This window comes from Streptomyces sp. NPDC037410, assembly GCF_055602235.1.
In genome coordinates, this window is sequence record NZ_JBVJWR010000010.1 from 42,456 (window position 1) to 100,126 (window position 57,671).

Here is a 57,671-nt window from a genome sequence, read left to right on the forward strand (position 1 = left end):
CTCCCTCTCCTCGCACGCGAAATGTAGGGCTGGGGCGTCCCCCTCCCCCCCCCCCCCCCCCCCCCACCCCCCCTCCCTGCTCCCCCCCCCCCCCCCCCCCCCCCCCCCCCCCCCCCGCTCCCTTCGCTGTTGCTGTTCTCGGCGCTCCAGGGCCGACTGCGGAGGCTCGCTCACTCTCCGCGTCCACTGCGCCGTGACTGCCTGCTGAGGCGGGCGACCGTCGACGCCTTGGGCGAGTTTGCTGTACCGAGGTGTCGGCCAGCAGCACGGTCGACGGCTCACTTCGATATCGAGCCCGTACGGACCGCCGTGCGGCCCGCGCCGGGCTAAGACGCCGCGAGGTCCACACCGAGCAGCTCGGAGAGAGTGGCCACCGTCTGCTGGGGGTCCTGGTTGTGCACCCCCGTGAGGCCGAGCTGTTCTGCCGCCTGGACGTACGCTTCGGTGTCGTCGACGAAGACGCACTCCTCGGCCGGCAGATCCATGAGCTTGAGCGTGATCTCGAAGAGCTCGGGGTCAGGCTTGCGCAGCAGGTGCTGCTCAGAGATCACCACGACGTCGTACAGCCGCTCAAGCTCGAAGCCGTCGTACAGGTCCCAAGGGGCGAGCCCCACGCTGTTGGACAAGATGCCCACCTTGATCCCGGCCCGCCTCGCCGCGGCAGCCGCATTGATCATCAGCGGCTCGGGGCGAAGGTCGCCGAAGATTCGGCCCATCAAGTTGTCAGCCGGCACGCCCAGCATCTTGCCGGCGAACTCGTTCCACTCAGTCTGGGTGACCGTTCCGCGCTCGAGGTCGCTGGTGATCCGGACGCCCTCCTCATCCTTGTACAGGGCCGTGAGGCAGGCTCCCTGCGGGAGGCCCTCGCGCTGCTCGAACGCGAGCACTGCGGGCAGCAGCGGAGTGGTGAGAACGCCTCCGAAATCGAGGATGAGGCCCATGCGGCGGTTGGACATGCGAGAACTCCAGATTGCTGAGATTTCGGACGCCCATCCAGACCGGATAGCGTCACTGCCCGGCTACATGTGGCGACGGGAGTAGAGGTACGTCGCGGGCCGGGGTGCACTTACGAGGCGGAGCAAGACCTATCAGTCCGCATGACCCACGGTACCAGCCCAGTTCATGCGGCGGACGGTGCCAAATCTCACTCACCAGCCCGCCATTCAAGATCGCTATGCGGCCTGGTTTCGCTCGTCGGGAAATAGGGTCTGAACCGAGAAATCAGACTGTGAAGCTAATAACAGGCTAGCGACCCGGTTCGGATTCCACCTCTATGGAGCGCAGGAGAAGCTCCCGAGCTTGATCCGTGGTGATGAGCGAGTAAGCCATGCTGACTCGCGCAAGCCACGCCGCTTCACTATCGGTATCAACGAACGGTTTCTCTCTCAGAGAGGCAGTGGCGTACGGGTTGGCTTGCGAGGCGTCAGCAGCCTGGAGCGCGGCCTTAATCCAGTACGCTTCTGCGGCCGGCTCAGGGTCTAGGTGCGATGCGGTGATGTCCTCGGCGGCGAACATCAAGTTTCGTGGAGCGTAATAGCGCAGCTTCTCGCAAGCGTCAGCAATGTCCTGAGTCCATCGGTCCAGGCGGACGTCGATGGGGACGCGTATGTGCCTGAGTTCCGCGAGGCGCCGCCCTGGTGGATACAGGCTCGTCCCGGGGAAAGCATCCACCAGGTCAAACCAGAGCGGGTAAGTCCTATACAGGGTGCGCCAAGTTCTCCACCGGGCCGCCGCCGCGCGGGTGGTGGGAATGCTCGCACCTACGGCAACGATCAGGAAGAGCAGGTTCATCCATATCGCTGTGGCGTCTACAAGGAGCCGGACCGTGGAGGGGCTTAGAGGGAACGCGACCGCAGCCCAAAGGATGGTGATACGCGCCAATGTGTGGGTCAGCCCCATCCACATCGAAATCCCCATCAAGCCCAGCCCGACACGCATGCTCGTGTTCTCGACCCGTCGCGCCGCCCTCGTCCACTGGTAGCCGCAAACTGCGGTCGTGATGAGCGGGAAGAAGTAGAACACGGTCATGTAGACCGCGACCCCCCATTGCCCGGCATGATCGATGAGGAAGTTTTGGCTCGGCTTGTCGCGGTCCACCACGGTGAAGAATAGGACCGTGAGCAGAATGACGCCTATCGCTCCCGTCCCGTAGGACGCGCGGGCGATCCGGCGAGAGACCGCTACGTGCCGGGGTACGACCCTGTCCGAGCTCTTCCCGTAGCTGGTGGCGACGTAGGTCAGGGCCGCGATGATCGCTGCGGTACTGGCAAAGTGCCTGAGCAGGGCGCTCAGGTCCACTACAGGAATGCGATCCACCGCATCCATCGCTGCTGGCGTGTAGAGCCAGAGAGCTATGGCGAATCCCGCATACCCGCCCCAGAGTGCCCGGCGGTGAGCGTCGGCGTACCGAACTGCAGGGAATCGCCATACGGCGATGAGCGTCATCACAGCCGCAGTAAGGTATTTAATGTAGTCGAACACGGAACCAGTGGATATCTGCGACAGCTGCACGTTTCGCCGGACCCGAAGGTCAGCCGGCTGCAACCTTAATTGCCAATAGGTGGACTGCGCGGTGCGGCGGAAGCCGTAAGGCCGGGAATTCTGCCTCGGTGGCCACCAGCCGATCGCGGCTAGAGTCGACGCCGCGGCGGAGCAGCGACTGGGTGAGCAAGTGAATGCTCCAGGAGGCTGACCATGTCATCTCCCGTGAACGACTGACGGCGCGCCAGCCGCTTAATCAATGAAGCCGAAAGCTCGGCCTGCTTTTCCTCGGGGCTGCCAAAATCTACGCGCCCTTGGATCAGGGCCGACGGGAAGCGTCGAAGGACTTCTTGACGAATGCGCTCAGGGACGTATCGCTCAATCTCTACATCCGTCAGGGAGGTACCGTGGTTCAGCCACTCGTGCGCGAGCTCATGGAGAATGACGTGCTCGGTTTGATTGCGACTTGAACGGCGGCGGTAGAGAATGATCGTGAACTCCGGCGCTTTGACCCGGAGACCGCATGCCGTACCCAGGCCCCCGTCGGTGTCATCCAGTGGTACTAGCCGAATATGGTGCCCCAGCGCGCCCTCCATATTCCGCACCAGCGCCTCGACGCTGAAAGGAGCGGGGATAGGGAGATCGGCGAGCAGGCTCTCACATTCTTTCACCAGGGCGCGCCGTGAAGGGTCCCTACGCCAACGCATCGTCGCTCCATTGAAATGCCACTGAGGTGTTCACTGCCAGCCCGCGAGGCGCTAGTAGCCAGGAGCCTGTGCTTGAGGTGCGCGGCGGCCGGCCGACACCCACGGTCTACGCCTAATCGTACAAGGAGGAAAACGCGATCAATGCGGGACGGACTGTTGCGAAGGTCACCCAAGCGAAATAGTCGCGCACCCTGCATTCCAAGATCGAAATTTGAGTGACGGCGCGTTAATTGAGTTTTGAATGCTTCTGAGCCGAGGCTGGTTCATCTGTGCTTGCGCGGTCCAGTCCGGTCGAGGCCGGGGCGCCTTCAGCGGCGCGGAGGAAGAAGCGCCTTCGCGTAGACCCCGCCCTTCGCCCTCCAGTTAGTGGCAGACCCAGGTTCGGGCTTGATGGCGGCGTCGCCAGTCGGAGCAGCCGAGCGGGTGGGCTGCGTCGTGTGACCGGACAGATGACGAGGAGTCAAATCCGGAACTCGCGAGCGCCTTTCGGTCAGACATGTGGCAGCCCGACTCCCGATGGCGTGAAACACCCGCTCTGCTGGTGAGCCGCTGCCTATCATCGACGTCACGTCCATAGTTGCGGGGGAACAGATCATGGATCCGGAAGTGTTGGCGCAGACCGCTGGAACGACGGTTGTCGCACTGATGGCCACCGATGCCTGGCAACGGACCCGCGAGGGCGTGGTCGCCTTGTGGCGGCGGGTGCGTCCGGTGCAGGCGGACGAGGTCGACACGGCGCTGGTGGAGACCCGCGAGGAGATCCTCGTGGCGCACCGTGAGGGCGACTCGGCGGGTGCTGAGGACTTGGAGCGGGACTGGCGCCGTCGGTTGACGCGTCTGCTGGCCGCCGATCCGTCCATCGCCCGGGAGCTGGAGGAGGTGTTGGCCGAGGCACGTGGATCGCTGCCGGAAGCCGAACAGCCTCCTGTCCCCTCGGTTCAGATGCACGCGCACGCGTCCGGCCGCGCGCGGGTCTACCAGGCCGGCCGCGACCAGCACATCGTGGAGCGATGAGGGGACGTGGTGGTCCTCCTCAGGGGGACCATGTGCTGCGGGCTGTCGCGGACGGGCACAGCCGCGTGTACCAGGCAGCCGGCAACCAGATCATCGTGGAGTACGCCGTCCAGCAGTCCGAGCCGCCCGTTGCAGGAGCCGGTCTGGCATGGGCGAGTCCCGAGTCGGTCCGTACGCCGCTCGTGGCGCCGCTCGGTTCACCGCTGCGCGACCGGCTCGAGATCCGCGCCGCCCTCCTGGGGGCCGTCCGCGATCCGGCCACCGCGACTCACGGCGTGCATGTCGTCCGCGGCATGGCGGGCAGCGGCAAGACCGCGCTGGCGCAGACCGTGTTCGACGAGGCAGTGGCCGGCCATGGAGTCGTCGGGCTCTGGGTCAACGCCTCCGACCGTTCGTCGTTCCGTTCCGGGATGCTGGCCGTGGCTCACGATCGTGGGGCCACGCAGCAGGAGGTCGATGCCGCTCGGGAGGGCCGCCGTGCGGAGGCGGATTTCGTCTGGCAGTACCTGGAGCGGTCGCCGGAGCCCTGGTTGCTCGTCCTGGACAACGCGGACGACCCGTCGGTGTTCGGACACGGTGGTGCCTGGCTGCGGTCGAGCGGTCGCGGCATCGTTCTGGTCACGAGCCGTCTCCAGGACGCCGTCGAGTGGCGCCGGGCCGCCAGGCATCCCCTGGACGTCCTCGACCTCTCCCACGCCGTCGACGTGCTGCGTGACCTGACGGTCAGCAGCGAGGACATCGCCAAGCTGGAGCTGCTGGCGCTGCGGCTGGGCTGCCACCCGTTGGCGCTGTCGCTCGCCGGCGCCTACCTCGGCCGACAAGTACTGGAGCCGGTCTCCGTGGACGAATACCTCCGGCGTCTTGACGCCGACCCGTCGCTGCTCGACCGCGGAGCGGCGCCCGGTGAGCAGGAACTGCGCCGACTGATCACCGGTACCTGGCAGATCTCCCTGGACACCCTGACCGAACAAGGCCTTCCCGAGGCGACCACGCTGCTCAGGCTGCTGTCGTGCTTCGCCGCCGCGCCACTGCCTGTCGGGATCCTCGCTCCGGCCGGGCTCGACGCGACCAGGCTGCCACACGCGGATCCGCCGCTGTCCGGCGAAAGCGCCAACCCCGCGCTCGAAGGGCTGACGACGCACTCCCTGGTCTCCCTCATCGAAGCGTCCGCCGGTGCCGGGCGCGCCGCCGTGCGGAGCGTGCAGGCGCACCCGCTGCTGCTGGAGACGGTGGCGTCCCGCATTCCGGTCGGCCAGCGGGAGCTGCTGCTCGAATCCGCCGCAGGCCTTCTGCGCCGGCTGCTGTCGACGGACTCGGGCGGCTACGTCGACCCGCACACCCTGCGGCTGTTCACGCCCCATGCCTCGGCCCTGCTGGGGCAGGCCGCCGCGCACCGCGCCGAAGTAGCCACCGAATCGGCGTTGGCCGTCGTACGGGATCTGCGCGACCAGTCGTACGCGCGCGGCGACTACGCCACGACACGCGCGCTTGCCGATGACGCCATCCACGTCACCCAGGGGCAGGACACCGCGGAGGCGCTGGTCGACCGGCACGAGCGCGGCCGGGCGCTGACGGCGCTGGGGTTCTTCGACGAGGCGACCGCCGTGCACGTGGCCACGCTGCGGGCGCGTGAGGTGCTGCTCGGCCCCGAGCACCCGGACACGTTCGACAGCGCCCATGCCCTGGGCATCTCCTTGTACGGTCTCGGCCGCTGGGCGGAGGACGAGCGGTACATGCGCCGGGCCGCCGAAGGGCGCGTACGTGTCCTGGGCGCCACGCATCCGGACACGATCGACAGCCGGGGCCGGCTAGCCGAGGCCATCGGGCAGCAGCGGCGCTGGGACGAGGCGCGTGAACTGGCGGCCGACAACCTGGCGGTGAGCGAGCGGGCACTCGGTGACGACCACCCGCACACCCTGCTGAGCCGCATCGCCCTCGCCTGGGTGCTCGCCGGCGTCGGGGAATGGGAGGAGGCCGCCGTCCACACCCGTGCCACGCTGGAGGGCAGTGAGCGGGTGCTCGGTGTGGACCATCTGCGGACGCTCGCCGCGCGGCAGCGCCTGGCGGACGTGTCGTCCCGTCTCGGCCAGTGGGAAGAAGCGCTGGAGGCAGCCCAGGCCGTACGTACCACCCGGCAGCGCGTCCTCGGTCCGGAACATCCGCACACGCTGTCCATCGAGATCGTGCTGGCCCGGATCCTGCGCGGCCTCGGGCGCGATGCCGAGGCGCGGCAGTCGGCAGCATGCACGCTGGAGGTCTGCCTGCGCGTCCTGGGTGTTGATCATCCGGATACGCTGGCGTGTCGCGCCGAACACGAGGCCGCGGTCGGCACCACCGAGTGAACACCATTCCATTACAGAGAAGTTGACGAGGGGAACAGCACGTCGTGACCGAGCCGATACGGGTGTGGCGGAAGAGCAGCTACAGCGGCGCCGACAACGGATGCGTGGAACTACTCACCCCCCCCCCGCTGCCCAGGGTCCCAATTCGCGACTCGAAGCTCCCGCACGGGCCGGTGATCGACTTCTCCGATCGTTCCTGGATGCCCTTCCTCCATGCCGTGCAGCAAGGTGAATTCGCCGATCATGACTTCCAGTAACAGGCCTATGAACAGCCGCCGTTCACGATGCCCGGGCGCGACACCGGGCACGGCGGCTCGGCGGTAGCCCCGTGGTGGACACGCCTACGCCCTCGCCGCCGGACCCGGCCGGTGCCGATGTCTCCGTACGGGATCACGCCCGCTGGGTCAGTGCCGCGCGGGACCAGTACATCGTGGAGATCGGCCAGTACGTCGCCCAGCACAGTGCGAGGCCCACTCGCGACGCGTCGGAGCGCCCAGGACCGGACTCGGTCCGTGTGCCGCTTGCCGCGCGGTCCGCGTCGCCTGTCCGGGACCGGTACGACGTGCGGCGCGACCTGCTGCACGCCATCCGTCATCCCGAGGCGTCCCCGCACGAGTTCGTCCTGTACGGGACGGCGGGCAGCGGCAAGACCGCGCTGGCCCAGGCCATGTTCGACGAGGCCGTGGGCTCTCACGGCGTGGTCGGCCTGTGGGTGAACGCGTCGACCGAGGTGGCCTTCCGCGCCGGCATGCTGGCGGTCGCCCTGGACCGAGGCGCCGCCCCGGATCAGGTGGAGGCCGCCCGCGAGAGGCTTCGCCCGGCCGCCGACCTCGTCTGGCAGCACCTCGAAGCCTCCAGCGAACCGTGGTTGCTCGTCCTCGACAACGCCGACGATCCGGCCGTGTTCAGCGACGGCGTCTGGCTTCGCCCCACCCGCCGCGGCACGGTGCTCGTCACCACACGGCACGGCAGTGCGTCCCTGTGGCGGAACGCCGGCCGTCACCGCCTCGACGCCCTCGGGCTGGCGGACGCCGTGCACGTCCTACGCGACCTCGACGTCACCGGCTACGACCAGGCGGCCTTGGAGGAACTGGCGCGCGGCCTCGGGTGTCACCCCCTCGCGCTCACTCTCGCCGGGAAGTACCTCGGCCGACGGCTTCTGGACACCGTCACGGTGGAGGAGTTCCTCCGGCGTCTGCGCGACGATCCCGGCGGCACCCTGGACGAGGCGGCCGACCCGGGCGAACGTGACCTGCGCCGGCTGATCAGTTCCACGTGGCAGATCTCGCTGAACGCCCTGGCCGATCGGGGCGTCCCCGAGGCAACCACGTTGATGTGGCTGCTGTCTTGCTACGCGCCCGATCCCCTGCCTCTCGGCCTGCTCCATCCCACCCGCCTCCGGCTTACGGGCCTCGCCGCAGCCGAGCCGCCGTTGCCCGCGCAGAAGGCGGACTCCGCGCTGCGCGGTCTCATGTCGCAGTCCATGGTGTCGGTCCTCGACGCCCCCGGGGACGTCGGCCGGCCCTCGGTCCGGTGTCTCCAGGCACACGCCCTGCTCCTGGACACCGTGGCGGCGCGCATCCCACTCGACCAGCGAGAGACTGTCCTCGCCGGGGCGACTCAGCTCCTGGACCACCTCCTTCGCCACGACGAGGACACCGGCACGTACCTCGACGCCCAGACCCTGCGCCTGTTCACCCCGCACGCGCTGGGCCTGCTGCGGCGCACCGCGGCAGCCCAGTCCGCCGCCGTCCCGCAGGCCCTCGGTCTCGTCCGGTACCTTCGCGCTCAGAGCCGCGAGCACACCGACTACGTCACCGCGCACGTCCTGGCGGAGGCGGTTGTCCGCGTCTGCTCGACCCTGTCCACCGCCCCGGGGGCCGAATTGCTCACCGACCGGTACGAACTCGCCTGCTCACTGACCGACCTGGGCCGCTTCGCGGAAGCCGTCGAACTGCACCGCCAGGTGCTGCGCGAGCGCGAGGAACACCTCGGCCCCGACCACGTCCTGACGCTCGAGAGCGCCCACGCGCTCGGCCTCGCCCTCTACGGGCTCGGCGCGTGGGCGGAGGACGAACGGCATCTACGCCGCGCGGCCGAGGGCCGGACCCGTGTACTCGGACCGGCCGCCCCCGAGACCATCATGAGCACCGCCTGCCTCGCCGAGGCGATCGGCGAACAGCAGCGCTGGGACGAGGCCGAAGCCCTCGCCCGCACCATCCTCGCCACCAGCGAGGCTGCCCACGGCCCCACCAGCCCCTACACGCTCGCGGCACGCCACACGCTCGCCTGGGCGCTGTACCAGCTGGGACGGCTTCACGAGGCCGAGACCCTGGCCACCACAACTCTGACCGAGCGGGAGAACTCGCTCGGCTCCAGTCACCCGCGCACCCTGGCCATCAGGGACCTCCTCGCCAGCATCCTGCTCGGCCAGGAACGGTGGGCGGAAGCCGAAGTCGCAGCGCGCGCGGTCCTCACCGCCCGTGAGGAAATCCTCGGCCCCGAGCATCCACACACCCTGGCCATGCGCACCGAGCTGGTCCGGGCCCTCAGCGGAGCCGGCGACCGGACCGCGGCTCGTCCTCTGGCCGTCCTGAACCTTGAGGCGTGCATCCGTATCCTGGGCGAGGAACACCCCGACACGCGCGCGTGCAGGCGAGCCCACCAGGACGCGCTCGGCCCGATCTCCGACCAAGACACGCCCGAGACCGGGCAGGACAAGGACGTACAGCGCTGATGGACACCGCCCCGAGCCGTATATGGATCAAGAGCAGCTACAGCGGCCACAACAACAACTGCGTCGAATTCCTCACCCCCCCCCCGCCGGATCAGGCCGTCGTCCGTGACTCGAAGGATCCGCATCGTCGGGTGATCACATTCCGGGCCGCGTCCTGGGTCTCGTTCATGCACGCCTGCCGCACGGATGGTCTGACGACCGCGACGCCAAGGTAGGGCGGGGCCAGCCGCACCGCCCGAAGCCCTCGTCCAGATCTACGGTCGCACCTGGATCAGCGCATGAGTGCCGCTCGTACGCCAGGCGCCCCCTGCCGATTCGAGAGCATCTACGGTTTTCTGCTCCAGGCCGACGATGACATCGGACTTCAGAGTCCGAAGCGCCGCGACGGCCCCGGGGAAGTACATGGTGCGTTCGGCGAAGGGTGTCGTGGGGTGCCACGGCTGGTCGCCCACCAGACGGCGGTAGTTGAGGTCGCCTTTCAGGATGGTGAGCGTGGCGCTCGCGAACTCGACTCGAAGGTCCTCGGGCATCTCCTCGTACGGCAGCGGAGCACAGAAGAACGGGTGGGTGCGGACCTCCAGGGTTCCGACCGCCATGGCCTTCCAGAGTCGGCCGCCGATCCGGCCGGCTTCGCCGGGCGCCTGGGTGAGGCGCCGAAGGCAGTCGACCACGTCCGCCGTCATCGCGTCGGATACGTAGTACGGGTAGGGCTTGACGTGGAGCACAACCCGCTCGGCATGCCGGTGTTCGAGGAGATGGTCAATGAGGATGAGGTCGGGAATCAGCTCCCGTCCCGCGTTGTCGGCCACCACGGCTACGGTGGCCGAGGTGCCGGCGGGCAGGAGCTGCCACATCGTGGCGCTGTCGTCGGCGACCAGCGCGGAGGTCGCGGCGTCAGCCGTTCCCGACTCCCCCGCCGAGATGCTGAAGCCGAGGTCCGCACGGTTGCCCCAAAGCGACGCGTGCAGCAGCGCCGCTGCCCGCTCATGGGACGGAACGTCGGCGAGCGCGTCCAGGGCCCGCAGCTCCTCCTCCACCGCCTCGCCTCGCAGTTCGGCCTGCTTGAACGGCGCGAACGGATCCACTCCCTGCCACGGCCCGCTGCCGAAGTACCCGACCGCGCCGAGCAGCCTGCGGTAGAAGTAGCTCTCCGCCCACAGGAACGGGGCGTCGTACCACGAGCGCCCGAAGTACTCCCGCCCCCAGTCCGCCCAGCGCTCGTAGTCGCGCTCCGAGGGGCCAAGCGGCTCGATCACACCATTGGTGATCTCGTCCAGCAGGGCGTCGAGGGCCTCGTGCTGTCGGCGGCCGTACGGGAAGGCGTCTCGTACCTGTTGAATAAGCGCGGGGTGGCGCTTGGCCAGAACGCCCCATGCGAACGAGCCGGGCTCGTTGCTCAGGATGACCGGCGCGCCGATCGCATCGCCCGAGTCACGGGAGGTCTTCTCTGTCATGGTGTCCAAGCCCTTCGGTTCTCGCTCACGTGTCCATGATCCCCAGGGTCACGACGCCGGCCGCACTGCCCACCAGTACCTCGCCCGTCGTCGGCTCGAAGGCCGCGCAGTGCAGTGAGGCGTCCACGCGGACCTTGGCGATCTGCCGCTGCTCGCCGAGCGACCACACGCGAACCGTCCCGTCCGCGGCAGCCGACACGAGGCGGTCCTCGTCGCGCATGAAGCCCAGCATGAGGATGCGGCCCGTGTGGCCGGAGAGGTGGGAGATGAACCGGTCGGTCCCCAGATGGCGCACCGCGATGTCTCCGGTTCCCGCCCCGACCGCTACGCGGTTGCCCGGACCGTCCACGGTGACGGCGCGTGCCCACCCGCTGGGACTGCTGAACCGGCTCCTGAACTCCCCAGTGGGGGCGTGCCACACACGTACCGAGCCGTCACCACCGCAGGCGGCCAGGAGGTCTCCGCTGTCGTCGAAGGAGAGCGACCGCAGCCGACCGGCGTGTACGTCCTGGCTCCACAACGGCGTCCCGGTGGGGAGGTCCCAGCACCAGATGTGTCCGTCGCCCGTGCTCGCGACGATACGAGGCGTCGAACGGGCCATCGCCACGGCCCACGTACGCGGGGTGTCCTGGTTCAGGGTGAGCGACCAGGCCGTGTCCGACAGCGACCAGACCCTGACCGTCCCGTCCCCGCAGGCCGCGGCGACGTGCTCCTCGCCGCAGGCCAGGGACCAGACGCGTCCATGGGCGGCGGGCAGTCTCCGACTGACCGTCGCGGTCGTGGCGTCGATGACGTCGACGCCGCCGGCCCCGTCGCCGACCACGGCGGTGCGTCCACTGGCCGCGAACTGCGTGGACCACACGGTGTTGGAGCCGCTGGCCAGAGTCCTGAGCCTGCTCTTCCCCACGGTCCAGACGCGGACAGCACCGTCCTCGCATCCGGCGATCACAGTGCCGTCGCCCGTTCTGGCCAGTGAGCGCACCCAGTCCACGCCCTGTGGGAGCTGCGTCTCGCCCACCGGGTTCTCCGCCGAGAAGGCCTGAATCCTCGGCTCCTCGGTGGCTGCGACAAGGACGTCGTCGTGCGGGGACAAAGCGACGGCCCGCACGCGCGCCTTGAGGTCGGTGATCCGGCGGACGAGTGCGAGCTCCCCGTCGGCCGCATCCCACACGGCTACGGATCGGTCACCGGATCCGGAGGCCAGGAGGGAGGAGCCCGGCGCGAAGGCCACGGAGCGGATCCAGTCCCGGTGTGCCGCGCGTTCGTCGAGGAGGCGGCCGGTGCGCCGGTCGAAGAGGCGGACGAACTCGTCCTCGCCGGCCACGGCCACGAGCGAGTCGGAGTCCCCGCCGATCGCCACGGACCAGACGGGGGTGCCGGCGGCCCGCATCGTACGCAGGAGCACGAGCCGCTCCAGGTCCCACGCGCATACGGCTCCGTCCTCGGCACCGGAGACCAGGACGGGGTCGGCTGAGGAGAAGGCGAGGCTGCGGATGCGGCGGTTGTGCCCGGGCAGCACCCCGACAGGTTCGCCGGTGTCCGTGCGCCACAGCCGGATCGCTCCGTCGTCCCCCGCTGAGGCGAGGACCATCCCGTCCGCGGAGAGCGCGGTGGCGAACACCCACCCGGTATGGGCCTCGTGGGCTCGGAGGAGTCGGCCCGTGTTCAAGTTCCAGAGCCTGACCACCCCGTCCTCGCCGCCCGACGCCACGAGGTCGCGGACGGCGGACACGCTGACGACTGCGCCGATGTGACCACGTGCCGTTGCCGCTACGGAGTTCTCCTCCGGGGGCAGCAGCCACCTAGGCGTAAGCACCGTCCCCTCCCCCACTGCGTTCTCCAGGGGGCGGGTGGCCTCCGGCAAGGGAGTGCGGCGCAGCACGATCGAGAGGGTCGAGGCGATGTCGGCCGGGCTTTCCAGTCCGTTCAGCAGATACCCGGCGCCGGTCAGGGCTCGGGCGGTCGCCCACACCTGGTGCTGCGGGTGGCCGATCTCATGCCGCCCGGGCAGGGCGTCGAGCACTGCGGCGTCTGCGGTCAGCGACTGGTGTCCGACGAGTGCGACCTTGCGCATGACGTACGTCGGCGAGGCCAGCAGACTGACGAGCTCGGCGTCGAGGCCGGCCTCACGCAGGTGGTAGGGGAGATGACGCCACAGGTATCCCTGGCCCTCGTCGAGGGTGTCCCAGGCGCTGTCCGTGCTCTGCCGGTACGCCTCGATCAGGGACCGGTGAAGGGGCTCCCACTGATCGCCGATCAGATGGCGCAGGTAGGACCGGAACACGTCGTGCAACACGATGGCGTTCCGGTCGGCCAGGTAGGCGCTGATCAGGGACCGGTCGGACAGCACCCGGCAGAACTGGCGCACCACGTGGGGAGCCCATCCGTTCGCGGTGCCCCACCAGTGGGTGAGGACGGACATGGGAATCGGCACCGACGGAGGGAACACGGCCAGGGAGAGATACCGGTCTCGCAGGTCCGTGCGCCCAGCGATCGAGACGCTCTCCGCGAGGCTGCGGAGGCTGGACTCCAGCGCCTGCCCGATGGCGTGCTTGCGCTGGTCGGAATCCCAGACGTCGAAGGCCTGAGGGCCGTACGCACGGATCGTCGCGTTCGTCTCCGTGACGGCGCGACCGGCCGGGGCGCCGAAGCCGACCTCCTGCGAGACGTTCGCACCGACGATCGACGCGAGCAGCGGCCATCCCCCGCACACACCCGCGAGGCGTGCGGCCTCGGACTCGTCCAGGGCCCCGACGTTGCGAACGAGCAGCTCGCGGATCTCCCCCGGCGCCATGGGCCCCAGGCGCACGACTCGCGCGGAGCTGGGGCACACACGCACGTTCCTCGTGGTCACGAGCCGTACGCAGTCCTCGCCTCCGAGCAGGAACGGGCCGAGGTCGGTGGCGGACCAGACGTTGTCGACGACGAGGAGGGCGCGTCGCCCCTGGAGCAGACGGGCGAGGTGGAAGCCGGCCTGCTCCGGATCGGCAAGGGACGGACGGTTGCCGTCGAGGTGGACGCACAGGTCGGAGATCAGCTCGACGACCCTGGCGGCCGTGCACCCCTCTCCCGTCTCCACCCAGAGGATCTCCGAGAAGGAGTCCCGTACGCGCGGGTCGTGGCACACCTGCGTGGCCAGCGTCGTCTTGCCGAACCCACCAGGGCCGCACAGGGCGACCGTGGCGACGGTGTCGTCCTGCGTCGCCTCCCGGAGTACGGAGACGAGCCCTTCGAGATCTTCGGACCTGTGCACCAAGCCGGGCTCCGGAACGGGTATCGGGAGGTAGTCGTCCGGCGCCGGCGCGACCTCGGGCGTCGGAACACCGACCGAGTCCCAGAAGCGCTGTCGCACCTCCGCGTCGCTCCGTTCCAACGCCGTGTCGAGTAACGCCTGGGAGTCCGGTGCGACGACGATCTCCTCGCCCCGGGCCTCCCAGTTGGACACCGTCCGGTCGCTGACGCCGAGGTAGGACGCGAAGCCACGCACGCTCCGACGCGTCGCGAGCCGCAGAGCGCGCGCCTCCCGTCCGGTCCAGCGCTGCACTGTGGCCACCTGAGCTCCTTCGACCGACACCGACGACGGTAACAGGGTAGGGCGGGCTGACCAGCGGCGTAGGACCTTCGCTGCGACGGGAGTTCAGCACGGATGCAGCACCCGGGCCATTCCCGCCAGGTCCGACCGAGGCGCACCCGTCGCCGTGGACAGCGGCGGTGCTGCACCGCGAGTGCGACACCACGACAGCCCGTTGACCAGCGTCGCTCGGCAGTCTTCTCGGCACGGAGCACCGCAGCTCCGCACCTAGCCGAGAGGGGTGGTCACAGCGTGACCGGAACGAAGGAGCGACAGGGCGGTCCGGGCGACTGGTCCGGAGGCCAGATCGCCTACTACCAGGCGCGAGCCGACGAGTACGACGCCACGTACAGCACCCGCATGGACATGCCGAGACTCGCGAAGGCCCTGGACTCGCTGCCGATCGGCGGTGACGTCCTGGAGATCGCCTGTGGCACGGGCCAGTGGACGCGGCTGCTGTCCCACCGGGCCCGCAGCCTGACCGCACTGGACGCGGCGCCGGAGATGCTCCGCCGCGCCCGCGACCGTATGCGAGGCACCGAGACCCGGTTCATCGAGGCGGACGTCTTCGACTGGGAGCCGGACCGCCAGTACGACACGGTGTTCTTCGCGTTCTGGCTCAGCCACGTGCCGCCGGCGGAGATGGAACCGTTCTGGGACCTGCTGAGGTGGGCCATGGTACCCGGCGGTCGCGTGGTGTTCCTCGACGATTCGTCGGCGAAGGCGGAGATCGAGGACCAGATGGAAGCGGCACCCGTGCCGACCGTCCATCGCACCCTCTCCGACGGTTCCCGCCACGTCGCCGTGAAGGTGCTCCGAGACCCCTCCGAGCTCACCTCCCAGCTGGACGGTCTGGGTTGGGACGCCCGCGTCGAGGCGATCGACCCCTTCCACCTCGCCGGTGCGGCCCGTCCCAAGGAGGGCGCGTGATCGCCGTCAACGGCTACGCGGCCCGGCCGAGCGTCCGAGCCGGTGAGGTGGTGCGCCTGCACATCGCCACTATGGCCCCGCGCTTCCACGTCGACTTCTACCGCTGGGGAGCCGAGCCGCAGCACGCGGGGCACGTCGAATGGCCCGGCCGTGCCGCGTCTCCTGGACGTTTCGACGCGGACTGGCACTGGCCCGCCTACGAGTTCCTCGTACCCCCGGAGTGGCGGTCCGGTGTCTACATCGCGGTGTTGGGCACGGAGCGCGCGTCCGGCACGCCGACGCTGGATGCCCGGGAGGGGCGCATCCTCCTGGTCGTCACCCCCTCCGCGCCCTCCGGCCGCGGGATCCTGTACAAGGTCCCGACGTTCACCTACCAGGCGTACAACACTGCGGGCGGCGGCTGCCTCTACAGCGGCTCCCAGGTCACGACGCGGCGCCCCGGGGGCGGTGTCGGCGGACCGGTCAAGGGTCTGCCGGACGCGTACGACCTGTCGTCTCCCCGGCAGACGTTCGCGCACTGGGACGCCCCCTTCATCGCCTGGATGGAGCGAAACCGGATCGAGGCCGACTACTGCGCCGATCTGGACCTCCACGAGGGGCTGTTCCTGCAAGACGGGTACCGTCTCCTGGTCGCTGCCGGTCACGACGAGTACTGGAGCACCGACCTTCGACGCCACGTGACCGCCTTCCGGGATACCGGCGGCCACATCGCCAACTTCGGGGCCAACACCTGCTGGTGGCGCGTCGAGGTCGCCCCGGACGGGACGGGGCTGTCCTGTGACAAGTTCCCGCCCGGCGCCCCCGCTGGCACCGACCCGGACAGCTCGTACGGGTGCCCGGACCACTGGTGGGAGTCGGAGCCGGAGAACGCCCTCCTGGGCGTGAGCTACCGCAATGGCGGTGGCCACTGGGACGGTGCCCGGGCTTCCCAGGGCTTCATCGTCACGGACGCCGGCCACTGGGTGTTCTCCGGCACGGGGCTGAATTCCGGCGACAGCCTCGGACACGACGGGGCCCTGATCGGCTACGAGTGCGACGGCGCCGCCTACGAGTACGACGACGCCGGCCCCCCGCGTCCCACCGGCCAGGACGGAACACCCAAGGACTTCGAGATCCTCGGCATCGCCGAACTCCCCCCGGACTGGAACTTCGCCGCCCGTGAGCCACTGCGCAGCCCGCGGGCCGCCACTCTCGGCGTGTTCACCGCAGGCGGCACGGTCTTCTCCGCCGCCACCACCGACTGGGCCCGCCTCCTGGCTACCGACCCCCAGGTCGCTGCCGTCACCCGCAACGTCATCACCCGGCTCTCCTGACCGAAGGGAAGGGATCGTCGTGTCCGGAAACGGAAACGTACGGCCGCTCAACGTGATCATCGGTGTCAACGGCATCGGCATGGGACACACCGTCCGGCAGAGCGTGATCGCCCAGTTCCTCCGCGACCGCGGGCACCACGTCCGGATCGTCACCAACGGTGCCGGCCGGGCCGAGTACTTCCGGGACCTCGGGTTCACCACCTGGAACGGCTGGATGCCGACGCTACTCGCGCGCGGTGACCGGATCCACGCCCGCGACGCCATACGCGCGAACGTCCGGCAGGCGCCCGGAGGCCTCCTCCGGCATCTCCAGCTGCGCAGGGCGGTCCGGAACAGCGGCGTCCCGGACGTGTTCGTCACCGACTACGAGCCCAACACCCCGCGTCTCGCCTACCACTTCCGGCGTCCGCTGATCTCCATCGACCAGCAGAGCAAGTACCGGCACCTGGACCTTCCCGCCGTCGGCCGGTACGCCCGTACGGCCGACGAGCAGCGACTGCGGTACTTCGCGCCGCGCGTGGACCGGTCCTTCATCTGCTCCTACGTCCCGCTGGACGCCGAGGACCGCGGACTGGAGTTCATCGCCCCGGTCGTTCCCGATCTCGTCCGGTCGGCGCCGGTCGCCACCGAGCCCCTCGCCACAGCCTACTTCTCCCGCTACTTCGAGCACGGCCCGGAGGAGTCCGTCCGTGAACTGGCCTCGGTCTTCCGCCAGTCCGTACCGGACCGCACGCTGCGGATCTACGCGCAGCCGACGGAGCTGAGGTCGCTGCGCGGGTATGCCGACAGCCGGGTCGAGATCCGTGCCTTCGACCGCGAGGCGTTCATCGCGGACATGGCCCGCTCCGAGGTCGTGTTCTCCAACGCCGGCTTCAACCTGATCAGCGAGGCCTTCGTCCTCGGCAAACCGGTCCACCTCATCCCGTTACCCACCTACGACCAGCACTGGTGCGCCAAGGTCGTCGACGAGGCGGGACTGGGAACGGCGGCCCCACGGGTCGAACGGCGAGCCGTCCTCGACTTCCTCGCCCGTGCTCGGACACTCCGCGACAACGTCGTGCGTCACCGGGGCCAGTACCTCTCCGCCGATCCCCGGGAGCGGATCGCCTCGTATCTGGAGAGTCTGCCGGTGGCCGGTCGGCCGATGCCCGCGCCGATCGCGAGGTAGCCGGAGATGTCGACTCCCCCGCTTCCCTCGTACGGGGCGACCGCCGTGGTCGTGGCCGCCGTCGTGACCTGCTACCGCTTCGGCGTCTCCCCTGCGGTACGCGCTCTCGCCCGGCACCCCACGCCCTTGGCGGTGAGTGCGGCGGTCACGTTCATCGCCGCTCTGTCCCTCCGGTCGTCGCCTCTGCCCGGTCCGCTGCACTGGTTCGTCGTCTCCGTGATCGCCTTGCTGACCTGGCGTGGTGCGACGAGCGACTACGACGTCACGCTGCCCATCGGTCCCCAGCGTCGGGACAAGCTGCTCCTCTTGTTCCTCGCCGTGGCCTCGGTCGTCTGGGCTGCCGCCCTGCCGGCGTGGATCGCCGTGTTCTGCGGCAGGCTGCGCGGGTGGCAGCACCACGCGATGATGCCGGTGCGCCTGCTGAAGGCGTACCTCGCCTGGTTCGCCGTGACCGCGGTCCTCGCCCCTCCTCCTTCCGACTCCACGGCCGGTCTGGTGCTGGTACTCGGCTGCGTCTCGCTGTCGCACTACGTCAAGCCGGCCTGGAGCAAGGCCCGTCTGGGGCCGCGTCCCTGGTCGTGGGCCTGGGACAACCGCACGCACTACCTCATGGCCTCGGCGTACTCCTGGGGTTGGGCGCGTTTCATCCCGTCCGTGAAGGTGTCTCAGCTCCTGCGCCGGGCGAGGGTCGTGGACCGCCCCGTCAACATCCTCACGATGGTCGTGGAGGCCGCCGGGCTGGTGGCCTTCCTCGACCGCCGGCTGCTGATCGCGATCCTGGTGGCGACCGCACTCTTCAACCTCGCCGTGGCCCTCGCCTCCGGCATCCTCTTCTGGGAGAACATCGCGGCCAACATCGGACTCGCGACGGCCTTCGGGTTGCTTCCCGACACGGGGTACGACACGGCTTTCGGGTGGCCCGCCGCACTGGTCGCGCTCACCGTGATCCTGCTCAGCACCGCCGACCTGCTGTGGCAGCCCTGGCATCTGGGGTGGTGGGACTCGCCTTTCACCGCTCGGGTCCGCTGGCAGGTGGAGACCGTCTCCGGCGCGACGCGGGGTCTCCACAACGACTACATGTGCCCGTACGAGCGCGAGTTCGGTCGCGTCGAGGGCTACTTCCTGACGGACGAGCCCGTCCTCCACGGACACCTCGGAATCGTCTGGGACTGGCGGATTCGCGATCTCCTCGTCCAGGCCGGCCGGGACCCGGACCAGCTGCACACGCTCAAGCAGACGTACGGCCGAACGCACAAGGACGAGGAACGGTCGACCGAGCACGTCGCCTTCCTGACCGCCATGTTCACCCGGCTCAACGCCGGTACTCGGAAGAGCCCCCTGCCCCGGTGGCTACGTCACCTCAAGGCGCCGGGGGGCCAGCTCTACCGATGGGGCGATCTGCCCGCCTACCGCGGCGAGGAACCCGTCCGCCGCATCACCATCCGCTACGAGGAGCGCTGCTACCTCCCCGAGACCGGCGACTTCGTCCTGCTCGCCGATCGCGTCGTACGGGAGATCGACCTCAGCGCTCCGAAGACCGACCTGGAGGACTGACTCTCATGCGCAAGATCTTCGTCGACTGCGGCGCCAACCTCGGAATCGTGCTGAAGCGCTTCATGCACGAGCTCCCGGACCACGACTTCTACGCCTTCGAGCCCAACGCGACCCTGCTCCCCTCCATCACGGCGAACGTGGAGCAGGCCCAGCACGCCGGCCTGGTCGAGGTCTCCCCCAGTGCGGTGTGGACCGAGGACGGCACGATCGACCTCTTCCTCGGCCACCACGAGGGCTCCACCGTGATGCCCGGCAAGCGGGTACCGCCCATGTACGACCAGCAGATCGACTACAGCTCCCCCGTCGCCGTCCCGGCGGTGGACTTCAGCGCCTGGCTCCGCCGGACCGCCACGCCGGAGGACCACGTCGTCGTGAAAATGGACATCGAGGGCGCCGAGTACCCCGTGCTCAGGAAGCTGCTCGCCGACGGGACGATCGACCTCGTCTCCGTTCTCTACGTCGAGTGGCACCACGACCGTTTCCCCGCCATGAGCCAGGCCGAGCACGACGAGGTCGCCGTCGCCGTCGCCGCACGCGTCGACGTCCGCCACTGGGACTGACGGGAGTGAGGGGACACGACGCCATGAACACCCAGCGCATCTACCTGATCAAGCACGGCGAGACGGAGGAGAACCTCCAGGGCATCCACCAGGGCCGCGCGGTCGGCGGCCGGCTCAGCGAGCGCGGGCGCGCCGACATACGGTGGGTCGGTGCCTGCCTCGCGGCGGCCGGGGTCACCGTGGATCAGCTACTCGTCAGCCCGATGTCCCGTTGCCGGGAGTCGGCCGAGCTCCTCACCGCCGCGCTCGCCCCGGCCGATGTCAGTGTCGACGAGCGTCTGGCCGCCAAGGACAGCGGTCACCTCGGGGGCCGGCCCAGGGAACTCGCCGCCGCCGAGGCCGCTCGCCACGGCGTGCCGATCCATCGGCTCCGCACCCCGGGCGGCGAGTCGTCGGAGGACGTCCAGGCCCGTTACGTGGACCTCTGGGACGAGGTCTGTTCCGGCGAGCGGCGAACCACCGTCCTCGTCGGGCACGGTGGGGGCATCGCCTGCCTGCTGCTGTGGCTCACCGGGAACGGCTTCGACCGGTACCTCCAGCACGTGCCCGGGTCCGCCGGGGTCACGTGCGTGGAGATCGGCGGCCCGGCTCCGCGCGTGCGGCTGATGAACGTCTCACCCGCAGACCTGCCGGTCATCCTCCACTTCCGTACCGCCCGATGAGAGTCGAGACGGTACGGGTGCGGGGACGCCTGTCAGGCCTCCGGGGTACCGCCGAAGCGCTCACGGTAGGACTCCAGGTCCTCCTCCGTGATCTTCGCGAAGAGCACCGGCGGCACCGTGAACGCGGTGCCGGCCGGAATGGTGTCCAGGGACCTGGCCTGGTCGGCGGTCACCCAGGTCACGGTGTCGTTCTCCAGGGCGAAGGCCCCGCGCATCGCGGCAGCCGACGTCGGGATGAACGGCTCGGAGACGACCGCGTACAGGTGGATCAGGTTCATCGCGGTACGGAGCGTCAGCGCGGCGCCGTCGGCGTCGGTCTTGATCTCCAGCCAGGGGGCCTTCTCCTCCAGGTAGGAATTGCCCGCGGACCACAGCGCACGGAGGGCAGCAGCGGCCTTGCGGAACTGCAGGGCCTCCATCTGCTCCTCGTACTCGCCGAGCAGACGCGCGATCTCCTCGCCCAGCTTGGCCTCCGCCTCGCCGGCGGCGTGGCCGGCCGGGACGTCGTCACCGAAACGCTTCCGGGAGAACGACAGCACGCGGTTGACGAAGTTGCCGAGGGTGTCCGCCAGGTCCTTGTTCACCGTGGCGGTGAAGTGCTCCCACGTGAAGGAGGAGTCGTCCGACTCGGGGGCGTTGGCGATCAGGAAGTAGCGCCAGTAGTCGCCGGGCAGGATCTCCAGGGCCGCATCGGTGAAGACGCCGCGCTTCTGAGAGGTGGAAAACTTGCCGCCGTAGAACGTCAGCCAGTTGAAGCCCTTGACGACGTCGACCTTCTTCCACGGCTCGCGCACGCCGAGCTCGGTGGCCGGGAACATGACCGTGTGGAAGGGGACGTTGTCCTTGGCCATGAACTGCGTGTACCGGACGGTGTCGTCGGCCTCGTACCACCACGACTTCCAGTCGCGGGTCTCACCGTCGGAGGCGGCGTCCGCCCACTCCTTCGTCGCGCCGATGTACTCGATCGGGGCGTCGAACCAGACGTAGAAGACCTTGCCCTCGGCCGCGAGCTCCGGCCAGGTGTCGGCCGGCACCGGGACGCCCCAGTCCAGGTCGCGAGTGATGGCGCGGTCGTTGAGGCCCTCGGTCAGCCACTTGCGGGCGATGGACGTGGACAGGTGCGGCCACTCGGCACTGACGGTGGCGATCCACTCCTCGACCTCGTGCTGGAGCTTCGACTGCAGCAGGAAGAGGTGCTTGGTCTCGCGGACCTCCAGGTCCGTGGAACCGCTGATCGCCGAGCGCGGGTTGATCAGATCGGTCGGGTCGAGCACGCGGGTGCAGTTCTCGCACTGGTCGCCGCGGGCCTTGTCGTAGCCGCAATGCGGGCAGGTGCCCTCGACGTACCGGTCCGGCAGGAAGCGGCCGTCGACCGGCGAGTACACCTGGCGGATCGCCCGCTCCTCGATGAAGCCGTTCTCGTTCAGCTTCCGCGCGAAGTGCTGGGTGATCTCGACGTTCTGCTGCGAGGAACTGCGCCCGAAGTAGTCGAAGGCCAGCTCGAACCCGTCGTACACGGCCTTCTGCGCGTCGTGAGCCTGCGCGCAGAACTCGGCGACCGTCAGCCCGGCCTCCTTGGCGGCCAGCTCGGCCGGCGTGCCGTGCTCGTCGGTGGCGCAGATGTAGAGGACGTCGTGACCGCGCTGGCGGAGGTACCTGGAGTACACGTCCGCCGGAAGCATCGACCCGACCATGTTGCCCAGGTGCTTGATCCCGTTGATGTAGGGAAGCGCGCTGGTTACCAGGTGTCGAGCCATCCTTGGATGCTCCATTTCGTACGTACGGCGCCGGTGGCGCTGCCACGGCGGGCCCAGGTCGGGAGGCCGCAGCCGACGCGATCACTCCGATCGCACGCCAGCGTCACCCATGGTGACGAAACGGGACTGCAAGCCATCGCCATCGTATCGAACCGGGGGTTTGGCCAGCCCACGGGTTTTCCTGCCTCCCCGCGCTACCCACGAACAGCACTCGGCCGTCCGAGACAGGCGGCCAAGCGAGTCTCGTACGGCCGAGGCGCTCCCCATCTTACGGCCACTGCCGGCCACGAATCCCGCACCACAAGTACGTCCCGCTCCCCCCGAGCCCAGACTTCAGCGAGGTAAACCGCATGATCCGGAATCACGAGTCCCATCGACTCCGCGTGGTCGTCGTGGGGCAGGGATACGTCGGCCTCCCGCTGGCGGTGCGGGCCGCCGAGGTAGGGCACGACGTCGTCGGCCTCGACCTGGACGCCGGGCGGATCAAGCGGCTCGTGCTCGGCGAGTCGTACGTCGAGGACATCTCGGACCGGCGGCTGGCACCACTCCTCGCCGCCGGCGTCTACCAGCCGACCGTCGACCCGGCCGACTGCGCCGGGTTCGACGTGGCGGTCGTCACCGTCCCGACGCCGCTGCGCGACGGCGCGCCGGACCTGTCGCACGTCGAGGACGCGGCGCGGACGCTCGGCCGGCACCTCACCCGCGGAGCGACCGTCGTCCTGGAGTCGACCACGTACCCCGGGACGACCGAGGAGGTGTTCCGCCCGCTCCTCGAACGAGGCTCCGGCCTGACCGCCGGCCGGGACTTCCACCTCGGGTACAGCCCGGAGCGCATCGACCCCGGGAATCCCACCTGGAGGCTGGAGAACACGCCCAAGGTCGTCTCGGGCATCACCCCGTCCTCCTTGGAGGCGGTCCGCGACTTCTACGGCTCCCTCGTGGACACGGTCGTGCCCGTGGCCAGCTGCAAGGAGGCGGAGCTGACCAAGCTCCTCGAGAACATCTTCCGGCACGTGAACATCGCCCTCGCCAACGAGCTGGCGATCTTCGCCCACGACCTGGGCATCGACGTCTGGGCGGCCATCGACGCGGCGTCGACCAAACCCTTCGGGTTCATGCGCTTCGCCCCCGGCCCCGGGGTCGGAGGCCACTGCCTGCCCGTCGACCCGTCATACCTGTCGTGGCGGGTCGAGCGGACCCTGGGGCAGAACTTCCGTTTCGTCGAGCTGGCCAACGACGTGAACAACCACATGCCCGACTACGTGGTGCGGCGTCTCGTGGCGGGCCTCAACGAGCGCGGGAAGCCGCTCAAGGGCTCCCGGATCCTGCTGCTCGGCGTGGCGTACAAGGCCAACACCGGGGACGCCCGCGAGACGCCGGCGGCCCGCATCGCCGAACTCCTCACGGGCATGGGCGCCGAGGTCCAGGCCGCCGACCCCCATGTCCTGGACGACGCCCATCCCCGCGCCGTCGGCCTGCAGGACCTCCAGCGGGTCGAGGTGACCCCCGGCCTGCTCGCGACGGTCGACGCCACAGTCCTCCTCGCGGACCACGACGCCTTCGACTACCCCCTGATCAGCGCGCACTCTCCGTACATCCTCGACTGCCGCCGGCGGCTCACCGGCGCCCACGTCGACTCTCTCTGAAGGGAAGCAACGTGAAGATAGTGATCACGGGCGGCGCCGGATTCATCGGCGGCAACCTTGCCCATGCCCTGACCGAGCTGCCTCAGGTCACCCAGCTCCGGGTCGTCGACGACCTCTCCACCGGGGACAAGACGAACCTCGCCGGCCTCGACGTGAACTTCTTCGAAGGAGACGTCCAGAACGCCGCTCTCCTCGACCAGGCGTTCCGCGGCGCCGACGCCGTCGTCCACCTGGCCGCCCTCCCCTCGGTGCCACGATCCCTGCGTGACCCCCTGGCCAGCCATCACGCCAACGCGACCGGCACGCTCCAGGTTCTGGAAGCCGCCCGCCGCGCCGGCGGCCCGCACGTGATCGCCGCGTCCTCGTCCTCCGTCTACGGCGCCAACCCCCAGCTGCCGAAACACGAGGACCTCGTCTCCGCCCCCATGAGCCCGTACGCGGTCACCAAGCTCACGACGGAGGCGTACCTGAGCGCCTACCACCACAGCTTCGACCTGCCGGTGCTCCCCTTCCGCTTCTTCAACGTCTACGGCCCCGGCCAGCGCGCCGACCACGCCTACGCCGCCGTCATCCCGAAGTGGATCAGCGCCACCCTCGCCAGCCGACCGGTGACCATCCACGGCGACGGCACCCAGACGCGCGACTTCACGTACGTGGGCACGGTCTGCGACGTCCTCACCGACGCGCTCCTCCGCCGGGTCGTGGACTCCCGCCCGGTGAATCTTGCCTTCGGGAGCCGCACGTCGCTTCTGAACCTGGTCCAGCAGATCGAGTCGGCGACGGGGCTCCGCGCATGCAGGGAACACGTGCCGGTCCGCGCCGGCGACGTCCCCCACTCGCAGGCCGACAGCAAGCGACTGCGCGCCTTGTTCCCTGAAGTCGCCACCGCGACGCTCCAGGAAGGAATCCCCACCACAGTCGCCTGGTTCCGTCGGAGGCCTGCCACGGCCGCGGGCTGATCCACAGCGCGCCAGGTCGACACCCGTGGGGGGAGTCACCGGCTGAGCCGGAAGACGCTCGCGCTGGCGTCGTGCAGTCCCTGTAACCTCCACAGGCCCCGAGAATCACGTCGATTCTGCCGCCCCTCGTAGCGGGGGCGGGGGTCTTCCCGAGGGCGACCGCGGCATCGCCTTCGAGGCCCGTGCAGACACACAGATCTTCCGCCTGGGCAGCGAGTCGCCCACCAAGAGATCAACTATCAGATAGCACATATGCCTGGTATGCCGCGTTCGATCCCGATGCGGCCATGTGGCCTTCTATGTCTCTCGGGGCAAGCGTGCTGTTCGAGTGCCGTAGCCCCGCGCTTCGGGCCACACGACGAGGACGTTGTCGTCGAGAGTGACGAGACGGGTGGGGTGGCCGGCGCGGACCATCGAGAGGAAGACCTCCAGAACCTCCCCGCCACACGTGGTGTGGACGACGACCGACGTGCCGATCACTTCGCACAGGACGGCTTCCTGCAGGGCGAGGGCTTCCAGGATGCACGCGGCGGGGTGCTCGGGCACGGGGCAGCGGAAGTGAGGCGGGTTCATGCGTAGTCCGCCCGCCCGAGCGGGAAACCAGACCGGGTGACGGTGATCGCCCAGAGGACGAGGGCGTCCTGACCGTCAGCAGCCAGTGTGACCGTCCGGTAGTCCTCGACGGCGAGGGAGGCTATCGGGAAGCCGCAGTCCGCGGCCGGGAAGCGGCGGCGGACGCCGTCCGCGGTGAAGGCGGTCGCTGTCACCACCCCTTTCCCTTCACATCGGTAGGCGACCCGGTGCGGGAGGCCGGCCGTGTAAGGCGTCGTGGTGAGGGAGACCGGGATGCCGGGCTTTGAGACACCTGATGCGAGGACGTGCTCGTTCTGGGGACGGTGGGCGGCGAGGTCGGCCAGGAACCGCTCCTGGAGCCCGAGCCTGCGGGACTGGGAGGCACCCGCACCTTGGGCTTCGTCAGCAGGGTTCAAGCGACCCGACAGGAGGAGCACGAGCACCGCCAAGGCCGCGAGGGCCAGGGCCAGAAGGCTCGTCGCCGGACGCCGCCAACGGTCGTGGAACGGTTCGGGCCTGTATGCGTGGAACGTCTCGAACCTGGGCTGCGAGCCAGATAACGCCTCTTCGCGCCGCAGTTCGTCGCGCCGTGTCATGTCGCCGTCTTCTCCCCGGCGACGGGCCCGGCACGGGCGGGCGCGCCGCCTCAGCTGTAGGAGGTGAGGACGGAACCCATGAGTTGGATCACCCGGCCGCCGTGCACGGCCAGTTCGTCGAGACGGTCGAAGTCGCTGTTGTAGAGCTTGACCTCGTGGGGCTGCTGGACGGTCAGATAGGCGGAGACGAGCTCCACGCTGGCCTGACGGCCGTCGAAGATCCAGAAGTCCTCGACGGGGATCATGAGGTGGCGGTCGGCGTCGCGAGGGATGACGCCGAGCCGCACGTTCGGGCGCGCCGCTACTTCGAGCAGCCGCCAGAGCTGCTCGGCCATCAGCTCGGGCGGGCCCACCCGCCGGTAGAGCGCCGCTTCTTCCAGGACGATGTCGAAGCGCCGCTCGGGATCGTCGAGCACCCCTTGACGCTCGACCCGGACGGCGAGGGCCGCCTCGACGTCGTCGCGCAGTCCCCGCCGGTCACGGATCCCTTCGAGGACGGCCCGCGTGTACGCGGTCGTCTGAAAGGGGCCGGGGATCAGATTCTGGGCGTACGCCTTGAACGTCCGAGTCCGCTCCCACAGCAGTCGCACACTGTCCTGCGCCTGCCGGAGGCCGGCTGCCTCCATGTCGCGCCACTCGACGTACATGCCCTTGATCCCGCGGGCCGCCTCGACGAGTTCGTCGATCTGGTCCTCCGCGTCACAGACCCGCGCCCATGCCTCGATCGTCTCCGGAGAGGCGGGGGCCTTGCCGTGCTCGATGCGACTGCACTTGGATTCGTGCCAGCCGCAGCGCCGCGCCAGTTCGCGGGTAGTGAGGCCCTTGTCTTCACGGAGACGACGCAGGCGTCGCCCGAGGGCGCGACGGGCTTCTGTGACGCTGGAGGAGGAAGGCATGCAGCCAGTGTGCAGGTAGGCGCGGCAGCTGCACGACCCCCAAGGAAGCAGAATCGCAGGCGAGTCGCCCCTCTTTAGGAGGTTTTGCTGCCCTCGTGTGTTGCGTGGGCATGCATGGCGCTCGCGGAGGTGGGAAAGAGCTCCAGGAGCCGCTTGGGGAACTCGACGATCGTCTCGTGGTCGGGAATGCTGATGGAGGCGAGACGTGTCGCGTCCACCACTTTCCACGACTGAAGCAGGTAGCTGTCCGCCACGTCGTCGTAATAGAGCGTCGGACTACCGTTGTTCGGGCTCTCCGGGTCCTTGCACAGCAAATGCAGAGCCACAGGCCCTCCTCAATCTCACAGAGCGGTCGTTGACTCTCCGAGAGTGAGCCGTCGCAATGAGCTACGCAACTACCTTGCGGATGCTTGCGGTAAATTCACCCTTCACGGGACCGGGCATGCGGAAGCTTGCGCGCACACACGGCTGATAACAGCCTTTTCGGTCGCTCCCATCCGGTAGAAGGCGTTTCTCCGTCATGCCCGATACTCGGGTGGGGAAGTCGGAGCGGAGGCCGTGCCGCGCAAGACGCTCCTGGTTGTGCTACCGAGGGGCGACTCTCCGACGGCGTAACCGGGTTGGCCGCTGTCTTTGATCGGGGGCGGCCGTGTTACCGAGGGGCGCCGGCGCTCGCCGGACTGCCATGTGCACCCAAAAGACGCTGCACCATCCGACCAGCGAGGGAATTAACCGCAAGGATGGAAGAGACGGGCGAGGTGTGTTGCAAATCGGTGCAGGTATCTCGTGATTGCGTCGCGTAGGCCCCTGACTGCAACTACGCTTTGCATGTCACATAAAAGTTGACTTCTCCCCGGGGAGCGGATGAGGTGCGGCTTGGCTTGGTCGCCGCCAGTCGTTTACCTGTCCCGTACGGGACAGGGCCTGCGGTCGGCACTGGCTGGCGCCGACCACAGGCCCTGTGGGAGTGGCCGCAGAGCCGCCGACCCCGATGATTGCGGCATCGGGGTCGGCTTCTACGGCAGGGCGTCCACGATCTTGGCCGCCACTGCGAACGCGAACGCAGAGATAGCGATGAGTGCCAGATCGCGCCGACCGAGCCGATGCAACCACTGCCTGAGCCTGTCCATACAAATCCTCCTGTCTGCCGATCCCGGAGATCCGGGGCATGGGTGCCAAGAGGGTTGCGAACCAGCTCAAGTCGAGGCTACGGCGGAGGAGATCGCGCCCGCCGGTTTTTGAGGAAATCGGCATGCCGTTCTTGTACGCTCCCACGCGTCCAGCAGCGCGCCGCCCGGCGCACACTGACCTTTCTCCCGACGACCTGTGGCGGCAGTCTCGCTGCGGCCCCGTTCCCGAGCCCTGCCGCGGCCCTCCCGGGAGGCGGCATCCTGAACGGATTTCGGCTATGTCACTCATGGGCCGGACGGGGGTGCGCCTGACGGGTCAGGATCATGAGGGGAAGCACGGCGGAGAAGCTCAGCGGCGAGTGCCGCCGCCCACAGGGGTGGGACGGGATCGGTTGCCGGCGCAGCCGGAAGCCTGAGCTTCTCGTCGGTGGAGATCGGCTTCAGGCCGGCCCTGCAACGGCACCTCCGAACGCCGCCCCTGCCGAGGTGCTCCGTCAATGAGCATTTTCAGCGTTGACGCTCCAGGGTGAGGACGGCTGCGGCAATGGCTGTCATGCGGTTGGGGCTGCAGCGGGCTTTGCGGAAGATGCGCCAGGACTTCAGCCTTGCGACGCTGCGTTCGACCGGTGCCCGCGCCGCTGACAGGGCCCGGTTGATCGTCTGCTGGGTCGTGGTGAGGTCCCGGTTCGGGAGCCGTCTGATCGGTGTGGTCACCCAGGGGCCGGCGCCGATGTAGGCGCGGTCGGCGAGGACTGGGACGCCCTGGCGTTCGCAGATCCGGATGATGCGGTGGGTGCGGGCCGCGGTCAGGTCGTGGGTGCGGCCGGGCATCGCGGGTGAGATCCACAGCAGCCTGCCGGTGGGGTCGGCGATGACCTGCACGTTCACGCCGTGACGGCGGTGCTTCTGGGAGAAGTCGGCCCGGCTGTCGCCGACCCGGTCGCACTCGGCAAGCGTCCCGTCGAGCAGAACGTAATCCGGATCGGCCTCGCGCAGGACCCGCAGGAGGCCCGGCGCCCGGCCGGACAGGTGCTGGACGACGGCCTGGACGTAAGCGTGGGCGGTGCCGACGGATATGCCGAAACCGGCGGCGATCTGCGCGAGCGTGTCGTGCCGGCGAAGGTAGACCAGGCCGACGAGGGCGCGCTGGTGGGGCGGCAGCTTGCAGCGTCGGTCACCCTCACGGGTGACGATGAGCATGGATACCCACTCGACCAGAGCATGAGGCAGGTCGAGTGCGGCAGGATAGGGAACCAACAGGGCTCCTGTGCCGATGGGTTGAGACTTCGAACACCTCCCTCAACGGCACGGGAGCCCTGTGCGTTGCGGTCCTCATCCTGACTCGGTCTGGGTCACTCGATCAGTGGCCACTCTGAAAGAGCTCAATGAGACCGTCTCGCCAGCGTCCCCCTCAGAGCGGCAGCCGAGGTCTTCCCGAAGACGACCCCCAGCATCACCTTCGAGGCCCGCGCGGGCATGCCGATCCTCTGTATGGGCAGCGAGTCGACGAGGTCTCCCAAGGCGCATGATCTCGGATACGCAGCCCTGGTTGTCACTCGTTCCGGTGAGCAGAATCCTTCAGCCACGCGATAGACCGTCCCTGTAGGGCTCATGCTGGTCCCACCGCACCACCACCTGGCCTGATCCGTTGCTGTACATGATCTTGGAGACAGACACGTGGCACATCAGGTGTCCCTGGAGACCCAGGATGTGGTCGAGGGCGTCGTCGATCACCTGCTGCACATCAGTTACGACGAGACCACGGTGCTCCGGCTGACCGCAGCCGACACCGAAGAGGCCCTCACCGCACTCGGCAAGGCGCTGTTCGGCGTGCGACCAGGGGAGAGTCTGCGTCTGCGCGGTTCGTGGGCCCAGCATCCCCGTCACGGAAGACAGTTCAGGGTCGAGCAGTGTGAGCGGACCATGCCCGCGGACGAGCGGGCGATTCGTCTCTATCTCGCCTCCGGCATGATCCGCGGCATCGGGCCGGTCCTCGCGTCCGCGATCGTGGACACGTTCGGCGAGCGGACATTGAAGATCATCGACGCCGAGCCGACGCGGTTGCTGGAGGTGCACAACATCGGCACGATCCGGCTCGGAAGGATCACGGCCGCCTGGCAGGAGCAGAAGGCCATCGCCGAGATCATGCTATTCCTGCAGAGCCTGGGAATCACCCCCCGTCTCGCGGTGAAGATCTACACGACGTACGCCGACACCGATCACGATCCGATCCACGTCGTGCGCCGCACCCCCTACCAGTTGTGCCGGGACGTGCACGGCGTCGGGTTCCACAACGCCGACAAGATCGCGCTCTCCGTCGGCGTGCCCAAGCACAGCGACGAACGTCTCCAGGCCGCGCTCCTGCATGAGCTCGACAAGGCCGGCGGCCAGGGTCACTGCCACCTGCCCCTACGCGTGCTACTCGCCCGCACCCGGCACCTGCTGTCAGACAACGACCCGGCCACCACCGAGATCCTCGACGACGTGATCCTGCGACATGCGCTGGAGACGCTGCGCGAGCAGGGCGAAGTGGTCACCGAGACCCTTCCGCTGAACGTGATGGACGGCGCCGGCGCAGTGATGGACACCGAGATCGCCCAGCTCGCGCGCTGCCATCGCGACGAGACCCAGCTCGCCTGGCACGTGCGCCGGCTGCTCGCCTCTTCTCCCGCGCTGGCCGGACTCGCTCCATGGGACGAGCGGTTGGCCGCACTCACCTCGACGGAGACGGCGGGGCTGACCGGCGAACAGCGTCAGGCGATCCACAACGCGCTGACCCAGCCCCTGTCCGTCCTGACGGGCGGTCCGGGCTGCGGAAAGACCCACACGCTGCGCACCCTGGTCGAGATCGCCGACCAGGCCGGAGGCGCCGTCGTGCTTGCCGCGCCGACGGGCAAGGCCGCCAAGCGTCTGGAGGAGACCTGCGGGCAGGGCGCGATGACCGTTCACCGCCTGATCCGCCCGCCTGACGGCGACTCCCTCTTCGATCACGCCAGCGCGCTGGAGACAGCGGACGTGGTGGTCATCGACGAGTCGTCCATGCTCGACCTCTCACTCGCCCGCAGACTCCTCGCCGCCGTCCGCGACGGCTGTCACCTCCTGCTGGTCGGGGACGTCGACCAGCTGCCCAGTGTCGGTCCCGGCCGCGTCCTGCGCGATCTGCTGGACGTCGAGGACATCCCCCGCACCAGGCTCACCAAGGTCTTCCGCCAGCACGACGACAGCGCCGCCATCGTGACGAACGCCCACCGCATCCTGCACGGCGGACTCCCACATGACGACCCCCGGGCGTTCTGGAACCGGAGCGTCCCTGCTCCTGAGGACATCGCCCGGCGCGTTGTCGACCTGGTCTGCGATCTCTTGCCCAGGCATCTCGAGGCCCGCCCGGAAGACGTCCAGGTCCTGTGCCCGGGCAAGAAGCACATCGCCGGCATGAGCGATCTCAACCTGCGCCTTCAGGAACGTCTCAACCCACCTGCTCCGGACAAGCCTCAGCACTACCACGACGGAACGGTCTTCCGACTCGGTGACCGCGTCCAACAGATCCGCAACAACCCCCAGCGAGGCACGTCGGGGATCTTCAACGGCAGCAGTGGCACCATCACCGCCGTCGACACCGAGGCCCACCAGCTCACGGTCACCTTCACGGACGGGGAGACGGCCGCGTACGCCTTCCCCGACCTCGACGAACTCGTCCACGCCTACGCCCTGACCGTCCACAGGTCCCAAGGCAGCGAGTACCCGTACGTCATCGTCCCCATGATCAGCGCAGCCGGAACGATGCTCCTCCAACGGAACCTGCTCTACACCGCCGTCACCCGCGCCCGCCGGGGCGTCATGCTCATCGGCCAGACCGAGGCGGTCGAGCGAGCGGTCTCCAACAACCGGACCCAGCGCCGCAACACGGCTCTGTCCCACCGCATCACACACCCGACGTCCGCCGTACCGCTCCCACGAGGCCAGACTCCCGCCGGGCAGCTCACCCTGGGCTGAGGGGCCCTCTCCCGTCAGCGGGACGACGGCGCCTCGCGTGCCTGAGCCACCTCGTGGGCGGCACACAGCATCTCCTGTTGCTCCTGGTCCAGGCTCCGCGGCCGGTACCCACCCGACCCGGCGGCGAAGAAGGAGATGGCGCCGAAGAACGGACCGTCGTGGCAGCCCAGCAACCGGAGCATCTCCGTGGCCACCGGGTTGGAGTTCTCCCGCGTCGCGGGCACCATCTCGCCGACGTAGGCGTGCACAGTAGGCGGCTCGTCGAGGGTGATCCGGTCCACCAGTCCTGAGCCGGCCGCTCCCACCTTCTCCCGCATTTCCTCGGGGCTGTCCGAGCGGAACTCCAGGGATCCGTCCGAGGCCACCAGCGCGTAGGTGAGCGGAGCCGACTGCTCGCGGGCCGACGCGTCGCCGCGCAGGCCCGCGAGGTACTCGGAGAACGGGAGGTCCTTCGTCGTCGCCTCACCGCCGTCCGCCCGCTCGGCCAGGTCTCCGTCGAGCTCGAGGGCTTCCAGGTCCCGGGAGCCGATGCGCTGTTGCAAGGACCGGAGCCGGAGGAGAGCCTCACCCTCGGCCTTGTGCTGCTCCAACAGCCGCGACAAGGTCGCTCGTGTCGCAGGAGGGGTCACCCAGTTCGGCAGATCGTACTCGGGAACCGGACGGTCCTTGGCGTAACCGATACGTCGGCCCAGGTTGGTCACCGCGGCCGAGGACACGCTCCCTGGCTTGAGCCCGGGGGTGCGCTGTCCCCAGGCCACCGAGCTGGCCGTGGCGCTCCAGGCGACCGCGAAGAGCTGGCCGACGGTGAAGCCACCCCGCAGCGCCTCCCGGAACGTCTCGTAGGCCTCCTGCATCCGGTGCTCCGGTACCGGCGCCTCGTCGTACTTCCGCGTCAGGAGGTTGTCCAGGTACATCAAGGCGGTGATCGCGTCGAGGTCCTGCCCGATCTCCTTCAGCTCGGGCGCGTGATCGAGCAGGATGCGCCGCATGTCGTCGGCGGTGTCCCGGCGGGCCTGCCGCGCCTCGGCACCGAGGCTGTGCGCCAGCCGCCACGGCACCTGTTCTACGTACACACCGCGGACCGTGTCATCGCCGTCGAATGCGAAGTCCCCGGTCGTCGCAGGCAGGGTGGGCGCGATCCACCGCTGCTGGTGGAGGTTCTTCAGCGTCTCCACATCGGCACTGCCCGAGGTGGAGAGGAAGTAGTCGACCCTCTGGAGCGGCCCGAACGACTCGCTGTCCTTGCGCTCCATGATGTCGACCAAGGTGAGCAGAGCGAGGGCGTCCAGGACCGACGGCGCCTCCTCAGGGAGCGGGTGGCCTTCGTGGTCGGCGACCCACGCGCTGGCGTTCGACACCCGCCTCTCCTCCTGCCTGCGGCGCTCCTCCCTCGTACGTTGTTCCGCTCGCAGGCGTGCTTCGGCCGCGACCTCACGGCAGGCGTCGCAGGGCGCCTTGGCGTTCTGCTCCTCAACGGGAAAGACATCCGGCCTCCACCGCCCCGTACTGGCGAGATCGGAACGGGTCCTCACCGTGACCGGGCCGGCGCACTGCGGGCACAGCAGCGTCAGGAGACTGGCGTGACAGGACTCCTTCACGGTCCGCAGGACCAGAGTGCTGGAGCCGAGTTCGGCGACCTTCCGGCTCCATGTGCCCGGCTCGTCGAACTCCCAGTACGCCAGGCACACCGCCTTGTGCTCCTCGGACACACCGCCCTCGAAACACACCTCCAACAGCGGCTGCTTCGTACTGGGAAACAGATACCGGCGTACCGCCGGCCGCTGCTGCTTGAGCCCGTTCCGCTGCTGACGCTGACGTCGACGCTGGCGCTTGCCCATGGAGCCCCCTCGGCATCTGGGCCCTCAACGCTAGGCCAGTGCGGTAACGAGCGTCGCTCCAGTAGACGTACGGTCACGCAGAGTTGACGCCTGTGGCGCAAAGACCGCTTGGCCGCAGGGCTGGTCCTCGAGAGCTGAGGGACGCGTCCGATTCACTCCTGCGAGTGAATCGGACGTCCCGGCTGAACGTGTTGAACACATGCACCGAGAGGCAGCATGACGGCTCAGGGTGCTCCGCAGCGGCCCCTGACAGTCGCCGGGGTTGCTTCCCGTCGCGACCCGTGGCCTCGGCGGCCGCTCGCCCATCCGTCACGAGTTCCCCCAGACCGGGAACCACGGCGGACAGCACAGCCGGGGCGGCAGCCGTCGCCCCGCGGCCCATCGCCTGCGCCCACCCCACTCTGCGCCGCCCGCCGCGTGGCGAGGCGCTCAGCTCTTCGAGAGCGTCGAGAAAGGGCCCGTACTGGCGCCCCGAGCCGAAACCGGGCAGGCAGCTCGCCAGCACCACACGACACGCTCCGTCGCCGCCGCCCCTGCGGGAGAACTCCGCCAGCAGGGCCGACTTGCCCATGCCCGAGTCACCTTCGAGGAGGAGTGCGCCGTTGCTTCCTTCCTCCAGCCTCCGCGCAACGGTCCCGAGTGCTTCCAGACTGTCCTCGCGGTCGACGAACACCGCCGCCACGCCGCCCCTCACCTCGCCAATGGCACCTTGCACCAGGTCAACAGCGCTCCGGTTCAGCGGATTTGACGGAAGGCGATCTACGCAGGTTTCCGGCCCATCTACCGTCACGGCCAGTCCCACACCAAAGCCAGCGCCCGTGGCGAAGCGGCTCGGCTGCCGATCGGGCCACCTACGACAGCTCCCCTCACGAAGACCCCGCACCATCTGCTGCGGTCCGCCGACGCCGAGAGGATGAACGCGCCCGAAAGGAGGGCATTTTACCCAAACCCAGTACACAGAATATGGAAACGGAGCATTTACTGATGATGACACGCTCTCCAGGCAGGCTGTCCTCACGTGCTCACGTCCGCACCGCTGGAGGAACCATGACGTCGGCATTCGCACCTGTCCTGACCCACACCCCTTGCGAACCCACGGAACACGCCTGCCCGACCTGGTGTCGGGGGCAGGCGGCCGAGGACCTTCCACACACGCACGAGAGCATCGCGGTGGAGTGGCTCGGCCCGGCGCATCAAGGCGGCCACTACGACTCGCCGGCACTGTCCGCTGCCATCGCCCTGCTCGAAGAGGATGACAAGGGCGGGCGGCAGCCTGAGATCTGGCTGGGCGCCGCCGGCACCTGGACCGAACTGGATCTGCCACGGTTCGAGTCCGTCATCGCCGAGCTGGAGGAGTACACGGTCGCGCTGCGGGCGCTGAAGTACCGGTACGCGGCGATCCTCACGGGACGGGACATCTCCAGCCAGGATGCCTATGCCGCTGGGCCGAAGCACCCGGTGGAGATCACCTCCCTGTGCCCCGCGTAGTGTCGCGACCACGAGGGAGAGCATTCTGACCGCAGCCTCCTGGACCGCTTCCACTGCGGAGAGGAACAGCTCGTCGAGCTGAGCCTCCACCGCCCCTCGGCCGACGTCCTGGGGTCCGACACACCCGACGAGATCGAGGTCGTGCTGGAACAGCCGCCCTACCGCCGCCTCCCCAGACTGGCCTTCACCATCCAGCGCGCCAACGGAGGCTTCTGCAATCTCTCCCTGTCGGAAGCACGGCAGCTGCGCGGAGTGCTCGGCGAACTCATCTCACAGGCCGAGCAGTGTGCAGCTCCTGAGGTCCTTCCCCTTCTGGAGACCGTGACCGCGCTCATGCGGGCCAAGGTCGTGGAGGATCCACAGCTGCACTCCCAGTCCAGGGGATACGCGCTCGCGGACACCGACCCGGACGGGAAGGTATGGGTCTGCATCCCTCCCGGCCTCTCTTCGGGGGAACGCGAGGAGACCATCCGAGACCTTCTTGCAGGAGCCTTCGAAGCCCCGGACCGGGCCAAGAGCGCCGTCCTGCCCGGCGTGCCGCTGCATGTGACGGGCGATCGGTCCGAGTGGATCAAGGCGACGACGAGAGCGGCCGCCTGACCTGCAAGTGCGCGGGGTGGGCTGGCTCGGACCTGACACCCGCCCCGCCTCACCGACCGTTTGGTTCAGGGCCCGCAGCTGTCCGGGTCATGCACGCACGGCCGCGTACGCTTCGAGCCACCCTGCTCCCAGCCGGTCACCGCGGGTGAAGACGGCGGCGCCGCGGCACCCCGCCGACGGGTCGGCCGGTTCGGCGGGCGGCAGAGGCAGCGTGGTCTCCTCGTCGTCGGCGGGGTGCTGGGTGGTGGCCGTGCCGTTCCACAGGCGGATCACCGCTCCGGGCGGAGCCCATGCCCGGACCGTGTCGTCCTGGAGTGTGAGGCGGGTGCCAGTGGCGCGCTCCGCGAGCAGGGCCCGGTAGCGGTCCGGGGGCAGGGCGCAGTCGCCGGGCGGTGTGGTGCCGGGCCAGTCAGGTGCCTCGATGCCGCGGGCCCGGGCCGCGTGCCACATGCGGGGGACGAGCTGGGGCGCGAGCGGGGCGGTGGCCATGCGCTCGCACATCCAGAGGAGGCGCCCGGCTCCTCGGCCGGGGCCCAGGGTGCGCCAGCGGATGCGCAGCGCGAGGTCGCCTGCGACGACGGCCACCCAGGGGTGGACCGTGCCGAGGGGGCCTTGCGCGCCCAGCCAGGCCAGGTAGCGCTGGGCCTCCTCCAGGATGCCGGTCATGGAGTCGACGGGGATGCCGAGGACGTAGGCGGGGCGGCCGCGGAAGAGGGCCGGGCGGGTCGCGGCGAGCAGCAGGACGGCGCGGGCGAGGTCGCCGGCCTGTGGCCGCTGCTCGTCTTCGTCCGGCGCCACCCCGGCCGCTGGTTCCTCCGCCGGGCCAAGCCCCCAGGGGTCGTCCTGTTCGTCGTCCGCGTATTCGGTCTCGCGCAGGACCCGGCGCAGGGCGGCCTTCGCGCGCTCGGTGAACGGTGCCTGCTCGAGTACGGGCAGGCGGGTGCTGAGCAGGAAGGCAAGCAACTGCTCGGCCGTGAGCGGGTCCTCGGGGACCGGGGCCTGCCTCAGTGCCGTCGCCAGATCGTCGGCGAGTACGGCGTCGACCATGAAGCGGCTGGTCAGCCGGCCGAGGGGACTGGGTTCGAGCCGGTCCTCGTCTGCGGCGGTACGCAGGCACCCCACGTCCGTGAGGAACCGTGCCGCCTCGTGCAGCGGTTCGACGCTGTCGTGGCCCTGGTGCGCGGCGAAGGTGCCGGCCCACCACCGCTCCGCCTCGTCGAGGGTCGCGAGCCGTTCCTGTACGGCTTCGGCGAGGAGGTGGTCGGCGAGGGACTCGTCGAGGCGGGACCGCACGGTGTATCCGGCGGCGAGCCGGGCCTGCCAGTGGGCCCGTTCGGACGGGTCGGTGAGCAGGAACGCCCAGCCTTCGCGTTCGCCGGCGCCGATGCGCCCGGCGCGGCCGAACATCTGCTGGACCATCGACACCTCGACGCGGTCCAGGCCGAGGGTGGTGTCGCGGACGATGACCGCGCGGGCGGGGAGGTTGACGCCGGCCGCGACCGTGGAGGTGGCGACCAGGACCTCCGCCTCCCGGGCGCGGAACGCCTGCTCGGCCTCCCGCTTGAAGGGCCAGTCACGATAGTGGAGCCGTACGCCGGCCTTGCTGCAGAGCCGCTCCACCTGTTCGGCGTCGTCGGCGTCGACGCCGGTGGTGGGCACGCCCCGGTCGGCGGCCAGGGCGAGCGCCGTGGCGCGGACCCCGCGCTTGCTGCCGCAGAAGACGAGGACGCTGCCGCCGTCCTCCGTGACCTGCCGGGCGATGCGGACGGCGGTCTCGGTGCGGACGGCGACCCGGGCCGCCCAGTCCGTCTCGTCCACTGCGGGCAAGTGGGGCAGTTGCCAGGTGAGCCGGGTGGGCCGCCAGGTGGTGCGGACGAGCCGGGCGCCCAGCCAGTCGGCGACCTCGTCGGCGTTGGCGACCGTCGCGGAAAGGCCGACGATACGGGTGGCCGCGCCGTCCTCCCGTACCCGGGCGAGCAGCGCCTCCAAGACGGCTCCGCGCGTGGGGTCGCCTAGCAGGTGGATCTCGTCGACCACCAGACAGCCGACCTCGGCGAGCGAGTCCCGCAGCGAGCCCGCGCGGCAGATCGCCTCGAACTTCTCGGTGGTGGCCACCCACACGTCGGCCGACCGGATCAGCTCCGTATCCACCGCCGCCTCACCGGTCAGGCGCACCACGCGCAGCCCGCGGCGGCGCCACAACGCGAGTTCGCGGTCGAGTTCGTCGGTGAGCGAGCGCTGTGGCACCAGCCAGGCCGCCTTGCGCCCACGGGCGTGCGCGGCCAGCGCGGCGACCATCCCGATGGGGGTCTTCCCGGCGCCGGTCGGCGCGACGACGACCAGATGCCCGGTCTCCTCTAGCACCGCGGGCACGGCGGCGGCCTGCACCGGGTTGAACGACGGGTGCGGGAGCAGCCCGGCCCACTCGGCCGGCACCAGCTCGCCGACGGGCACGTACGCGTCCGCGTCCGTGCCTGGCAGGTCCTCCAGCGCGTCCCACTGGGCGGCGAAGGCGTCCCGGGCCGCGACCGCCCACGGCCCGCCGGCGGGCGCCGCGCCGTCCGGACCGGCCGCGACCAGCTCGGTACGGCCGCCGGTGTCGCCGACCGTGCCGACCTGTCCGGCCTCCTCCCAGTAGCGGCTCACCCGGTACGGGACGTCCCGCTGCTCCAGCCACGCACGCAGCGCCTCGTACCCCGGCCCCTCGGGGAGGATCACCCGCACGTCCTCGGCCGCCGCGAGCGCGGCCTCGGCCGGCCGCCACGCGGGGTCGGCGGTCTTGTACCACAGCAGGGCGCGCCGCTCGGTCCTGTCGGGCACGACCAGGTCCTCCGGCCACGCCGGACCGCTGACCATCCGCACCGTCAGGGGCGGCTGCCCCGGAACCCTGACGACCGCGGTCACGGTGAGCCCCGGCCCGCCCGTCCTGCCCCCGGGCGGCGCGGGCGCCGGACGGGACCGGGGCGCCCGCCCCGCCTGGTCGGGCACGGACGCGACCAGTTGGTCGTACCGCTTCACCCCGAGATCCACGAGGGTGAACGCGGCGGGACAGGCGGGGCAGACGAGCGCCGTGTACCGGTAGGTCCGGCCCTGGGACTCGTACGGTCTGCGCAAGGCGTGCAGTTCGCCGTCGCACGCGGGACAGCGGCGGTCGACGGTCTCCTCGTAGCTCCACCCCGGCTCCGCGAACCGCGCCGGACTCTCCCCGCCCAGCGTTACTCCCCACCGCTCCCGTGCCAGGTCGGTGACGGATCCCTGCACGACGGCCTCGTCACTGCGCATGACCCGACTGTGGCACCCCCTGATCACCGCCCGCAGGCGCTTCACACGGTTTCCCCCGATCAAGCGCCCGGAGCCTCAACCCCGGCTCTCGGCTATGTCGGGCTTGTGCCAAGTCGTACCAGCCGCGCAGGGCGCGGGATCCGGCCACCCGTCGGCTGGTGAGGCCATTGTCGGTGGTCAGCCCGGTTGTTAGTCTCGCCTCGATCTTGAGATACTGCACTCACATGGTGACGACTTGGGCGGGGGATGGTCGTGGAGCGTCGTTGGGAAGCCGATGCGAACGCGGGGTTCACTCGTCGCCTGGGGCGTTCACCGCAAGAGTTGGGGCTGACGAGCGCGACGGAGAGCTGCCCGGACATCTGGGAGATGGACAACGGTGATGTCGCGGTCATCGGCCGCGACATCACGCCGGAGGTGGCCGAGCGGCTGCCCGACGGCGTGTCCATCGGAGCTGACGAGCGTCTGGTGATCATTCCGCGGAGTCTGCTCGTCGCTGCCAAGCCGGATATTCCCGATGCGTGAGCGGATCACCGACGGTGCCTACGACGGCATTGCAGGCGTCCTCGCGATGCCGGCCGCAGCGCGAGGACCGTTCCTGCCGGTGGAGAGTTACGTCAAGGCGTTTCGCGAGGACTACGCGCGCCCGGACGTGACCGCGGTCGACAAGCTCGAGTGCGGCCAGCACTTCCAGGAGCCTGGCTTCGCGTCGTGGGACGCGTTCCACGACGGAGCGTGGGAGCGGTCCTTGAGCCTCCTGGCGGAGGAGCGCAAGGCGATGAGTCGGCAGTTCAAGGACGCTGACCAGCGTGGACTGCAATTGCGTCGGGTCCGCTACGTCGAACTCCCGCCGTCGGACTACGTGCTCTGGGAGCTTGCTGTGCTCCGCCAGCGTGTTGATCTTGGGGAGCGGGTCCGTGTCGTGGTCGGCAAGGGCCGACCCGGCATTCAGGCACCCCCCCCCCCGCTGGTTTTGCGAGCTTGTCATTCTCGGGACGTCCTGTCTCTACGAGCTGAGGTACAAGCCTGACGGCGTGATCGCCGGTGCGTACCGGCACACCGATTCGGATCTGATCGCGGCCTGTCAGTCCGACGTCCGGCAGCTCTACGCGGCCGGCGAGGACTTCGATTCCTTCCATGCTCGCGTCGCCGAGCCGCTGCTCCGCGCCCGATGCGGGGAGGAGACGCCGTGACGTCCGAACCCGCGCCCGTGTCTCGCCACAGGATTCGTGAGCGCCCCTGGTACCGGTCCCGCGCCGTCGTCCTGGCCCTGGCCGTCCTCGCTGTCGTCGGCTCCATGGGTCTGGTGGTCGCGTCCCCGCTCGCCCTGCCGGCCTTGGACGGCAAAGGCCGTGACTGGGATCGGGTCGCCGACATCGCTCAGGCGTACGGAGCCGTGTCGGCACTCCTGTCCGCATTGGCAGTCCTTGGTGTCGCCTCATCGCTGGTGCTGCAGGCGCGCGAGGCAAAGGCATCCCGCGTGCAGAACACGCGGATGATGCACATCGAACTGACCAAGACGGCCATGGAGAACCCCGAGTACCTCGACTGCTGGGGCGGCCCAGACGCCTCACGCACTGTTCTGCTCCGGCAGCAGCACATGTACGTAAACCTCGTCGTGTCGCACTGGGAGATGGCATTCGAGGTCGGAGACCTCACGGAGCGCTGGGTGGCCGCCGCAGCAGATGAGATCTTCGCAGGCGAAATCGGCCGTTCCTTCTGGGAGCGATCACGCCAAGCCCGCCTGTCGACCGCTGCGACTCGGCGCTCACGCCGCTTGCAGCGCATCATCGATGCGCGCTACGAAGCGGCGCTGTCCACACCGCCTCGCACTCAGCGGGCTCTGCCCGATCTCAGGGTTTCCGGAGTCGTACCTCCCCGCGTAGCTGACAGCAACGAGCCCTGATCACGTTCCCGTGGGCGATGGGCAGGGCCCTCTGCTCCCACCCGAGGGTGGCGACAGGTCGTCGTGCATGCCGCCCGCATGACCGAGCAACCCAGGCCTCGTTACATCAAACCGCCTCAGGGCGTGTCTTGGACTCGGTGCGCCCCCGCCGGCACGCGCCGGGGGGGCAAGTGATCACCAAGGGAGACGATCCCGATGGCGGGGGCCTGTACTACACGGTCGTCCCCCGACCCAGGCCGGACGCACGATGCGACTCCCCACGTCAACCTCAGCCTCGAGAGCGCCCCACGTCTCCTTCACGGCACCAACGAGCCCGACGCCCCGCACGACCGCCGGGCCGCCTTCCGCCTTCCGCCTTCCGCCTTCCGCCGCAGCTAACGCCCCCTGATCGAGCTTCCGACCAGATCGCCCCAACCAGCGACCAACCTCGCCTACTCATGGCTCGCCGACGATCTCAAGGTCGTGGGGTGGCTGCGCCACCCGGTCCATCTGTATGACTGAGCTACGAAGCCGAGCGATCGTTCACCCCCGAGACCCAGCGTGGCACCGACGGAACCCGGCGAAATACCCAGCAAATACCCGTTCGCGCGCCGGACTGAGCCCGGGTCTTGGGGCCCACCTCGCCGTCGGCAGACCGCCTCGGCCGACCGCACCGCGATCACCGAAGCCAACCACTGGGGCCGGCCAAGCCTTGGACCGTCCTTCACCAACCTCCGACTGCCACACGGATCTCGCCCCAGCCGTGGGGCCCGGTGAGGTGTAGACCAGGCCGCATTTGACGTCGGAGCTGACCAGCCCGGGTGGGCACGAAGGCACGGAGTGCAGTTCGATCTCGTCCCTTCCGGCGAGCCACGCCTGGACAGTCTTCGAGCGGCGTTCGGAGTGCCCGCGCGGCCACCATCGGGGCTTTACAGCCCAAGGCGACATGGGGTTGTCGAATCTTCACGTGCCCAGGAATTTGGCGCGGCCGGAAACATCGACTACAACACCACTCACACCGAAAAACACGGCCAACGGCCGTGTGAGTAGAGATGGGTGAACAGGTTGGCGCAAATCATCGATAACGGCTCTGCCGCGTCGGGCAAGCGGTGGACTGTCCGATACCGGGAGCCGGGCGGACGCACCGGACGCCAGCGGGAGAAGTCGTTCACCCGGAAGAAGGACGCGGTCGACTTCGGCACCAAGATGGAAGGCGACAAGCGCGAGAACATCTACGTCGACCCCGACGCCGGCAAGGTGTCGCTCCGCCGGTACGCGGACGACTGGCTCGCGAAGAAGACCGCTTCCGCCGGCACCCTCGAGTCGTACGAGCGCATCGTCCGCCTCCACGTGGTCCCCCACCTGGGGAGCAAGATGATCTCGCAGGTCACCGCGGCGGACATCGAGGGCCTGTACGCGCGTTGGCGCCGGGACGGGGCGGCCCTCAACACCATCGAGTCCCGGCACATCGCCCTCTCGGCGCTGTTCTCCCACGCTGTGCGTCACAGGCGGATTCCCGTGAATCCCATGACGCAGGCCGAGAAGCTGGAGAACCCCGTCATTCCTGTCGACGACAGGAAACTTCCCAGCTTCGACGAGATAACCGCCATCGCCAAGGAGATCGGACCTCGCCTGTCTCCGGCAGTGTGGCTGATGACGTGTTGCGGACTTCGCATAGGGGAATCTCTGGGCGTCTTCCCGGAAGACATGCGCGACGGCACCCTGCGAATCCGGCGGCAGGTGATTCGCTACAAAGACGCCTCCGGAAAGTACACGCCGAAATACGCCCCGTTGAAACATCGGAAAGAAGGCGAGTGGCGCGACATACCCGTTCCCGCTTCCCTTGAGCCATTCATCGACCGGCTTCCGATCCGCAATGCGAGCGGCGGAATGCCGTATCCCGATCTTCTGCGCAAGTCGTGGGACCGCGCCATCAAGCGGCTCGAGCTTCCTGCGTACAACCCGCACGACCTGCGGCATAAATGGACCACCGTGGCCCTGACCAACGGAGTGTCCATTCACGAGGTGTCTCGCTGGCTCGGACATCGTTCGATCAAGGTCACGGTGGACCGGTACGGCCACCTCACTCAGGACGGCCAGGAGCGCTGCCGTCAGGTCGTCGAGACGACCGTCGGGCCGCACATGCTCACACCAGGCCGAGCGCCTGCAGTGCGCGGTGCTGACTTGGTGCTGACTTGACCGGCCAGTAGAGGTAGCAGACCCCTCCCGTACCGCTTCTGACCTTGCCGTTTGCGTCGTAGCGCTTCGTGCGGAGCCAGATGTTCTCCCACTCGCTGCGCCGGTAGACCCGGCGGACGGCATCGTTGGTGGGTGAGGCGGGGTCGTTGGCGATGACGTCGCCGTCCGCCGTGAAGCCGATGACGGTCATCAGGTGGCCCGAGGTGCCGTAGCCGGCGCCGGTCAGTTCCTCCTTGCGGAAGGACTGGGACGTTATGGCCGGGATGCCGGCCCGGACCAGGGATTCGAGTTCCGTGAGCGAGCGCAGGCGGGTGACCGCGGCGTTCATGTCGGGGTAGGTGGCCGCGTAGGCCGCGTTGAAGGGCCAGTTGCCGCAGCCCTGGTACTGGTGGTCGTAGGTGAAGCGGGCCGCGTGGCAGACCTGCGGGTCGGCGAAGGACGGGTTCACCCAGGCGAGCTGGTCGGCCGAGGGGCGGCGGCCCCAGTACTCGACGATCATCTGGGAGGAGGTCGGGCTGCACCAGGCCTCGCCGCCGTTGTCGTACTCGGGGTACTGGCCGACGTGGGTGTTCTGGGAGTAGCGCGGGACGGTCAGCTCGTGGTCGAGGCCCGGTTCGGAGGCCGGGACGCTGAACCGGTCCGGGATGTCCGAGGCCATCGCGCCGAGCCGCCAGACCGTCGGGGTGAGGTCGCTTCCGGGGGTGCGGTAGAGGGTGAGGCGCAGGCGGTACGCGCTCAGCCGCAGGCCGCTCGCCGCGTCGTCGATCGCGAAGGTGTCGGTCCAGACGGTGCTCTTGCCGTCGGTCTGGTCGTCGACGGAGGTGCGCCGGATGTCGCCGTCGCCGGCGGCCCAGCGGCCCATCACGTACCAGGGGGTGTCGGTGGCGTCGGAGTACGTGCCGGACAGCTCGACCTGGAGCCAGGTGCCGGGCGGGGTGGCGGCGTTCCAGGAGGCGATGACCTCGGTGGCCGGTACGGAGGAGGTGTGGACGGGCGAGGTCCAGCCGGCGTACTCCCAGGTGGCGGTGCGGCCGGTGTGCGGGTCGGTGTAGTCGACGCGCCCGGCCGGGGTGGCGATGACCAGGGCCGGCCGCAGGCCGGCGACCGCCTTCGTACCCTCCGTCGTGCCGCATCTCCAGTCCGTGTAGGAAGACCAGAAGCGGTTGTCGACCAGTCCGGCGGCCGGGGCGTGGCCTCGCCCGGCGCCGTCGGCCGGGCAGTCGGAGGCGGCGCAGCCGGGGCGGGCGGCGGTCGGCGATTCCGTGGCGGCCGCGGCGGTGGCCGGGCCGGCGGCGGCCGTTCCCGCGGCGGCCGCGAGCGCCGCGGCGAGGACGGTTCTACGCGGGGTGGAGCTGGTCATGGGCGGTGACCCCCAGTCGACGAGAACGGTGGACGTACGGGAGAGCCGAAGGGTGGGATGACGGGAGCGTACGGGCCTCCGCACCGGTGGGCGGGCGGGGCCGCGCTGGCCCACTATCCCGGTCCCGGGGGGCCTCCGCCAGCACTTCGGCTCGCGTCGCCGTACCAATATTGGTCTCTACCACTGACGGTGGTACCTCGCTGACCTGCGACGGTCCCCCACTCCCCTACCCTGGGGCCATGAACGACCTCGACCGCGCGGCGCGCGCGCTGCTCCGGCTGCCGCCCTCCTGCGGACCGGTCCGGCTGATCGCGGTCGACGGGCACGCGGGCTCCGGCAAGTCCACCCTCGCGGTCCGCCTCTCCGCCGCCCTCGGTGACGCGCCCGTCCTCCGCCTCGACGACCTCGCCACGCACGAGGAGCTCTTCGAGTGGACCGGCCGGCTCCGGGAGCAGGTCCTGGAGCCGCTCTCGCGCGGCGAGACCGCCTCGTACCGCGCGTACGACTGGCGGCTGCGGCGCTTCGGCGAGGCGCGGGAACTGCCTCCGGCCCCCGTGGTCCTCGTCGAGGGCGTCGGCGCCGGCCGGCGGGTGGTGCGGCCGTTCCTTGCGTGGCTGCTGTGGATGGAGCGCGGCGCCGAGGACTCCTGGGCGCGCGGGCGCCGGCGGGACGGGCCGGAGCAGGCCTCGTTCTGGGAGGGCTGGACCGTGGCGGAGACTCGCCATTTCGCCGAGGACCCCTCCAGACCCTTCGCCGACACCCTGGTACGGGAGTGCCAGGAGGGGTACGACTGGCTTCGCGGGCCTGCCGTGACCGCGGGCACGCGCCAGATCATCACGCACAGTGACGGCCTTCTGTCCGTGAACTGAGGGGGTGGAAGTCCGCTTCCGCAAGTACCTCAACTTCGCTTGACCGACGGGGCGTACAGGTCTTACGTTCTGAATGTGCGGCTTTTCGGAGCCGCCGCGGACACGAAGCCCCCGGTTGTTCCCCCGTGATCGGGGGCTTCGTTCTGCCCCCGGAGGCCCTTTCCGCGCCCTCCCCGGGCCTTCTCCAGCGCCTCATCCGCCCCTGATGCTCACCCAGGGTCACCGCTTCCGGATCATGCGCTTCTCCTTAAGCACGCACCCCCTGCGCAGGTACGATGCCCCCAGGTGCGGTCAAATCCCGTCCATGCGATGACGGTTGTGGGGGACTCGATGGACATCGGCACGCAGGGGTCGCAGACCCCGGCCGAGCTCGCCTGGCTGCGCGGAGTCGACGCCTACACGATGGGCGCGTATCCGCAGGCGGAAGACGAGTTCCGGACGGCGGTACGGATCGATCCCGGGATGGCGGACGCCTGGCTCGGGCTGCACGCGCTCCGGGTCGACACCACGACCGCGCTGCTGCGCATGTACCGCAACCGCGATCGCTTCGGCGAGCAGCGGACCCGGTACCGGCGCACCCTGAACTCCTGGTACTGGCTGGGCTGGTGGGTGCAGCCCGTCCTGGAGAGCCCGCGGGACCTGCTGCTCGCGCACGCCTCCCACTGGCTCGACGGCCGCCATGTACCGGAGCTCGACCGGGCCCTCGCGGGCCTCCCCCCGGTCGACACCGACCCCCAGGTGCGCTTCCTGCACGCCTGCCGTGCCTATCTCGTCAAGGACTGGGACCAGCTCGTCCGGCACACCGAGACCCTCGTCGACGACCCGCTGCTCGGGATCGAGGCCGGACTGTTCGGCGGCATGGCCCGGGTGCGCCTGGAGATGTACAGCCAGGCCGAGCCGCTCCTCTCGGCCTCGCTGATGCGGTGCCGCAGCGAGCAGCCGCAGCGCAAGGAGCTGCGCTACTGGCTCGCCCGCGCCCACGAGGGCACCGGGCGCAGCGCCGCCGCCCTGCCGCTCTACCGGGCCGTGCACCGGATCGACCCGGCGTTCATGGACACCGCGGCGCGGCTCGCGGCGATCGCCGAGTACGACGGGTTCGAGGGCTACGACGGGGTCGACGACCCGGCCGGGCTCGCTGCGGTCGCGCTCGGCACCCTCGGCGGGGGCCTCGGCCAGGACGCCGTGGACACCGTCCCGGGCGCCGAACCCGACCCCGGCGGACTCGGCGACGGGCTGCGGCTCGCGCCCGAACCGGTGCCGCCGGCCGCCTCCGTCACGCCGCCGGAGACAGTACGGCAGAAGGCCCCGCTGCCCGGCCAGCCGGCGCCGCCGCGCTTCCCCGCCGGACCCACCGATCCGGTGCTCCTCGCGGAGGCCCTCGCCGAACTGGAGGGCATGGTCGGGCTCGAACCGGTCAAGCGCCAGGTCAAGGCGCTGTCGGCGCAGCTGGAGATGGCGCGGCTGCGGGCCGGGCAGGGCCTTCCGGTCCAGCCGCCCAAGCGCCACTTCGTCTTCTCCGGCCCCTCGGGCACCGGGAAGACCACGGTCGCCCGGATCCTCGGGCGGGTCTTCTACGCCCTCGGGCTGCTCGGCGGCGACCACCTCGTCGAGGCCCAACGGGCCGACATGGTCGGCGAGTTCCTGGGCCAGACCGCGGTCAAGGCCAATGAGCTGATCGACTCGGCGGTCGGCGGGGTGCTGTTCGTGGACGAGGCGTACGCGCTCTCCAACACCGGCTACAGCAAGGGCGACGCCTACGGGGACGAGGCCCTCCAGGTGCTCCTGAAACGGGCCGAGGACAACCGCGACCACCTCGTGGTCATCCTGGCCGGCTACCCCGAGGGCATGGACCGGCTGCTCAGCACCAATCCCGGCCTGTCCTCCCGGTTCACCACCCGGGTCGACTTCCCCTCGTACCGCCCGCTGGAACTCACCGCCATCGGCGAGGTCCTCGCGGCGGCGAACGGGGACGGCTGGGACGAGGAAGCGCTCGACGAGCTCCGCTCGATCAGCGGGCACGTCGTCGAGCAGGGCTGGATCGACGAACTCGGCAACGGCCGCTTCCTGCGCACCCTGTACGAGAAGTCCTGCGCCTACCGGGACCTGCGGCTCTCCGGATACCCGGGGACCCCGAGCAGGGAGGATCTCGCCACCCTCCGGCTCGCCGACCTCATGCAGGCGTACGGCGAGGTCCTGTCGGGCCGCGGTCCGGTCGACCGCGGCCCGCAGCAGGAGCCGCCGGGCTACTAAAGCGTGTTGCAGAAGGTCGTGTCCGGGCAGGTCAGGGCCGGTTTTGGCACCGGCCTGATCATGCGGCGAGGGCTAGGTTGTGCATGTGGGCGACGGCCTGGACAGCGTGGTGGAGGCCGTTGCCGCGCTGTCGGCAGTCGCGGAGGATCTTGTAGTGCTTCATGCGGGCGAAGGCGTGCTCGACGCGCGCCCGGACCCGTCGGTGCTCGGCGTTGTCCTCCTCCTCGCCGGGCAGCAGGGCTCGGCCGGGGCGTTTGCGGTGCGGGACGACGAGCCCGGTGTTGATGTAGGCGCCGTCGGCCAGCACGGTCACGCCCTCGCAGACGGCGGCCAGGCTGGAGTTCCTCCAGGCCTTGGCGTCCGCGGTGTTGCCGGGCACCGGCCGGGCCGCCGCGACCACGAGCTTGGTGTCGGCGTCGATGATGACCTGCACGTTCGCCGAGAAGCGGTAGTTGCGTGAGGACGCACCGACCTTCCGGTCGCGGACCGGGACGAGGGTGCCGTCCACGATCCACAGCCGCTCGACCGCGTCGGTAGGACGTACTGCCGGCTCGATCGCGAGCAGCGGCCGCAGCCGCTGGATCACCCGGCACACGGTCGCCGGCGAGACGCCGAAGAGCGGGGCGAGCTGCCGCATGGTGAGGTTCGTGCGGTAGTAGACGGCCACCAGCAGCACCCGGTCCGCCAGCGGCAGGCACCACGGCCGGCCGCCACCGGGCCCGTTCCCGCCCCGTTCCCGCACGACCTTCAACAGTCGCTCGAACTGCCGCATCCGCAGACCCGTGAACGTCTCCACCCACAACGGCTCAGCCCTCAACACCCCACGCATACACGGGAAATGCCCGCCACGCAGCCTTCTGCAACACGCTTTAGGGCCTGTCTGACAATTCGCGTCGGATCAGGCCGGGCCGTCCGGTGCGTGCGATCGGCGTGCGGCCGGGACGCCCTCGATGGGGGTCCCCCCGCTCGAGCGAAGCCGAGAGTGGGGGAGGAGCTACTTGGGCGTTTCGGCCGTGCGGCGAGCGTGCGTGCCGGGCGGGCCGGACCCGACGGGAATTGTCAGACAGGCCCTAGGTGTATTGATCACGAGCGTTGTTGACACTGGTCTGGTCTTGAACATGGCGAAGACCTCCGGTGTGGTGGGAGCTGTCTAGGAACTCACCTCACGGAGGTCTTCGTGTCCCACCGTAATGCCCGGCTGACCGTCTTCGGTAGGAGACTGCTGGTCGAACGTGTCTGCTCAGGCCGTCCGGTCGCGCATGTGGCCGCCGAGATGGGCATCTCCCGGGCCACGGCCCACAAATGGATCCGCCGGTGGCGGGCCGAGGGCGACGCGGGTCTGCATGACCGGTCGAGCCGGCCTCGCACGACACCGCACCGGACTCCGGCCGCGGTGGAAGACCGCGTCTGCGGCCTGCGGCAGGCCCGCAAGCTCGGGCCGGCCCGGATCGGCCCGATCGTGGGCCTGCCCGCCTCGACCGTGCACCGGATCCTGACCCGCCACCGGCTCAACCGACTGGCCTGGCTCGACCGGCCGACCGGCACGGTGATCCGCCGCTATGAACGTGACCGCCCCGGCGAGCTGATCCACGTGGATGTGAAGAAACTCGGCCGGATTCCCGACGGCGGCGGCCACAAGGTTCTGGGGCGCCAGGCCGGCCGGGCCGCCCGCAGCCGGATGGGTTTCGACTACGTCCACTCCGCCGTCGACGACCACTCCCGCCTCGCCTACAGCGAGATCCACGGCGACGAGAAGGTCGCGACCTGCGCGGGTTTCCTGGCCCGCGCGGCCGTGTTCTTCCACTCCCAGGGCATCGACCGGATCGAACGGGTCCTGACCGACAACGCCTGGGCCTACCGCAAGGGCCTGGCCTGGAAGGCCGTCCTCGCCGACCTCGGCGCCACCGGCAAGCTCACCCGCCCCTACCGGCCGCAGACCAACGGCAAGGTCGAACGCTTCAACCGCACCCTCCTCGACGAATGGGCCTACCAGCGGCCCTACACCTCCAACAACGAGCGGACCCAAGCCCTGGCAGACTTCCTCCACACCTACAACCACCACCGCTGCCACACCGCACTCGACGGACACCCGCCCATCAGCCGCGTCAACAACCCTGCGGGTCAATACACCTAGGACCTGATCCGACGCGAAGCTTCGGACAGGCCCCGGGCCGCTACGGCGACGCGACCGGCTGGACGCGGTGCGCGGGGTCGCGGACCTCGCCCACCAGCATCTCCAGGACGTCCTCCAGGGCGACCAGGCCCAGGACCCGGCCCTGGCCGTCCGCGACCTGGGCCAGGTGGGTGGCGGCGCGGCGCATCACGGTGAGGGCGTCGTCGAGCGGCAGCTCCGCGCGGAGCGTCGCCATCGGGCGCCACAGCCGCTGCGGCACCGCCCGCTCCCGCTCCTCCAGGTCCAGGACGTCCTTCACGTGCACGAAGCCCATGAAGGTCGCCCGGCCCTCGGCGCGGACCGGGAAGCGGGAGTACCCGGTCCGTACGGTCAGCTCCTCGATCTCGCACGGGGTGACGGTCGGCGGGACCGTGACGAGGGTGGCGGGGGCGATGAGGACGTCCGTCACCGGGCGGCTGCCCAGTTCGAGGGCGTCCTCAAGGCGCTCCTGTTCGACCGGGTCGAGCAGTCCCGCCTGGCCCGCGTCCTCCACGAGACGGCCGAGCTGGGCGCTGGTGAAGACCGCCTCCACCTCGTCCTTCGGCTCCACGTCGAACGCCCGCAGGACCAGCCGGGCGCAGGCCCCGAGCGCGGCCGTGACCGGCCGGCAGAGCCGGGCGAAGCCGACGAGACCGGGGGCGAGCCAGAGGGCGGTGCGCTCGGGGTCGGACATCGCCAGGTTCTTCGGGACCATCTCGCCGATGACGAGGTGGAGGAAGACGACCGCGGCGAGGGCGATGACGTAGCCCAGCGGGTGGATCAGCCCCTCCGGGACACCGACCGAGTGGAAGACCGGTTCGAGGAGCCGGGCGACGGTCGGCTCGGCGACGGCGCCGAGCGTCAGGGAGCAGACGGTGATGCCGAACTGGGCGGCGGCCATCATCTGCGGCAGGTTCTCCAGGCCGTGCAGGACCTGCTTGGCCCTGGCGCCCCCGAGCGGCTCGATCTGGCTGCGCCGGACGGAGACGAGGGCGAACTCGGCCCCGACGAAGAAGCCGTTGGCGAGGACCAGGAGGACGGCGAAGAGGAGTTGCAGGGTGCTCATCGGCCGGCCTCCGCGGGGACGGGCACCGGGTCGGTCATCAGGTCGGCCACCGCGGCTGAAGCCGTCGCGACCGGGTCGAGGCCCGGGGCCGGCGTGCCGGCCTGGTCCTGCTCCGGTGCCGTCCGGACGATCCGCACCCGCTCGGCGCGGTAGCGGTCGACCTGGCGGACCGAGAGGCGCCAGCCGGGGAGCTCGGCGCGGTCCCCGGGCGCCGGGATGCGGCCGAGGAGGTCGGCGACGAGTCCGGCGACGGTCTCGTACGGCCCGTCGGGCACGTCGAGGCCTATCCGGCGCAGGGTGTGGACCCGGCAGGAGCCGTCGGCCTCCCAGGCGGGGCGGCCGTCCTCGGCGGGCGCCGCGGCCAGCTCGGGCCGCTCGTCGTCGGCCGTGTCGTGCTCGTCGCGGACCTCGCCGACGAGCTCCTCCACGATGTCCTCCAGGGTGACGACCCCGGCCGTGCCGCCGTACTCGTCGACGACCACCGCGATCGGCTGTTCCCGGCGCAGCCGCTCCAGGAGCGTCTGGACGGGCAGCGTCTCGGGGACGAGCAGCGGCGGGACCGCGATCCGTCCGACGGGGGTGCGCAGGCGGGCGTGCGGGGCGACGGCGAGCGCGTCCTTGAGGTGGACCATGCCGACGATCTCGTCGATGCGGTCGCGGTAGACCGGGAAGCGCGAGAGGCCGGTGGCCCGGGTGAGGTTGAGGACGTCGGCCGCGGTGGCGTCCCACTGGAGGGCGCTCACCTTCACGCGCGGCGTCATGACCTGCTCGGCGGTGAGACCGCCCAGGCTCAGGGTCCGTACGAAGAGGTCGGCGGTGTCCTGTTCGAGCGCGCCGGCCTGGGCGGAGTGCCGGGCCAGCGAGACGAGTTCGCCGGGGGTGCGCACCGAGTCCAGCTCCTCGGTGGGCTCGACGCCCAGGAGCCGTACCAGCCGGTTGGCGACCTGGTTGAGCAGCGAGATCACGGGCCGGAAGAGGGCCGAGAAGCGGCGCTGCGGGGTGGCGACGAAGCGGGCGACCTGGAGCGGGCGGGAGACCGCCCAGTTCTTCGGGACGAGCTCGCCGACCACCATCTGGACGGCGGAGGCGAGCAGCATGCCGATCACGACGGAGATCCCGGAGACGGCCCCTTCGGGCAGTCCGGTCGCGGTGAGCGGCCCGTGAAGGAGCCCGGCGAGCGCGGGCTCGGCGAGCATGCCGACGACCAGCGAGGTGATCGTGATGCCGAGCTGGGTGCCGGAGAGCTGGAAGGACAGCTCGCGCAGGGCGGTGACGACGGTGCGGGCGCGCCGGTCGCCGGCGGCCGCGGCCCGCTCGGCCTCGGCGCGCTCGACGGTCACGAGACCGAACTCGGCGGCCACGAAGAAGCCGTTGGCGAGGATCAGGAGGAAGGCCGCGAAGAGCAGCAGAAGGGAGACGATCATGCCGCCGCCTCCAGGGAGGGGGCGGCGCAGGTACTACCGGACGATCCGTCCATTGCTGGAGGGAGTCACTCCTCGGGTCGAAGGGTGGTCTCGCGGGCCGCGGCTGCGGCCCTGCACACGCGAGACGGTGGTGCCGCTCGGCACCACCGTCTCCAGAGTAGTCATGGGAACGCCCCGAGGGGCAGGGGGTCGGCCCCCGGATGGGGGACGAACCAGGGTTCAGGCCTGCTCGGCGCTCGTGCCGTGGCTGTCCGCGAGGGCCCGCAGGGCGCGGGCGTCGCGGATCGCCGACTCCTTGGCGATGCCCGGCTGGATGCCGAGCACCGGAAGGCTGGTGCCGTCGCTCAGGTCGAGGAAGACCCAGGGGTCGCCGGGGCGGAGGTTGACCTTGAGGATCTCCGCCCAGGCGAGCCGCCGGGTCCTGGTGATGTTGACGACCGTGACGCCCTCGTCGTCGGCGACGACCTTGGGGCGGCTCAGCAGGACGAGGACCCCGGACAGCAGCGCGGCGGTGAAGACGAAGCTGGCGCGCTCCCCCGGTCCGAGCCGCTCCAGCATCATCGCGACGCCGGTGATGACCACGAACATCGCGACGCTCATGGCCAGCAGGACGGCCCGGGTGCGCCCGGGACGGAAGGTGACCGGGAGGGCGGGCGTCGTGGACTGCGACATCGGGGGTTCCTCAGTGCCTGGTGGGACGGTGCGGGCCGGCCGTCAGAGGCGGCAGGCGTGGATGGCGGTGGTGAGGATGGCGCGGGCGCCGATCTCGTACAGGTCGTCCATGATCCGCTGCGCCTCCTTGGCGGGGACCATCGCGCGGACGGCGACCCAGCCCTCGTTGTGCAGCGGGGAGACGGTCGGCGACTCCAGGCCCGGGGTGAGGGCGACGGCCTGCTCCAGGTGCTCGGCCCGGCAGTCGTAGTCCATCATCACGTACGAGCGGGCGACCAGGACGCCCTGGAGGCGGCGCATGAACTGCTGCACCTGCGGGTGGTCGTCGGAGGCGCCGTGGCGGCGGATGACGACGGCCTCGGAGGTCAGGATCGGCTCGCCGATGACCTCCAGGCCCGCGTTGCGCAGGCTGGTGCCGGTCTCCACGACGTCCGCGATGACCTGCGCGACGCCCAGCTGGATCGCGGTCTCGACCGCGCCGTCCAGGTGGACGACGGAGGCGTCGATGCCCTGGTCGGCGAGGTGCTTGGCCACGATGCCCTCGTAGGAGGTGGCGATCGTCATGCCGCCGAAGTCCTCGGGACCGTTCGCGGTGCCCGGGCGGGTGGCGTAGCGGAAGGTGGAGCGGCCGAAGTTCAGCGGGAGGATCTCCTCGGCACTGGCTCCGGAGTCCAGGAGCAGGTCACGGCCGGTGATGCCGATGTCCAGCTTCCCGGAGGCGACGTAGATCGCGATGTCCTTCGGCCGCAGGTAGAAGAACTCGACCTCGTTGTCGGGGTCGATGACCACGAGCTCCTTGGACTCCTTGCGCTGGCGGTAGCCGGCCTCATGGAGCATTGCCGACGCAGGTCCGGAGAGGGAACCCTTGTTGGGGACGGCGATGCGCAGCATGGGGTGAGCTTCCTTTGCCTGGGAGTTTGGGGAGGGGAGAGACGCGTGTGCTCAGAGGTGGGCGTAGACGTCGTCGAGTGAGATCCCGCGGGCGACCATCATCACCTGGACGTGGTACAGCAGCTGCGAGATCTCCTCGGCGGCCGCTTCCTTGCCCTCGTACTCGGCGGCCATCCAGACCTCGGCGGCCTCCTCGACGACCTTCTTGCCGATGGCATGGACGCCCTTGCCCACCAGCTCCGCGGTGCGGGAGGTGGCCGGGTCGCCGGTCTCTGCCTTGAGCTTGAGCTCGGAGAAGAGCTCTTCGAAACTTTTACTGGTTCCGTTCGCCATGATGGTCCTAAGAGTACGGGGTAAGGGTCGCGCAATCAGCGCCAGGGTTCGCTGACCGTGCGCAGCGTGGTGGCGGTGGCGACAGCTGCGGTAACGGCCTCGTGGCCCTTGTCCTCGGAGGATCCCTCGAGGCCGGCCCGGTCGAGGGCCTGCTCCTCGTTGTCGACGGTGAGGACACCGAATCCGACGGGTACGCCGGTGTCGATCGAGACCTGGGTGAGGCCGTGGGTGACGCCCTGGCACACGTACTCGAAGTGCGGCGTTCCGCCGCGGATGACGACGCCGAGCGCCACGATGGCATCGTAGCCGCGTCCGGCGAGGACCTTCGCCACGACCGGGAGCTCGAAGCTGCCGGGGACGCGAAGGAGCGTCGGCTCGTCGATGCCGAGCTCGCCGAGGGCGCGCAGGGCGCCGTCGACGAGACCGTCCATGATCTTCTCGTGCCACTGCGCCGCGATGACCGCGACCCGGAGGTCGCCGCAGTTCTTCACGCTGAGGACGGGTGCGCCCTTGCCGCTCATGTCTCTCCTAGCCGATTCGTACGTACGTGATCACTGGTTGTTGCAGGTGGAGGCCGGGGAGCCGTCCAGCCAGGGCAGGTCGTGCCCCATCCGGTCCCGCTTGGTGCGCAGGTAGCGGAGGTTGTGCTCGCCGGCCTTGACCGGCATGGGCTCGCGGCCCTCGACGCGCAGGCCGTGCCGGGTGAGGGCGTCGATCTTGTCGGGGTTGTTGGTCATCAGGCGCAGGCTGCGGACGCCGAGGTCGGCGAGGATCTGCGCGCCGGCCGCGTAGTCGCGGGCGTCGGCGGGGAGTCCGAGTTCCAGGTTGGCGTCGAGGGTGTCGCGGCCCTGCTCCTGGAGCTCGTACGCGCGCAGCTTGGACAGCAGTCCGATGCCGCGGCCCTCGTGGCCGCGCAGGTAGACGACGACGCCGCGGCCGGCCTCGGTGATCCGGTCCATGGAGGCGTGCAGCTGGGGGCCGCAGTCGCAGCGCTGCGACTGGAAGATGTCGCCGGTCAGGCACTCGGAGTGGACCCGGACGAGGACGTCCTCGCCGTCGCCGATCTCGCCGTGGACGAGGGCGACGTGCTCGACGCCGTCGACGGTGGAGCGGTAGCCGTACGCGGTGAACTCGCCGTGCGCGGTGGGGAGCTGGACCTCGGCCTCGCGGCGGACGGTCGGCTCGGCGGAGCGGCGGTAGGCGATCAGGTCCTCGATGGAGATGATCGTCAGGCCGTGCTTGCGGGCGAAGGGGACCAGCTCGGGCAGGCGCAGCATCACGCCGTCCTCGCCGGCGATCTCGACGATCGCGCCGGCCGGGCGGAGGCCCGCGAGGCGGGCGAGGTCGACGGCGGCCTCGGTGTGTCCGTTGCGGACGAGGACGCCGCCGGGCTTGGCGCGCAGCGGGAAGATGTGGCCGGGGCGGACGAAGTCGGACGGCTCGTGGCTGCCGGAGGCCAGCATCCGCAGGGTGGTGGCGCGGTCGGCGGCGGAGATGCCGGTGGTGACGCCGTGGGCGGAGGACGCGTCCACGGAGACGGTGAAGGCCGTGCGCATCGACTCGGTGTTGTGCTCGACCATCTGCGGGAGTTCGAGGCGCTGCAGCTCCTCGTCCTCCATGGGGGCGCAGATCAGGCCGCGGCACTCGCTCATCATGAAGGCGACGATCTCGGGGGTGGCCTTCTCGGCGGCGATGACGAGGTCGCCCTCGTTCTCGCGGTCCTCGTCGTCGACGACCACGACGGGCCGGCCGGCGGCGATGTCGCGGATGGCCTGCTCGACGGGGTCGAGGGCGAGGTCGGTGGCGTCCCACAGCGGAAGCGCGCTCATGCCGTGGCTCCTTCCAGGGCGGGGGCGGTGCGGGTCCGGAGCCACCAGTCGCGCATGCCCCAGATGACGAGGGCGAAGTAGACGACGTAGACGAGGCCGGAGAAGGCGAGCCCGCTGTTGAAGGCGAGCGGGACGCCGACGAGGTCGACGAGGAGCCAGGCGAACCAGAACTCCACGAGGCCGCGGGCCTGGGCGATCATCGCGACGAGGGTGCCGACGAAGATGTACGCGTCGGCCCAGGGGCTCCAGGAGAGCGACGGGTAGAGGGTGAAGAGGCCGCCGACGGCGAGGGTGCCGAGGGCCGCGCCGGCGAGGAGCAGTCCGCGCTCCTTCCAGGTGGCGAAGCGGACGGCGATGGAGCCGTCCTGCGCCTGCTGCTTGCCGCGGTTCCACTGCCACCAGCCCCAGGCGGCGACGCCGATGACGAGGAGCTGCTTGCCGACGCCGCCGGAGAGGTGGGCGGTGGCGTAGGCGCCGACGAGGATGACGCCGGAGAGCAGTTGGGCGGGCCAGGTGAGGATGGAGCGGCGCCAGCCGAGGGCCAGGGCGATCAGACCGATCGTGTTGCCGATCATGTCGGACCACATGATGTGCTGGCCGAAGACGGCGAACGCCTCGGAGTTGAGCCAGTTCACTTCTCGTTCTCCTTGGCGTCGGTGCCGAGCAGCCGCTCGACGTACTTGGCGATGACGTCCACTTCGAGGTTGACCGGGTCGCCGGACTGCTTGATGCCGAGCGTGGTCAGGTCGAGGGTGGTCGGGATGAGGCTGATGGTGAACCAGTCGTCGGCGACCTCGACGACGGTGAGGCTGACGCCGTCGACCGTGATCGAGCCCTTCTCGACGACGTAGCGGGAGAGGTGGGCGGGCAGGCCGACCTTGACGAGTTCCCAGTGCTCGGACGGGGTCCGCTCCAGGATGGTGCCGGTGCCGTCGACGTGGCCCTGGACGATGTGACCGCCGAGGCGGCCACCGACGGCCATGGGCCGCTCCAGGTTGACGCGGGAGCCGACCGCGAGGGCACCGAGGCTGGAGCGCTTGAGGGTCTCGGCCATGACGTCGGCGGTGAACTCGCCGCCGCCGAACTCGACGACCGTGAGACAGACACCGTTGACGGCGATGGAGTCGCCGTGCTGGGCGCCTTCCGTGACCAGGGGGCCGCGCAGCCGGAAGCGGGAGGCGTCCTCCAGCTGCTCGACGGCGACGACCTCTCCCAGTTCTTCGACGATTCCGGTGAACACGGTCAGGCTCCCTTGAGGGTGGCGGTGATGCGGATATCGGATCCGATGGGCGCGGTCTCGGTGATGTCGAGCCGCAACGCTTCGGTGAGGGTGGTGATTCCGGCGTCGGCAAGGGCGGCGGGGCCCGCGCCGAGGAGGACCGGGGCGAGGTAGCCGACGACCTGGTCGACGGCGCCCGCGGCGAGGAAGGCGCCCGCTAGGGTGGGGCCGCCTTCGAGGAGTACGGAGCGGACACCGCGCGCGTGCAGGGCGT

The 57,671-nt window shown here is 69.7% G+C and carries 50 protein-coding genes (1 of these 50 only partly in view); 24 read left to right on the forward strand and 26 right to left on the reverse strand.

The genetic code is table 11. From position 1 onward, the window contains the following. Positions 1–326 precede the first annotated feature (326 nt). From ACZ7HT_RS18385 to ACZ7HT_RS18395, 3 genes are all read right to left on the reverse strand, one after another. Complete coding sequence (locus ACZ7HT_RS18385; RefSeq protein ID WP_471166609.1) at positions 327–956, reverse strand: HAD-IA family hydrolase; 630 nt, start codon at positions 954–956, stop codon at positions 327–329. A 289-nt stretch (positions 957–1,245) separates the two neighbouring features. Beyond that, complete coding sequence (locus ACZ7HT_RS18390) at positions 1,246–2,481, reverse strand: MAB_1171c family putative transporter (RefSeq protein ID WP_471166612.1); 1,236 nt, start codon at positions 2,479–2,481, stop codon at positions 1,246–1,248. 149 nt (positions 2,482–2,630) lie between these two features. Then, positions 2,631–3,188, reverse strand: coding sequence for a hypothetical protein (locus ACZ7HT_RS18395; protein ID WP_471166613.1), 558 nt, complete (start codon positions 3,186–3,188; stop codon positions 2,631–2,633). A gap of 594 nt (positions 3,189–3,782) precedes the next feature. Between ACZ7HT_RS18395 and ACZ7HT_RS18400 the strand changes: the two genes are divergently transcribed. From ACZ7HT_RS18400 to ACZ7HT_RS18420, 5 genes are all read left to right on the forward strand, one after another. Then, positions 3,783–4,202 (forward strand): hypothetical protein, encoded by a 420-nt coding sequence (locus tag ACZ7HT_RS18400; protein ID WP_471166615.1) that lies wholly within the window; start codon positions 3,783–3,785, stop codon positions 4,200–4,202. 32 nt (positions 4,203–4,234) lie between these two features. After that, complete coding sequence (locus ACZ7HT_RS18405) at positions 4,235–6,544, forward strand: tetratricopeptide repeat protein (RefSeq protein WP_471166618.1); 2,310 nt, start codon at positions 4,235–4,237, stop codon at positions 6,542–6,544. Between the two features lie 62 nt (positions 6,545–6,606). After that, on the forward strand, positions 6,607–6,801 hold the full coding sequence (locus ACZ7HT_RS18410; protein ID WP_471167114.1) for a DUF397 domain-containing protein: 195 nt from the start codon (positions 6,607–6,609) through the stop codon (positions 6,799–6,801). 71 nt (positions 6,802–6,872) lie between these two features. Continuing rightward, positions 6,873–9,281, forward strand: coding sequence for a tetratricopeptide repeat protein (locus ACZ7HT_RS18415; protein ID WP_471166621.1), 2,409 nt, complete (start codon positions 6,873–6,875; stop codon positions 9,279–9,281). After that, positions 9,281–9,496, forward strand: coding sequence for a DUF397 domain-containing protein (locus ACZ7HT_RS18420; protein WP_471166624.1), 216 nt, complete (start codon positions 9,281–9,283; stop codon positions 9,494–9,496). The genes ACZ7HT_RS18415 and ACZ7HT_RS18420 overlap by 1 nt, the downstream gene beginning before the upstream one ends. Before the next feature lie 39 nt (positions 9,497–9,535). Here ACZ7HT_RS18420 and ACZ7HT_RS18425 read toward each other — a convergent pair whose 3' ends face one another. Both ACZ7HT_RS18425 and ACZ7HT_RS18430 read right to left on the reverse strand, forming a co-directional pair. Then, on the reverse strand, positions 9,536–10,735 hold the full coding sequence (locus ACZ7HT_RS18425) for a damage-control phosphatase ARMT1 family protein (protein ID WP_471166626.1): 1,200 nt from the start codon (positions 10,733–10,735) through the stop codon (positions 9,536–9,538). A 25-nt stretch (positions 10,736–10,760) separates the two neighbouring features. Further along, positions 10,761–14,288, reverse strand: a complete 3,528-nt coding sequence (locus tag ACZ7HT_RS18430; RefSeq protein ID WP_471166629.1) for an NB-ARC domain-containing protein — start codon at positions 14,286–14,288, stop codon at positions 10,761–10,763. 270 nt (positions 14,289–14,558) lie between these two features. Here ACZ7HT_RS18430 and ACZ7HT_RS18435 point away from each other — a divergent pair, with 270 nt between their 5' ends. Genes ACZ7HT_RS18435 through ACZ7HT_RS18460 form a run of 6 tightly spaced genes read left to right on the forward strand, consistent with a single transcriptional unit; the run spans position 14,559 to position 20,493 of the window. Further along, positions 14,559–15,236 carry a class I SAM-dependent methyltransferase gene (locus tag ACZ7HT_RS18435; protein ID WP_471166632.1) on the forward strand — a complete coding sequence of 226 codons (678 nt, stop codon included), beginning with the start codon at positions 14,559–14,561 and terminating at the stop codon, positions 15,234–15,236. Beyond that, a complete protein-coding gene (locus ACZ7HT_RS18440) occupies positions 15,233–16,549 on the forward strand; it encodes a N,N-dimethylformamidase beta subunit family domain-containing protein (protein ID WP_471166634.1) in 1,317 nt (438 codons plus the stop codon). The genes ACZ7HT_RS18435 and ACZ7HT_RS18440 overlap by 4 nt, the downstream gene beginning before the upstream one ends. A 19-nt stretch (positions 16,550–16,568) precedes the next feature. Beyond that, complete coding sequence (locus ACZ7HT_RS18445) at positions 16,569–17,717, forward strand: glycosyltransferase family protein (RefSeq protein WP_471166637.1); 1,149 nt, start codon at positions 16,569–16,571, stop codon at positions 17,715–17,717. 6 nt (positions 17,718–17,723) lie between these two features. Continuing rightward, positions 17,724–19,271: a hypothetical protein gene (locus tag ACZ7HT_RS18450; RefSeq protein WP_471166640.1), complete on the forward strand. Its 1,548-nt coding sequence runs from the start codon at positions 17,724–17,726 to the stop codon at positions 19,269–19,271. 5 nt (positions 19,272–19,276) lie between these two features. Further along, complete coding sequence (locus ACZ7HT_RS18455) at positions 19,277–19,831, forward strand: FkbM family methyltransferase (RefSeq protein ID WP_471166642.1); 555 nt, start codon at positions 19,277–19,279, stop codon at positions 19,829–19,831. Positions 19,832–19,854: 23 nt separating this feature from the next. Then, a complete protein-coding gene (locus ACZ7HT_RS18460; protein WP_471166645.1) occupies positions 19,855–20,493 on the forward strand; it encodes a histidine phosphatase family protein in 639 nt (212 codons plus the stop codon). A gap of 32 nt (positions 20,494–20,525) precedes the next feature. Here ACZ7HT_RS18460 and metG read toward each other — a convergent pair whose 3' ends face one another. Beyond that, positions 20,526–22,250 (reverse strand): methionine--tRNA ligase, encoded by a 1,725-nt coding sequence (gene metG, locus ACZ7HT_RS18465; protein WP_471166648.1) that lies wholly within the window; start codon positions 22,248–22,250, stop codon positions 20,526–20,528. A 350-nt stretch (positions 22,251–22,600) separates the two neighbouring features. On the opposite strand from metG, the gene ACZ7HT_RS18470 reads away from it, so the two are divergent. Next, positions 22,601–23,896, forward strand: coding sequence for a nucleotide sugar dehydrogenase (locus ACZ7HT_RS18470; RefSeq protein ID WP_471166651.1), 1,296 nt, complete (start codon positions 22,601–22,603; stop codon positions 23,894–23,896). An 11-nt stretch (positions 23,897–23,907) separates the two neighbouring features. Beyond that, positions 23,908–24,855 carry an NAD-dependent epimerase/dehydratase family protein gene (locus ACZ7HT_RS18475; RefSeq protein ID WP_471166653.1) on the forward strand — a complete coding sequence of 316 codons (948 nt, stop codon included), beginning with the start codon at positions 23,908–23,910 and terminating at the stop codon, positions 24,853–24,855. A gap of 297 nt (positions 24,856–25,152) precedes the next feature. On the opposite strand, the gene ACZ7HT_RS18480 is transcribed toward ACZ7HT_RS18475, so the two are convergent. The 5 genes from ACZ7HT_RS18480 to ACZ7HT_RS18500 all read right to left on the reverse strand — a co-directional run bounded on the left by ACZ7HT_RS18480 (position 25,153) and on the right by ACZ7HT_RS18500 (position 29,307). Next, positions 25,153–25,428, reverse strand: a complete 276-nt coding sequence (locus ACZ7HT_RS18480) for a hypothetical protein (RefSeq protein ID WP_471166656.1) — start codon at positions 25,426–25,428, stop codon at positions 25,153–25,155. Further along, positions 25,425–26,024, reverse strand: a complete 600-nt coding sequence (locus ACZ7HT_RS18485) for a hypothetical protein (protein WP_471166659.1) — start codon at positions 26,022–26,024, stop codon at positions 25,425–25,427. The genes ACZ7HT_RS18480 and ACZ7HT_RS18485 overlap by 4 nt, the downstream gene beginning before the upstream one ends. A 50-nt stretch (positions 26,025–26,074) precedes the next feature. Next, positions 26,075–26,920: a helix-turn-helix domain-containing protein gene (locus tag ACZ7HT_RS18490; protein WP_471166661.1), complete on the reverse strand. Its 846-nt coding sequence runs from the start codon at positions 26,918–26,920 to the stop codon at positions 26,075–26,077. A 74-nt stretch (positions 26,921–26,994) separates the two neighbouring features. Beyond that, complete coding sequence (locus ACZ7HT_RS18495; protein WP_471166663.1) at positions 26,995–27,246, reverse strand: hypothetical protein; 252 nt, start codon at positions 27,244–27,246, stop codon at positions 26,995–26,997. Positions 27,247–28,557: 1,311 nt separating this feature from the next. After that, positions 28,558–29,307, reverse strand: coding sequence for a transposase (locus ACZ7HT_RS18500; protein WP_471166665.1), 750 nt, complete (start codon positions 29,305–29,307; stop codon positions 28,558–28,560). Positions 29,308–29,727: 420 nt separating this feature from the next. Between ACZ7HT_RS18500 and recD2 the strand changes: the two genes are divergently transcribed. Further along, positions 29,728–32,043: an SF1B family DNA helicase RecD2 gene (recD2, locus tag ACZ7HT_RS18505; protein ID WP_471166668.1), complete on the forward strand. Its 2,316-nt coding sequence runs from the start codon at positions 29,728–29,730 to the stop codon at positions 32,041–32,043. A gap of 14 nt (positions 32,044–32,057) precedes the next feature. On the opposite strand, the gene ACZ7HT_RS18510 is transcribed toward recD2, so the two are convergent. Next, positions 32,058–33,881 carry a hypothetical protein gene (locus ACZ7HT_RS18510; protein ID WP_471166670.1) on the reverse strand — a complete coding sequence of 608 codons (1,824 nt, stop codon included), beginning with the start codon at positions 33,879–33,881 and terminating at the stop codon, positions 32,058–32,060. A gap of 73 nt (positions 33,882–33,954) precedes the next feature. Then, positions 33,955–34,941 (reverse strand): AAA family ATPase, encoded by a 987-nt coding sequence (locus ACZ7HT_RS18515; RefSeq protein ID WP_471166672.1) that lies wholly within the window; start codon positions 34,939–34,941, stop codon positions 33,955–33,957. Here ACZ7HT_RS18515 and ACZ7HT_RS18520 point away from each other — a divergent pair. After that, positions 34,929–35,369 (forward strand): DUF6907 domain-containing protein, encoded by a 441-nt coding sequence (locus tag ACZ7HT_RS18520; RefSeq protein ID WP_471166675.1) that lies wholly within the window; start codon positions 34,929–34,931, stop codon positions 35,367–35,369. The genes ACZ7HT_RS18515 and ACZ7HT_RS18520 overlap by 13 nt on opposite strands. Positions 35,370–35,510: 141 nt before the next feature. Beyond that, positions 35,511–35,969, forward strand: coding sequence for a hypothetical protein (locus tag ACZ7HT_RS18525; protein WP_471166677.1), 459 nt, complete (start codon positions 35,511–35,513; stop codon positions 35,967–35,969). An 87-nt stretch (positions 35,970–36,056) separates the two neighbouring features. Here the strand turns inward: ACZ7HT_RS18525 and ACZ7HT_RS18530 are convergent, their stop codons facing one another. Then, a complete protein-coding gene (locus tag ACZ7HT_RS18530; protein WP_471166680.1) occupies positions 36,057–39,251 on the reverse strand; it encodes a DEAD/DEAH box helicase in 3,195 nt (1,064 codons plus the stop codon). Positions 39,252–39,503: 252 nt separating this feature from the next. On the opposite strand from ACZ7HT_RS18530, the gene ACZ7HT_RS18535 reads away from it, so the two are divergent. From ACZ7HT_RS18535 to ACZ7HT_RS18555, 5 genes are all read left to right on the forward strand, one after another. Then, positions 39,504–39,773 (forward strand): hypothetical protein, encoded by a 270-nt coding sequence (locus ACZ7HT_RS18535; protein WP_471166682.1) that lies wholly within the window; start codon positions 39,504–39,506, stop codon positions 39,771–39,773. Beyond that, positions 39,766–40,278, forward strand: coding sequence for a DUF6879 family protein (locus tag ACZ7HT_RS18540; RefSeq protein ID WP_471166684.1), 513 nt, complete (start codon positions 39,766–39,768; stop codon positions 40,276–40,278). The genes ACZ7HT_RS18535 and ACZ7HT_RS18540 overlap by 8 nt, the downstream gene beginning before the upstream one ends. 4 nt (positions 40,279–40,282) lie before the next feature. Beyond that, positions 40,283–40,441 carry a hypothetical protein gene (locus tag ACZ7HT_RS18545; RefSeq protein ID WP_471166687.1) on the forward strand — a complete coding sequence of 53 codons (159 nt, stop codon included), beginning with the start codon at positions 40,283–40,285 and terminating at the stop codon, positions 40,439–40,441. Further along, positions 40,438–41,154 (forward strand): DUF6082 family protein, encoded by a 717-nt coding sequence (locus ACZ7HT_RS18550; protein WP_471166690.1) that lies wholly within the window; start codon positions 40,438–40,440, stop codon positions 41,152–41,154. Before ACZ7HT_RS18545 ends, ACZ7HT_RS18550 begins: the two co-directional genes overlap by 4 nt. A gap of 1,044 nt (positions 41,155–42,198) precedes the next feature. Next, positions 42,199–43,332, forward strand: a complete 1,134-nt coding sequence (locus ACZ7HT_RS18555; protein WP_471166692.1) for a tyrosine-type recombinase/integrase — start codon at positions 42,199–42,201, stop codon at positions 43,330–43,332. Here the strand turns inward: ACZ7HT_RS18555 and ACZ7HT_RS18560 are convergent. Next, a complete protein-coding gene (locus tag ACZ7HT_RS18560) occupies positions 43,280–44,692 on the reverse strand; it encodes a peptidase C39 family protein (protein ID WP_471166695.1) in 1,413 nt (470 codons plus the stop codon). The genes ACZ7HT_RS18555 and ACZ7HT_RS18560 overlap by 53 nt on opposite strands. A 239-nt stretch (positions 44,693–44,931) precedes the next feature. Here ACZ7HT_RS18560 and ACZ7HT_RS18565 point away from each other — a divergent pair, with 239 nt between their 5' ends. Both ACZ7HT_RS18565 and ACZ7HT_RS18570 read left to right on the forward strand, forming a co-directional pair. Next, positions 44,932–45,561 carry a uridine kinase family protein gene (locus tag ACZ7HT_RS18565; protein WP_471166698.1) on the forward strand — a complete coding sequence of 210 codons (630 nt, stop codon included), beginning with the start codon at positions 44,932–44,934 and terminating at the stop codon, positions 45,559–45,561. A gap of 330 nt (positions 45,562–45,891) precedes the next feature. Beyond that, entirely contained in the window at positions 45,892–47,811 is a 1,920-nt protein-coding gene (locus ACZ7HT_RS18570; protein WP_471167116.1) for an AAA family ATPase, read from the forward strand. Positions 47,812–47,869: 58 nt separating this feature from the next. Here the strand turns inward: ACZ7HT_RS18570 and ACZ7HT_RS18575 are convergent, their stop codons facing one another. Continuing rightward, on the reverse strand, positions 47,870–48,640 hold the full coding sequence (locus ACZ7HT_RS18575; RefSeq protein ID WP_471166701.1) for a transposase family protein: 771 nt from the start codon (positions 48,638–48,640) through the stop codon (positions 47,870–47,872). Between the two features lie 348 nt (positions 48,641–48,988). Here ACZ7HT_RS18575 and ACZ7HT_RS18580 point away from each other — a divergent pair, with 348 nt between their 5' ends. Next, positions 48,989–49,945, forward strand: a complete 957-nt coding sequence (locus tag ACZ7HT_RS18580) for an IS481 family transposase (RefSeq protein ID WP_471166704.1) — start codon at positions 48,989–48,991, stop codon at positions 49,943–49,945. A 40-nt stretch (positions 49,946–49,985) separates the two neighbouring features. On the opposite strand, the gene ACZ7HT_RS18585 is transcribed toward ACZ7HT_RS18580, so the two are convergent. The 10 genes from ACZ7HT_RS18585 to ribD all read right to left on the reverse strand — a co-directional run. Continuing rightward, a complete protein-coding gene (locus tag ACZ7HT_RS18585; RefSeq protein ID WP_471166706.1) occupies positions 49,986–51,029 on the reverse strand; it encodes a hemolysin family protein in 1,044 nt (347 codons plus the stop codon). Then, a complete protein-coding gene (locus tag ACZ7HT_RS18590) occupies positions 51,026–52,453 on the reverse strand; it encodes a hemolysin family protein (protein WP_471166708.1) in 1,428 nt (475 codons plus the stop codon). Before ACZ7HT_RS18590 ends, ACZ7HT_RS18585 begins: the two co-directional genes overlap by 4 nt. A gap of 219 nt (positions 52,454–52,672) precedes the next feature. Further along, on the reverse strand, positions 52,673–53,125 hold the full coding sequence (locus ACZ7HT_RS18595) for a PH domain-containing protein (RefSeq protein ID WP_471166711.1): 453 nt from the start codon (positions 53,123–53,125) through the stop codon (positions 52,673–52,675). Positions 53,126–53,167: 42 nt separating this feature from the next. Further along, entirely contained in the window at positions 53,168–54,016 is an 849-nt protein-coding gene (gene hisG, locus ACZ7HT_RS18600; protein WP_030691289.1) for an ATP phosphoribosyltransferase, read from the reverse strand. A gap of 51 nt (positions 54,017–54,067) precedes the next feature. Then, a complete protein-coding gene (locus ACZ7HT_RS18605; protein WP_352021737.1) occupies positions 54,068–54,349 on the reverse strand; it encodes a phosphoribosyl-ATP diphosphatase in 282 nt (93 codons plus the stop codon). A gap of 35 nt (positions 54,350–54,384) precedes the next feature. Continuing rightward, on the reverse strand, positions 54,385–54,870 hold the full coding sequence (gene ribH / locus ACZ7HT_RS18610) for a 6,7-dimethyl-8-ribityllumazine synthase (protein WP_053643767.1): 486 nt from the start codon (positions 54,868–54,870) through the stop codon (positions 54,385–54,387). A gap of 30 nt (positions 54,871–54,900) precedes the next feature. Then, positions 54,901–56,178: a bifunctional 3,4-dihydroxy-2-butanone-4-phosphate synthase/GTP cyclohydrolase II gene (locus ACZ7HT_RS18615; protein ID WP_471166716.1), complete on the reverse strand. Its 1,278-nt coding sequence runs from the start codon at positions 56,176–56,178 to the stop codon at positions 54,901–54,903. After that, on the reverse strand, positions 56,175–56,765 hold the full coding sequence (locus tag ACZ7HT_RS18620) for a nicotinamide mononucleotide transporter family protein (protein WP_471167118.1): 591 nt from the start codon (positions 56,763–56,765) through the stop codon (positions 56,175–56,177). The genes ACZ7HT_RS18615 and ACZ7HT_RS18620 overlap by 4 nt, the downstream gene beginning before the upstream one ends. Positions 56,766–56,809: 44 nt before the next feature. Then, complete coding sequence (locus ACZ7HT_RS18625) at positions 56,810–57,418, reverse strand: riboflavin synthase (protein WP_471166719.1); 609 nt, start codon at positions 57,416–57,418, stop codon at positions 56,810–56,812. Between the two features lie 2 nt (positions 57,419–57,420). Then, on the reverse strand, positions 57,421–57,671 hold the 3' end of the coding sequence (ribD, locus tag ACZ7HT_RS18630; protein WP_471166721.1) for a bifunctional diaminohydroxyphosphoribosylaminopyrimidine deaminase/5-amino-6-(5-phosphoribosylamino)uracil reductase RibD. Its footprint extends 823 nt past the window's final position; only the last 251 of its 1,074 coding nucleotides appear in the window; the start codon falls outside the window, past its right edge — the gene reads right to left on this strand; the stop codon is at positions 57,421–57,423.

Bases quoted from the DNA above. Each gene is read 5' to 3' on its own strand.
- ACZ7HT_RS18575 (WP_471166701.1), bottom strand. From the start codon at position 48,640: ATGCGTGGGGTGTTGAGGGCTGAGCCGTTGTGGGTGGAGACGTTCACG.
- ACZ7HT_RS18485 (WP_471166659.1), bottom strand. From the start codon at position 26,024: ATGACACGGCGCGACGAACTGCGGCGCGAAGAGGCGTTATCTGGCTCG.
- ACZ7HT_RS18540 (WP_471166684.1), top strand. From the start codon at position 39,766: ATGCGTGAGCGGATCACCGACGGTGCCTACGACGGCATTGCAGGCGTC.
- ACZ7HT_RS18615 (WP_471166716.1), bottom strand. From the start codon at position 56,178: ATGAGCGCGCTTCCGCTGTGGGACGCCACCGACCTCGCCCTCGACCCC.
- ACZ7HT_RS18425 (WP_471166626.1), bottom strand. From the start codon at position 10,735: ATGACAGAGAAGACCTCCCGTGACTCGGGCGATGCGATCGGCGCGCCG.
- ACZ7HT_RS18480 (WP_471166656.1), bottom strand. From the start codon at position 25,428: ATGAACCCGCCTCACTTCCGCTGCCCCGTGCCCGAGCACCCCGCCGCG.
- ACZ7HT_RS18515 (WP_471166672.1), bottom strand. From the start codon at position 34,941: ATGCCGACGTCATGGTTCCTCCAGCGGTGCGGACGTGAGCACGTGAGG.
- ACZ7HT_RS18565 (WP_471166698.1), top strand. From the start codon at position 44,932: ATGAACGACCTCGACCGCGCGGCGCGCGCGCTGCTCCGGCTGCCGCCC.
- hisG (WP_030691289.1), bottom strand. From the start codon at position 54,016: ATGCTGCGCATCGCCGTCCCCAACAAGGGTTCCCTCTCCGGACCTGCG.
- ACZ7HT_RS18530 (WP_471166680.1), bottom strand. From the start codon at position 39,251: ATGCGCAGTGACGAGGCCGTCGTGCAGGGATCCGTCACCGACCTGGCA.
- metG (WP_471166648.1), bottom strand. From the start codon at position 22,250: ATGGCTCGACACCTGGTAACCAGCGCGCTTCCCTACATCAACGGGATC.
- ACZ7HT_RS18590 (WP_471166708.1), bottom strand. From the start codon at position 52,453: ATGATCGTCTCCCTTCTGCTGCTCTTCGCGGCCTTCCTCCTGATCCTC.
- ACZ7HT_RS18520 (WP_471166675.1), top strand. From the start codon at position 34,929: ATGACGTCGGCATTCGCACCTGTCCTGACCCACACCCCTTGCGAACCC.
- ribH (WP_053643767.1), bottom strand. From the start codon at position 54,870: ATGAGCGGCAAGGGCGCACCCGTCCTCAGCGTGAAGAACTGCGGCGAC.
- ACZ7HT_RS18595 (WP_471166711.1), bottom strand. From the start codon at position 53,125: ATGTCGCAGTCCACGACGCCCGCCCTCCCGGTCACCTTCCGTCCCGGG.
- ACZ7HT_RS18620 (WP_471167118.1), bottom strand. From the start codon at position 56,765: ATGTGGTCCGACATGATCGGCAACACGATCGGTCTGATCGCCCTGGCC.
- ACZ7HT_RS18570 (WP_471167116.1), top strand. From the start codon at position 45,892: ATGGACATCGGCACGCAGGGGTCGCAGACCCCGGCCGAGCTCGCCTGG.
- ACZ7HT_RS18420 (WP_471166624.1), top strand. From the start codon at position 9,281: ATGGACACCGCCCCGAGCCGTATATGGATCAAGAGCAGCTACAGCGGC.
- ACZ7HT_RS18385 (WP_471166609.1), bottom strand. From the start codon at position 956: ATGTCCAACCGCCGCATGGGCCTCATCCTCGATTTCGGAGGCGTTCTC.
- ACZ7HT_RS18460 (WP_471166645.1), top strand. From the start codon at position 19,855: ATGAACACCCAGCGCATCTACCTGATCAAGCACGGCGAGACGGAGGAG.
- ACZ7HT_RS18605 (WP_352021737.1), bottom strand. From the start codon at position 54,349: ATGGCGAACGGAACCAGTAAAAGTTTCGAAGAGCTCTTCTCCGAGCTC.
- ACZ7HT_RS18585 (WP_471166706.1), bottom strand. From the start codon at position 51,029: ATGAGCACCCTGCAACTCCTCTTCGCCGTCCTCCTGGTCCTCGCCAAC.
- ACZ7HT_RS18455 (WP_471166642.1), top strand. From the start codon at position 19,277: ATGCGCAAGATCTTCGTCGACTGCGGCGCCAACCTCGGAATCGTGCTG.
- ACZ7HT_RS18470 (WP_471166651.1), top strand. From the start codon at position 22,601: ATGATCCGGAATCACGAGTCCCATCGACTCCGCGTGGTCGTCGTGGGG.
- ACZ7HT_RS18560 (WP_471166695.1), bottom strand. From the start codon at position 44,692: ATGACCAGCTCCACCCCGCGTAGAACCGTCCTCGCCGCGGCGCTCGCG.
- ACZ7HT_RS18395 (WP_471166613.1), bottom strand. From the start codon at position 3,188: ATGCGTTGGCGTAGGGACCCTTCACGGCGCGCCCTGGTGAAAGAATGT.
- ACZ7HT_RS18400 (WP_471166615.1), top strand. From the start codon at position 3,783: ATGGATCCGGAAGTGTTGGCGCAGACCGCTGGAACGACGGTTGTCGCA.
- ACZ7HT_RS18450 (WP_471166640.1), top strand. From the start codon at position 17,724: ATGTCGACTCCCCCGCTTCCCTCGTACGGGGCGACCGCCGTGGTCGTG.
- ACZ7HT_RS18510 (WP_471166670.1), bottom strand. From the start codon at position 33,881: ATGGGCAAGCGCCAGCGTCGACGTCAGCGTCAGCAGCGGAACGGGCTC.
- ACZ7HT_RS18490 (WP_471166661.1), bottom strand. From the start codon at position 26,920: ATGCCTTCCTCCTCCAGCGTCACAGAAGCCCGTCGCGCCCTCGGGCGA.